Source organism: Serratia plymuthica NBRC 102599 (assembly GCF_001590925.1).
GTDB lineage: Bacteria > Pseudomonadota > Gammaproteobacteria > Enterobacterales > Enterobacteriaceae > Serratia > Serratia plymuthica.
In genome coordinates this window covers 1-57143 of record NZ_BCTU01000016.1, presented here as the reverse complement: position 1 = coordinate 57143, position 57143 = coordinate 1, and the positions used below count along the sequence as shown (strand labels likewise).

The window sequence follows — 57143 nt, the reverse complement described above, 5'->3', positions numbered from 1 at the left end:
ATCCCCAGATTGGTCACCATCGAGATCACCGTGACCAAAATGCCGAAGCTGTCCACCAGATGACCAACGCCGCCGTGAATGCGCTCGCCGAAGATCGGATACAACGCCGAGCGCAACGCCAGCGGCAAGCCGCGGCAATAGGCGAAATACGCCAGCGCGGTGGCGATCAGCGCATACAGCGCCCAGCCATGCAGCCCCCAGTGCAGAAAAGTGAGCGCCATCGCCTGACGCGCGGCCTGCACGCTGCCACCGCTGCCTTCCGGTGGCGACAGGAAGTGATCCAGCGGCTCGTAAGCACCGTAATAAACCAGCGCAATGCCGATGCCCGATGAAAACAGCATCGCCACCCAAGAGGGATAACTGAACTGCGGTTGCTCGTCGTCCGGCCCAAGGCGGATCTGGCCGAAACGCGACAACGCCAGCCAAAAAACAAACGCCATACAGGCAACCATCAATAACATGTAGTACCAGCCGAACACATCGGCTACCCAGCTCTGAGCCAGGTTAAGCCACTGCTTGCTACCGGCCGGGAACAGCACAATCAAAACGCCAAGCAGCAGGATCACCGCCGCCGAGCTGAAAAATACCGGTGCATTTAACCTAATCGGTTGTTCACCGTGCGATGGGAGACTATTCACTGTCATTGGCAGGATTCCATGATGCAAAAGACAGACGATTTAAACGCAACCTTTAGTTAACATTTAATCGCCATTTATTTGACATTTTTGCAGCATATAGAGTATTGATTGACCGTTCAATCAATCAAATTAAAACTGTGATTTGCCTATCAGTCGGGGAAAAAATGTACCGTAAAGACATTCCGGAACAGCGTAAGGAGCAGTTGATTAATGCCGCCTTCGCGGCCATTAACGTCGTCGGCCTGGCCGGCATCACCCTGTCGCAGGTGGCAAAAGAAGCGGGGCTGTCTACCGGCATCGTCAGCCACTACTTTGGCGATAAAGAGGGATTGCTGAGCGCCACCATGCGCAAGATCTTGCGCGATCTGCGCGACGCGGTCGCCGAATGCCGCAGCCAGGCGGCCGCCGACAGCCAATCGCAGCTATTTGCCATTATTCAGGGTAACTTTCATCCCAGCCAAACCAATGCGATCTCGATGCGTGCCTGGCTTGATTTCTGGGCCGCCAGCATGCACCAGCCGCCGCTGCGCCGCCTGCAACGCGCCAACGATCGTCGGCTTTATTCCAATATCTGCAGCCAGTTCCGCCGTGAACTGCCGCAACAACAGGCGCGCGATGCCGCTCGCGGGCTGGCGGCGATGATCGATGGGTTGTGGCTGCGTGGCAGCCTATCCGGCGGCGAAGCGAATCTCAGCCAGGACTGTCGCATTGCCTGCGACTATGTAGTGCGTATCCTGAACGAAGGTCAACCGGCGGCAAACCCTTCGGCAAAAGCGCCGCGCAAGTAGCTGCTGAACTCCGTTACCGCACGCGACACCTGCGGTGCATAGGGCCGCACTACGTGAAGACTGTCGGCAAAGGCGCCAATCGGGCGCCAGGCCGGCAGTACCTCAATCAACCGCCCGTCCGCCAGCGCCTGCTGCGCGCTGAAATCCGGTAGCAGAGCAATGCCCAGCCCTTCCGCCGCCGCATCGCGTATCGACTCGCTGTTGTTGGTGGCAAACGGGCCGCTGACCGGCACGCGGACCTGGTCCACTTTCCCCTCAGTCGAGTGCCTGGCGACAAAGCTCCAGCCCGGCTGCTCGCTCCCCCGCGGATAGTAAAGGCACTGATGCCGTTGCAGCTCGGCGGGAGATGACGGCATGCCGTGCCGTTTAATATAGTCCGCCGACGCCACCGCCAGCGTTTCCGTCGGGCACAGCCGCCAGGCGACGTGCGTATCCGGCAGGCTATCGCTATGACGGATCGCCAGATCGAAACCTTCGGTGGCCAACGATACCAGCCGGTCCGATACCTCAAGCTGCACCCGTACCTCCGGGTTGGCGCGCAGAAAGCCGGTGATCCGTGGCACCAACTGCTGGCGGGCAAACGCCACCGGCGCCGTCACCCGGATCGAACCGCGCAGCGGCCCGCTGGAATCGCAAATGCCGGAGAAACTCTGTTTAATCTGCGCGAAAGGCTGACGCAGTTCCTCAACCAGCCTCAACCCGGCATCGGTCAGCCGAACGCTGCGGGTAGTTCGCTGCACCAGCGGCACCCCGGCCAGCATTTCGATCTCTTTTATTTTCTGGCTCATGGCCGCTTTACTGACGTCCAGCCGCTCCGCCGCACGGGTGAAACTGCCCTGTTCGGCCAGTACGGTAAGCCAGTGCAAATGGGTCCACAAGGTTTCTATTTTTGGATTTTTCATCGCCAACTGTTCATTTATATAAACAATGAGTTCAAGTATAGCGCTTCTTCCCCCGCTGCGGCTTGGCTAAGATGGGTTATCGGAAGCGATGCGAAAACGCTGCCCTACACATCTAAAATTTCATTAACTCACTGACAGGATTATACAAATGCCATTACTTATCTTCGAAGTCATTGAGGGCCGCAGCGAAGCCGAACTGAAAACCCTGCTCGATGCCGCCCACCGTGCCGTGCTCAGTGCCTTTGAGGTGCCGCAGCGCGATCGCTATCAGATTGTTCATGAAAACAAGGCTCACCATATGGTGATCGAAGACACCGGCCTTAACCTGACGCGCACCCGCGATCTGGTGGTGGTGCGGGTGATCACCAGCCCGCGCGCCGAAGAGCAGAAACAGCGGTTTTACGCCGATCTCAGCCGCGAGCTGAAAGAAAGCTGTGGCATTGAAAGCAGTGACCTGATGGTGTCTATCACCACCAACAGCAAGGGCGATTGGAGTTTTGGCAACGGCGTGGCACAGTATCTGACCGGTGAATTGTGATGCCTGCGGCTAACGCCCGGTTCGTTAGTGCCCGGACGTTAGCCAGCAAGATTATGACTCCTCGCTGTACTGGTTTTGCCACATCGCGGCGTAACGGCCATCGCTTTGCAACAGTTCCTCATGACGCCCACGCTCGACGATTTCGCCCGCTTCCAGCACGATGATTTCGTCGGCGTCCACCACAGTCGACAGACGGTGGGCAATCACCAGCGTGGTATGGTCGCGGCTCACCTCGCGCAAATGTGCCTGGATCTCGCGTTCGGTTTGGGTATCCAATGCGCTGGTGGCTTCGTCGAACACCAGGATCGCCGGGTTTTTCAGGATGGTACGGGCGATCGCCACCCGCTGCTTCTCCCCGCCGGACAGCTTGAGCCCACGCTCGCCCACCCGGGTTTCATAACCGTCAGGCAGGCCGACGATAAACTCGTGGATATGCGCCAGCTTCGCCGCCCGTTCGATCTCTTCGTTGCTGGATCCGGTTTTGCCGTAGCCGATGTTGTAGCGCAGGGTATCGTTAAACAGCACGGTCTCTTGCGGCACAATGCCGATCGCCGCGCGCAGGCTAGCCTGTTTCAGATTGCGGATATCCTGGCCGTCAATAAGTACCGCCCCCCCGTTCACGTCATAGAAGCGAAACAGCAGCCGGGACAACGTAGATTTGCCGGCACCGGAAGCGCCGACCACCGCTACGGTGTTACCGGCCGGGATGGTGAAGCTGACGTCGTTCAAAATCGGCCGACGCGCATCATAGCCAAAGCTGACCGCCTCAAAGCGCACTTCGCCACGAGACAACCGAAGGGCCGCGGCGTCAGGACTATCGACGATTTCCTGCTCTTCCTGCAGCAAATCGAACAGGTTCTCCATATCGATCAGCGCTTGTCTGACTTCGGCATAAATAAAACCGAAGAAATTCAGCGGTTGATACAGCTGAAGCAGATAAGCATTCACCAACACAAAGTCACCGACCGTCATCCGCCCCTGCACGATGCCCTGTGCCGCCATCGCCATCATCACTATCAACCCGATGGAGATAATGGCGGTTTGCCCGAGGTTGATGGCGGTAAAACTGAACTGGTTTTTAATGGCGGCATATTCGTACAGCCGGCGCGACATATTGAAACGCTCGGCCTCGAACTCTTCATTGCCGAAGTACTTTACGGTTTCATAGTTCAGCAGGCTGTCGATGGACTTGCTGTTGGCATCGGCATTGGCCTTGTTGAGTTCACGCCGGAAACGGGTGCGCCAGCTGACCGCGATCACGGTAAACAGAATATAACCGCCGACGGTGGCCAGGATCGCCAGCGCGAACCAACCGTTCAGCATATGCCACATGATCACCGCGACCAGGGTGAGTTCGAACAAGATAGGGAAAATAGAGAACAGCAACCGTGAAAGCACCGTCGCAACCGCTTGGGTGCCGCGTTCGATCGACAGCGACAGCCCGCCAGTCTGGCGCTCCAGATGAAAGCGCAGGCTCAGCGCATGCAATTGCCTGAACACCCGCAGCCCCAGCAGGCGGGTGGCATTCTGGCTGAGATGAATGAACATCACGTTGCGCAGTTCTTCAAACAGCGTGGCGCCGACCCGCGCAACGCCGTAGGCGACGATCAGCCCCAGCGGAATGGCCAGCATTTTCGCAGTATCCGCGCTCAGTGCATCGACCATCGCCTTATACGCCAGCGGCACCAGCGAAGTGCTGACCTTGGCGACCACCATGAAAATACAAGCTATAACCAGATACCACCGCAGTTTGGGGTTATTTTTCGGCCATAGGTAAGGCAGCAGGAAGGTTAATAAACGGGAGCGATCCATAAGGTAATATTTATCTTCTCAGTCAAAGTGGCGACGTCGGCTAGTGATCCATTTTGGCACGTATGACGGCGAAACCCTTATGAAATCCGCTATCGCCGCCTTTTTTGATCGCTGGAGCAAGCCTCCATAGCTCAGCAACTTTGCCGCTTTCCTTCACCCCATTTATTCTTAAAGTGCGATCTTTCAGGCTCGCCGTTAAAACTTGTTGTTGAGAAGTTACCGCCAAGTTAATATCCGAAAAAATTATTATAAAATGAATTATTGGCTATCGATCAATAATCAAAAGTATCTTTATTTCATCATCTTGCATTCAGTATCTGTCCTACCTTCGCCTACCCAGGCTTTAACACCCGTTGCGAGAAATTCACCATGAGCACTGCATTACCCAGCGAAAATTTGCGTTCGGACAACAATGGAACCGGTTTCAGAAGAAGAGATGTGTTGTTCGGCATGGCTTCCGTCCTTGTCGCCACCTCCCTGCTTGGCTATCCATTTCTGACCCAGGCTGAGCAGCAAACCGCAGCAGCCAACCCGCTTGTCTTTGCACGTTTCTTCACTCTGTCCCGGACTATTACCGAACATCAGGACATCGACCAGGGCATGTCGGCGCGAATATTCACCGCCTTGAGCGACAGCATCCCCAATTTCTCTGCTCAGATTAAGCAGCTAAGCGCCTTGCTGCAGCCGGAGCAAAGTGCCAAACAGCTGCAAACGCTGGCAATCCAGACCGGCCTGCAGGATCTGCTCACCGCCATTATCAGCGCCTGGTATACCGGCACCGTAGGGCATGGCCCGCAAGCTGTGCTGATCGCCTACAAGGATGCGCTGATGTACCGCCCCGCCAGCGATGCGCTGATCGTACCGACCTATTGCGGCAACGGCCCGCTGTGGTGGACCGCCGCTCCGCCGATGACCATGACACCCGTTCGCTGAGATTATCCTGATGAAAAAACCTGAATTTACCGCCAACGGCGACGCATCGGCCGACATCGTGATCGTCGGCTCCGGCATTGTCGGCGGCATCATGGCCGACCAACTGGTCAGCCTCGGCTATTCCGTCCTGGTGTTGGAGGCCGGCCTGCGCATCGATCGCGCCCAAGCGGTGGAAAACTGGCGCAACATGCCGTTCGATAACCGGGCGGGCTCAGATTTCCAGGGGCTGTATCCGCAATCTGAATACGCCACCGCACCGCTCTATTTCCCGGAAAACAACTACGTAGCCCTTAGTGGCCCCAGCGCCGGCAGCTTCAAACAGGGCTATCTGCGCACCGTCGGCGGTACCACCTGGCACTGGGCAGCATCCTGCTGGCGCCATTTGCCGAGCGATTTCCAGATGAAAACGCTGTACGGCGTCGGTCGCGACTGGCCAATTTCGTATAACGATCTCGAACCCTACTACTGCCGTGCGGAAGAGGAAATCGGTGTCGCAGGCCCCAACGATCCGGCGCAGCAATCGCCGGTAGAGCGCAGCAAACCTTATCCGATGGACATGGTGCCCTGGGCCTATGGCGACACCCGCTTCGCCGAAGTGGTCAACCCGCACGGCTACCGATCGGTGCCAATCCCGCAGGGACGCAGCATCCGCCCGTGGAAAGGCCGCCCGACCTGCTGCGGCAACAACAACTGCCAGCCGATTTGCCCCATTGGCGCCATGTATAACGGCATCCATCATGTCGAACGCGCGGAAATGAAAGGCGCAGTGGTGCTGGCAGAGTCGGTGGTCTACAAAATTGATACTGACGACCAGAATCGCGTTACCGCCGTGCACTGGTTGGATAATCAAAAACGCTCGCATAAAGCCAGCGCCAACGCCTTCGCGCTGGCCTGTAACGGTATCGAAACGCCGCGCTTGCTGCTGCTTGCCGCCAATAAACAGAACCCCAACGGCATCGCCAACTCTTCCGATCAGGTTGGGCGCAATATGATGGATCACTCCGGCTTTCACTGCACCTTCCTGGCTAAAGAGCCACTGTGGCTCGGCCGCGGCCCGGCGCAGAGCAGCTGCCTGGTGGGACCGCGCGACGGCGAGTTCCGTAAGGACTATTCTGCCAACAAGATGATACTTAATAATATCAATCAGATAGTTCCAGCAACGCAAAAAGCACTGGCGCAGGGCCTGGTAGGTAAAGTGCTGGATGAAGAGATCCGCCGGCGCGCGGCCTATGGCGTTGATTTGTCGATTAGCCTGGAACCGTTACCAGACCCGAACAACCGCCTGACGCTGAGCGCCAACCGCAAGGACGCTCACGGCCTGCCGTGTCCCGATATTCATTACGACGTCGGCGATTACGTGCGCAAGGGCGCCGAAGCCGCACATAAACAGTTGGAGCATATTGGACGTCTGTTCGATGCCGATGAATTCAAAATCACCACCAACCTGAACGCCAATAATCACATCATGGGCGGCACCATTATGGGCAGCGATCCACATGACTCGGTGGTAGACGGTAACTGCCGCACCCACGACCATGCCAATCTCTGGCTGCCGGGTGGCGGTGCCATTCCTTCAGCCAGCGTAGTCAACAGCACGCTAACCATGGCGGCGTTGGGCATCAAGGCCGCCGACGACATCGCCCAATCGCTGGCGGTAAAATCATGAAGATACAACTTGGATTTGCCCTGTTGCTGGGGCTGAGCGGTGCCGCCCTGGCGACCGACGATGGCACGGCGTTACTTAAACAGGGTGAGCAGCTTGCCGTAGCTTCGGACTGCCAGGCCTGCCACACTCAACCGGGCGGCGGCAAGCCCTTTGCCGGCGGTTACGGCATCAACTCGCCGATGGGCGTAATTTACTCCACCAATATCACCCCTTCGGCGCATGACGGTATAGGTGGCTACACGGAACAACAGTTCGCTCGTGCACTGCGCGATGGGGTGCGCGCCGATGGCAGCTATCTCTACCCGGCAATGCCCTATACCTCATACAGCAAATTGAGTGATGCGGACATCCACGCGCTCTACACCTACTTTATGCAGGGGGTGAAGCCGGTAGAGCAGAAGAATACGCCGACCGCACTGCCCTTCCCGTTCAATATGCGCTTCAGTATGGCCGGCTGGAACTTGCTGTTTCTGGATAAGAACCGCTTTCAGCCCAATGCCGAGAAAAGCGAGCAGTGGAACCGCGGTGCCTATCTGGTCAACGGCCCTGGACATTGCGATACCTGCCATACGCCGCGCAACCTGCTGATGGCGGAAAGCGCCGATAAGCCGCTGGCGGGGGGCATGGTGGGAAGTTGGTATGCACCGAACATTACGTCGGACACCGTCAGCGGCATCGGCGGCTGGAGCAATGAAGAACTGGTGCAATATCTCAAAACCGGGCGGGTCGCCGGGAAAAATCAGGCCGCTGGCGGCATGGCAGAGGCGGTGGAAAACAGCCTGCAATACCTGCCTGAACAGGATCTGATGGCCATTGCCGTCTACCTGAAAAGTACCGTACCGATCCGCGATGCTCAAGATAAGCAGGCGGCGGACCGCTTTGGCCAACCGCTAAACGTCGAACCGACGCTACGCGGCCTGCATCCGTCCAATGCCAATAATACCGTCAGCGACGGTGCGGCCTTATTCAGCGGCAACTGCGCCAGTTGCCACCAACCGGACGGCAGCGGCAGCAAAAACCAGGCCTATCCTTCGCTGTTCAACAATACCGCCACCGGTTCCGGCAACCCGGCCAACCTGATCTCCGCCATTTTGTTCGGCGTGCAGCGCAAAGCAGGCAGCGAGGACGTGCTGATGCCGAACTTTGGCCCGCAATCCTACGTCAATCCATTAACCGATCGGCAAATCGCCGCCATCAGCAATTATGTGCTGAAAAACTACGGCAACCCGGCGGTGACGGTAAGCGAGGAGGACGTGGCGATGCTGCGCACCGGAGGCCCGGTACCGCTGCTGGCGATGCTGCAGCCTTATATGGCTCCGGCCATCGGAGTTGCGGTGGTGGTGCTGTTGGCGTTGATCTGGCTATGTGGAAGGAAGCGGAAATAGTCCGCGATAACGGCCCGCTCCCTGACGGAACAGGCCGTTTTCTCCACGCTTAACAAGATGGCGAAGCGCCTTGCGGCGGCAGATAGCGCTGCGGATCGAGCGCGGTGGCGCGATAGCGGATCTGGAAATGCAGGAACACGGAGTCGGTGCCGGTACTGCCCATGGTGCCAATCTTTTGCCCTGCCTTCACATCCTGGCCGTTGCGGACCAGCGTGGTGTCGTTATGCGCATAGGCGGTGATGAAGTCTTCGCCGTGCTTAATCATGATCAGGTTGCCGTAGCCGCGCAGTTGATTGCCGACGTACACCACCTTGCCCTTGGCGGAAGCGAAGATCGGCTGGCCGCGCGCACCGGCGATATCGATGCCCTTATTGCCGCCGTCTGCGTTGGAATATTTCTGCACTATCTTGCCGCTGGTCGGCCAGCGCCAGCAGCGTGAAGCCCCAGGCGGCGGCGTCGATTTAGCCAACACCGCGCCAGACGAGGTATTTTTACGCCGGGTTGACGCCGTTTTGGTCGGGGCGCTGCCGCTCAGCCGCAGTTTTTGCCCGACTTCCAGCCCGTAGGGCGGGCGTATCTTGTTGATTCGTGCCAGTTCGCTGACTTCGCTGTCAGTGATCCAGGCGATGTAATACAGCGTATCGCCACGTTTAACGGTATAGGATTTGCCGCTGTAAGTACCCTTCGGCAGTTTGTCGTAGTCGCGGTTATAGCTGTTTTTGCTCGAACAACCGGCCAACAGCAGGCTCAATGTCAGACACACTGCGGCGCGGCGCCACCACGCAAGTTTGCTTCCTGTGCTCAAATCCTGTCCTCAATCATATTTCCGGGCGCTGATACGCGTCAGGCGTCAATAGTAACATTTGCACCGGGGCAGTCAAAAAGCGCCAAAAGGACTATGCTAAACAAGTAGGGATTACTGAGCACCATACGACAAATGGAGTACTGTCATGTTAAATTTTGACCATAAAAATCTGCCCCTCCTGAGTGAAGAACGCCTCAAAAAGCAACGCACTGCCCTGCTGATTATTGCCTTCCTGCTCTTGGTGGGCGGTATTCTGTGCCTGATTAACCCCCTGGCATCCGGCACAGCGCTGAGCATTCTGGTCGGCGTCTTACTGTTGCTGAGCGGCGCGGCGTTGGTGACGGGCATGATAGCCAATCGGGCACAAAACACCTGGCCGATGATTGGCGGCCTATTACTGGGCGTGGCTTATTTGATTATCGGCTACCTGTTCATTGCCAGTCCATTGGCCGGCATTCTGACGCTGGCGATATACCTCGCCATATTATTTGCGCTCGGTGGTATTGTGCGGTTAGTTGCCGGTTATAAGCTGCGTGAAGTCAGCGGCAGTTGGTTGCAGTTCGTCATTGGCTTCTTGGATCTGGTGATTGCCTGGATGCTGTTTAGCGCCGATCCGATGACTTCGGTCATACTGGTGACCACCCTTGTAGGTATTGAAATGTTGTTCAGCGCCTTCAGCCTATTCAGGGTCACCAGGCAGCTAAAGCGCAATTAAGCGCATACATAAGGAGGGTTTATCGCCCCGCCTTTTTCGCTCATTAGCCGCCCAGCCGCACAATTATGTCGATGTCCCGGTGGCAAGTGCCCTACCCTGAGTAAGGTTTCATGCAATGCAGGCTCAGCCATTCCCTCAGATGAAAGATTGAAATGAGATGATTACGCTATGGAATTCAAGGACTATTATGCCATTTTAGGGGTTAAGCCATCGGACGATCTCAAGGCTATCAAAACGGCCTATCGTCGTCTGGCGCGTAAATATCACCCCGACGTCAGCACCGAATCGAATGCCGAAGCGCAGTTCAAGGAAGTCGCGGAAGCCTATGAGGTGTTAAAAGACGATGAGCGTCGCGCCGAATACGATCAATTGGTGCAACATCGCAACGACCCTAATTTTGGCCGTCAAACGCAGCACGGCCACGCCAATAACGCCGAAGACTTTTCCGATATTTTTTCCTCGATGTTTGGCGAACATGCGCGTTCGCAACACCGACGCCAAAGCCGTGCCATGCGCGGGCAAGACATCGAGATGGAAGTGGCGGTTTTCCTTGAGGAAACTCTGGCCGAGCAAACCCGGACCATTCGCTATAGCCTGCCGATTTATAACGCTTTCGGCATGGTGGAACAGGAAGTTCCCAAAACCCTTAATGTGAAGATCCCCGTCGGCGTGGGCGATGGCGAACGCATTCGCCTGAAAGGCCAAGGGGCGCCGGGCGCTGAGGGCGGCGCCAACGGTGACCTCTATCTGATCATCCGCATTGCGCCGCACCCGCTGTTCGACATCGTCGGCCATAATCTGGAGATCGTCTTGCCGGTATCACCATGGGAAGCTGCTCTGGGTGCCAAGGTGCCGGTTCCGACCCTGAAAGACCCTATTCTGCTGACCATTCCAGCCGGTAGTCAGACCGGCCAGCGGCTGCGTATCAAGGGGAAAGGCCTGGTCAGCAAGAAAGAAACCGGGGATTTATATGCGGTGATTAAGGTCGTGATGCCACCGAAGCCGGACGAAAAAAATGCTGCGTTGTGGCAACAACTGGCGGAGGCGCAACCCGCTTTTGACCCACGCAAAGAGTGGAGTAAGCAAAATGGCTAACGTAAAAGTAACTTTAACCATTACCGAATTTTGCCTGCATACCGGTGTTTCAGAGGATGAGTTAACGGAAATTGTCGGGCTGGGGGTGATCGAACCGCGTAACCCGACGGCTGCAGACTGGGTATTTGACGATCATGCGCTGACCATTTTTCACCGCGCTCAACAGTTGCATCGTGAATTGGCGCTGGACTGGCCCGGTATCGCGGTCACCTTGACGCTGCTGGAGGAAATTGAGCACTTACGTAAAGAAAACAGCCAATTGCACCAACAACTTGCACGATTCGTCACCAGACCCTGATACCGGGGAACAGCCCGTTGCTTCTGCAGCGGGCTACGTCAGGCCCGGATAGCGGTTTCTGAGGTAACATAAATCGATAGCCGGCCTTCTACGGACAAGATCATATTTTGGTTTTTGGGTTAGCTAATGAAACGCTAATATTACCCAAGCATCGGCCCTGCCATTTCAAAAAAAACTCCGACATAATACCCCCTCCCAAAAAAGGTAAGCCGATAAAAATAAGCGTTCAGCGCGGTTTGAAAGAGATCACGTATAAACACTGTAAATAAAAACATGTTATTAAAAACATGTCATTAAAAACAGTATTGACACCCTTTTAAAAACCCGTAGATTGGTCATCAGCAGCAGCGAAATGGTAGCTAGCTGTTATTACCAAAAGTGTTAATTAAGTTGATTTAAATTTATTTTGCGATAAAGGCCACGAAGTGTTTTTTGTATGGGCATCAATGCCGAGTAAAAGCCAGACCCTCGCTTGATGACGCTTTAAGGCCACGTAGTCAGTATCTACAATCGCAGGGTGCGGACCAAAACGCGATGATGTAAGGCCATGATTCAATTGTTTTTTGTTTGCGATTGGTTTTCAAGACAGTCTAGAAAACAATGCAACAAGATCGCAATGGAAGTGAGGCTACGCATCAAGAGTCTATATCGCGAGGGGAGATGTACTTGTTTAAAATGCCATACCTTAGAATATTCATTCAGGTTGGCGGATAATGTGAACTGGTAAATATAGGGGAGGTTTTAGTTAGTATTATCACCCAATATTATCTGTGATAAACGTGTACATTTAAAAGTAGTACCTTAGCAGTAAGAAATATTAAGTTCATTAATGTTAAATCTGAAGTCAATAGTACCATAAAAGCCCTGGCTGCAACGGTCAGGGCTTTTATCTTTTATGCGTCAAGCACATTGCGGTGAAAAATGCCGGCTCCATGCTCCAAATTCTCGGACAATCATCACTCTACGTCAGAGGTGTGACAGCCTGCCCACGACATTAATAAAATTAATCCTTGCTTAATAAATCAAACCAAGCCTACTATGACGTCATCGGTTTGGAACACAGACCTTATGAAAGCAGTTTTAGTAAAGCAGCCCTCAGTCCAAGCGTTATCTCTAGATACCCCTTCTTCATGAGCCTCCTCCTAAGTGCCCCATAAGTAAAATTCTGCAAAACAGGCCATGTTCGCCACGATGAGTGGCTCAAAAATGAAAAAGGATGTATCTATGTCTACTAAAATGACTGGTTTAGTAAAATGGTTTAACGCAGATAAAGGCTTCGGTTTTATCACTCCACAAGATGGCAGCAAAGATGTATTCGTACATTTCTCCGCTATCCAGAGCAGCGATTTTAAAACCTTAGACGAAGGTCAGAAAGTGGAGTTCTCTGTTGAGAGCGGCGCTAAAGGCCCTTCTGCTGTAAACGTTATCGCGCTTTAATCGCCGATAATCTCGCTAAAACTTACAATCGCGATGAAGGCAACGGCCTGAGCAGTTAAGTATTAGCGATCAAAAACCCGCTTATGGCGGGTTTTTGCATTTCTGTAATGTCGAAAATGCTTCGAAACCAATAAAATGGAACGCGGTGCTTCACTCTCCCGCTGAAAAACGAACCAAAAACCAAAAGTGCAAAGCCAGTCATCGCAGTAAACAACAGACCAATCCCCCACCATAAGTTCACCTGCATTCCTGTCAGATTGATAATGCTTTATGTTCATTCCAATATGCTGCAGAAACCTGTGGGCAAACCGGCAGCGCAGAGGTTGGCGGGCGTAAAAGCGGGTGCTGGCCACGCTCGCACAGGAAGGAAAATGCCATTCATCTTTAGATTCCAACCAAGAAACGGCAAAAGATAATAACGCAACAAAACCCTATTAAACCCCTTGTTTTTGTTGGTTTTTTATCGGACACCCCTCATGTTTTATTAAGATTTTTACCCAAAAATACGCATTAAATTTAATAACATTAAGATTCATCTTAAAGTATACCCATAGGAATTTAGGGATGTTAATTTCCAGGGAATGTGATGAAAAGAAAGGATGTCAGACCCGATTATCACGTTGAATATGGCGAAGAATGGAAGCCAGAAAAAACCTCTAAATGGTTTTGGGTCCTGTTGATCGCAATTATCGGTTTTTTGGTCGCCATTTCATAACGCTGATCGGCAGGTAAGTATGACACGACAAAAGGAAGTTTGAAGAAGGGCTTGGAGCGGGTGAAGGGAATCGAACCCTCGTATGCAGCTTGGGAAGCTGCCGTTCTACCATTGAACTACACCCGCATCGGTGTGCGACTGGCATTATAACCGGTTATCCACGCCGGGCAAGCGGAGATAGCGCGTAACTGCCGATGTTTTAAGCAGTTAGCCGCATCGGCCCCCTGTTTCCTTCCCATAAGCGAAAAAAAACCGGCGCAGTCGCCTGCACCGGTTGATGTTCACACCGCAAAAGATTATTTCTGCGGGCGCATTGCCGGGAACAGAATCACATCGCGGATGGTGTGGCTGTTGGTGAACAGCATAACCATGCGATCGATACCGATACCCAAGCCAGCCGTCGGCGGCAGGCCGTGCTCCAGCGCGGTGACGTAGTCTTCGTCGTAGAACATCGCTTCGTCATCGCCTGCGTCTTTCGCATTCACCTGGTCAGCAAAGCGCTGCGCCTGATCTTCCGCGTCGTTCAGCTCGGAGAAGCCGTTACCGATTTCACGCCCGCCAATGAAGAACTCGAAACGGTCGGTGATTTCCGGGTTCTCATCATTACGGCGCGCCAGCGGGGACACTTCCGCCGGGTATTCGGTAATGAAGGTCGGCTGAATCAGGTGGCTTTCCGCCACTTCTTCGAAGATCTCGGTAACTACACGGCCCAGACCCCAGCTCTTCTCAATCTTGATACCGATGGATTCAGCGATAGCCACCGCCTTGCCCATGTCAGCCAGATCGGCCAGATCGGTTTCCGGACGGTATTTTTTGATCGCCTCGGTCATGGTCAGTTTTTCAAACGGCTTGCCGAAGTCGAACACTTCATCACCGTACTGCACCTGGGTTTTGCCCAGCACGTCCTGAGTCAGGGTGCGGAACAGCGACTCTGTCAGCTCGATGAGGTCTTTGTAATCCGCGTAAGCCATATAGAGTTCCATCATGGTGAACTCTGGGTTATGACGCGGAGAAACGCCTTCGTTACGGAAGTTACGGTTGATTTCGAACACCCGCTCAAAGCCCCCAACCACCAGACGCTTCAGGTACAGCTCCGGGGCAATACGTAGGTACATATCGATGTCCAGCGCATTGTGGTGAGTCACGAATGGACGCGCAGAAGCGCCGCCCGGGATCACCTGCATCATTGGGGTTTCGACTTCCATGAAGCCGCGTTCCACCATGAAGTTACGGATCCCCGCCATCACCTGAGAGCGCACCTTGAAGGTGTTGCGCGACTCATCGTTGGCGATCAGGTCCAGATAACGCTGGCGGTAGCGGGTTTCCTGATCGGCCAGGCCATGGAACTTGTCCGGCAACGGGCGCAGGGCCTTGGTCAGCAGGCGCAGTTCGGTACAGTGGATAGACAGTTCGCCGGTCTTGGTTTTGAACAGCTTGCCGCGAGCGCCAAGGATATCGCCCAGATCCCACTTCTTGAACTGCTCGTTATAAATGCCTTCCGCCAGATCGTCGCGCGCCACGTACAGCTGGATACGGCCGCCGACGTCCTGCAGAGTCACGAATGACGCTTTACCCATGATACGACGGGTCATCATGCGGCCGGCAACGGTGACTTCTACGCCCAGCGCTTCCAGCTCTTCGTTATCTTTATCGCCGTATGCAGCGTGCAGCTTGTCGGACGTAGTGTCGCGACGGAAATCATTTGGGAACGCAATGCCGTTCTCGCGCAGCCCGGCCAGTTTCTCACGGCGTGACTGCAACTCGTTATTGAGTTCCAACGCCTGATCGGCGCCCTGTGGTTGTTGCTCAGACATTTCTGTTCCTCATAACCCGGCTTTCAAACTTGCCTCAATGAATTTATCCAGGTCGCCATCTAATACGGCCTGCGTGTTACGCGTTTCAACGTTGGTGCGCAAATCCTTGATGCGGGAATCATCCAGCACGTAAGAACGGATTTGACTGCCCCAGCCGATGTCGGACTTGTTGTCTTCCATCTGCTGTTTATCAGCATTTTTCTTTTGCATCTCAAACTCGTACAGCTTGGCTCGCAGCTGTTTAAACGCTTGATCCTTGTTCTTATGCTGAGAACGGTCGTTCTGGCACTGCACCACGATGTTGGTCGGCAAGTGGGTAATACGTACCGCCGACTCGGTTTTGTTTACGTGCTGACCGCCCGCACCGGAGGCGCGGTAAACGTCAATACGCAGGTCTGCCGGGTTGATGTCGATATCGATATCGTCATCCACTTCCGGATAGATAAACACCGAGCTGAACGAGGTATGACGACGGCCGCCGGAGTCGAACGGGCTCTTGCGCACCAGGCGATGCACGCCGGTTTCAGTGCGTAACCAGCCGAACGCGTAGTCGCCGATAATCTTGATGGTGGCGGATTTCAGCCCCGCGACGTCGCCGTCGGATTCTTCAATCACTTCCGTTTTGAAGCCCTTGGATTCCGCCCAGCGCAGGTACATGCGCAGCAGCATGCTCGCCCAGTCCTGTGCTTCGGTGCCGCCGGAGCCGGCCTGGATGTCCAGGTAGCAATCCGCGCTGTCATATTCACCGGAGAACATACGGCGGAACTCTAATTGTTCCAGCTTGGCAGACAGTTGATCGAGTTCGGCTACGGCTTCGGTAAAGGTTTCTTCATCGTCGGCTTCAACCGCCAGTTCCAGCAGGCCGGTGACGTCTTCGCCGCCCTGTTCCAGCTGATCGATGGTTTCCACGATGGCTTCAAGCGCCGCGCGCTCTTTACCCAGCGCCTGTGCGCGCTCGGGGTCGTTCCAAACATCAGGCTGTTCCAGCTCGGCGTTGACTTCTTCTAGGCGTTCTTTCTTGGCATCATAGTCAAAGATACCCCCTAAGAACGGCAGTCCGCTCGGACAGGTCCTGAATTCGGTTTTTTACCGGATTAATTTCAAACATGGTTTTTAGCGTTCTTTTACGTTGATGTCGTCGATGGCGAAATGCCATTAGAACCGGTAATTCTATCGGATCCGGGCGTCAGTTTATAGCGAGTTGGTCAGTTTTTGTGGGGGGAAAGATGTGTATCTGAATCAGGCGCGGCATCGCCGCGCCCGTTCAGGAAAAATCAACGCGGCCAGAGGTGCTGGATCAATAACTGCACGTTACGGTTACCACGGAACTCATTGACATCGAGCTTGTAGGCCAGCTCCACTTCACGCACGCTGCTGTCGGGCCACAGGGTGGTGTCCACGTTGAAGGCGATGCCGTCGAGCAACGGGCCGCCACCGAGCGGCTCCACCATCAGCTTCAGGTGTTTCTCGCCCACCAGCCGCTGTTGCAGGATACGGAACTTACCGTCGAAAGTCGGTTCCGGGAACGCCTGCCCCCACGGACCGCCCTCGCGCAGCAGCTCCGCCGTTTCCAGCGAAAGTTCCTGCATCGCCAGCTCACCGTCGGACCAGATCACCCCTTCCAGCATCGCCGGATCGAGCCATTCCCCCACCAGTTCGCCAAAGCGCTGACGAAACTCGTCGAATTTGGCCTCTTCCAGCGACAACCCGGCCGCCATCGCATGGCCGCCGAACTTCATCATCAAACCCGGATTCAGCGTATCCAGCCGCTCCAGCGCGTCGCGCATGTGCAGGCCGGCTATCGAACGGCCGGAACCTTTCAGAATACCCTCGCCCGCCGGCGCAAACGCAATCACCGGACGGTGAAAACGTTCTTTGATGCGCGAGGCCAGAATACCTACCACGCCCTGATGCCATTCCGGATGATACATCGCCAGCCCATACGGCAAGGCGGTACTGCTGCGCTCCAGTTCGTCGCACAGCTGCAAGGCCTCGACCTGCATGCCCTGCTCAATCTCACGCCGTGTCAGGTTAAGCGCATCGAGATCGTTGGCCAGCATGCGCGCCTGCGCAATGTCATCGCTCAGCAACAGCGCCACGCCAATCGACATGTCGTCCAGCCGCCCGGCGGCATTGAGCCGCGGCCCCAGCGCAAAACCAAGATCGTTGGCCGCCAGTTGGCGCGCGTCACGGTTGGCCACTTCCAGCAGCGCCCGGATGCCCGGCCGACACTTGCCGGCGCGAATGCGATTCAGGCCCTGATACACCAAAATGCGGTTATTGGCGTCAAGCGGCACTACGTCGGCAACCGTGCCGAGAGCGACCAGATCCAACAGTTCTGCCAAGTTCGGCATCGCCAACGCGCGTTGTTCAAACCAACCGCTTTCACGCAGCCGGGCACGCAACGCCAGCATCAGATAGAAAGCCACACCGACGCCGGCCAGGGATTTGGAGGGGAACTCACAGCCGCGCAGGTTCGGGTTGACGATCGCTTCCGCCGCCGGCAAGGTTTCCCCCGGCAGGTGGTGGTCGGTGACCAGTACCTGCATACCCTTGGCGTGCGCCACGTCAACGCCCGCATGGGAAGAGATGCCGTTATCCACGGTCAGGATCAACTCTGCGCCGCGCACCGCCGCCTGCTCGACCACTTCCGGACTCAAGCCGTAGCCGTCCTCGAAGCGGTTCGGCACCAGGTAGTCAACCGCACTGCCGCCCATGCTGCGCAACGCCAACACTGTCAACGCGGTACTGGTGGCGCCATCGGCGTCGAAGTCCCCCACCACCATGATACGGCGACTCACGGCCAGCGCCTGTTGCAGAATGCCAACGGCGGTGTCGATGCCGTCCAATTGCTGCCAGGGCAGCATGCCTTTGACGCTGCGCTCCAGTTCCTGCTCAGCCTTAACGCCGCGCAGCGCGTATAAACGGCGCAGTAGCGGATGCAGGCCGGCAGGCAGATGGCTGTCGTCCGTCGCCGCACGGCGGCGTAGTTGTGTTTTGAGGCTCACCGGCGATTAACCACCGGTTTTGGTTGCGGTCTGATGCGCATCCAGCATGGCGGCCATCTCTTTCGGCCCCTGATAGCCCGGGATCATCATGCCGTTTTCCAGAATGATCGCCGGGGTGCCCTGAATGCCGAACTGCACGCCAAGCGCATAGTGTTTGCTGATGTCGGTTTTACAGGTCGCCGGGGACACCGCATCGCCTTTCATGGCGGAATCGAAAGCCTTGGCCTTGTCAGCGGTGCACCAGATTGACTGCATGTCTTTCTCGGCCTGGGAGTTCAGCCCCTGGCGCGGGAACGCCAGATAGCGAACGGTAATACCCAGGTCGTTATATTCTTTCATCTGCTGGTGCAGCTTGTGGCAATAGCCGCAGGTGATGTCGGTAAACACGGTGATCACGTGTTTTTCTTTTGGCGCTTTGTAGACGATCATCTGATCTTTCAGCGCTTCCAGCTTGCCGGTCAGCAATTGGTTGGTGACGTTAACCGGTTCTTTGCCGCTGACGTCGTACAGCGGGCCTTGCAGAATGTGTTTGCCGTCTTCGGTCACGTACAGCACGCCGTTATCGGTCAGCACGGTTTTCAGGCCGTTAACCGGTGAAGGCTGCACTTCCGCCTGCTGAATGCCCAAGCTGCTGAGCGCTTTTTTGATTGCCGCATCGTCGGCGTGGGCCGCACCGGTCACCGAAGCCACCAGCAGAGAGAGCAGCATTAAACCTTTATTCATTCTTCCAATCCTTTTGAACCCGGCGTGTCACGCACGCGGGTGATGCTGTTGATGTAGCTGTTTAAGTCGTTCGGTCGCTACATGCGTATAAATTTGCGTGGTCGAGAGGTCGCTGTGCCCCAATAACATCTGTACGACACGGAGATCGGCCCCGTGGTTCAACAAGTGGGTGGCAAATGCGTGGCGCAACACGTGCGGTGACAGCCTCTCGCTATCAATACCCGCTAGGATCGCATAGTGTTTGATGCGATGCCAGAACGTCTGTCGGGTCATTTGCTGGCAGCGGTTGCTTGGGAACAGCACATCCAGCGCCTGGCCGTTGACCATCCACGGGCGGCCGTGCTCCAGATAATTTTCGATCCAGTACACAGCTTCCTCGCCCAGCGGCACCAGCCGTTCCTTGTTGCCTTTACCGATCACCCGCACCACGCCCTGGCGCAGGCTGACGTCGCTGATGGTCAGCCCGACCAGTTCGGAGACTCGCAGGCCGGTGGCGTACAGCACCTCCAGCATCGCCTTGTCTCGCAGCTCCAGCGGCTGATCGACGCATGGCGCCTGCAACAAGGCATCGACTTGCGCTTCGCTCAAATCTTTCGGCAGCCGCTGCGGCAGCTTCGGCGAGGCGAGCAGCGCGGTCGGATCGTCTTCCCGCAGCTTTTCACGGTACAGATACTGGAACAGGCGGCGCATGGCGCTCAGCAAACGCGCAGAGCTGGTCGCCTTGTAGCCCCCCGCTACCCGTTCGGCGAGAAACGCCTGCAAATCCAGCGCCTGCGCCTGTAACAACGAGGTATTTTGATGGTTCAGCCAGGTGCTCAGCGCCTGCAGATCCAGCCGGTAAGAGGCCAGCGTATTTTCTGCCAGATTGCGTTCGAGCCAAAGCGCATCCAGGAATTGCTCAATCAGCGCACTCTCTTGCTGTTGCACGCGGTCCTCTCTTTGTTAGCTTTCCACCTGCGCCATTATGCCTTAAGCCAGTGCAAATCTGGTACACTCGATGCCATTCCACGAACGGTAACATAACGGTTTAAAAATGAAGATTGGTCTGTTTTACGGCTCCAGCACCTGCTACACCGAGATGGCGGCAGAAAAAATCCGTGAGATTCTGGGCGAAGACCTGGTCGACCTGCACAACCTGAAAGACGTTTCCCCGCAACTGATGGAAGAATATTCCATCCTGATCCTCGGCATTCCTACCTGGGATTTCGGTGAATTGCAGGAAGACTGGGAAGCGATTTGGCCGCAACTGACGACGCTGGATCTGAAAGGAAAAATCGTCGCCATGTATGGCATGGGCGATCAACTCGGTTACGGCGAATGGTTCCTCGATGCGCTAGGCATGCTGCACGATCACATCGCCCCGCTCGGCGTGCAGTTTATCGGTTTCTGGCCCATTGAAGGCTTTGAATTCACCAGCCCGAAACCGCTGAGCGCCGATGGCAAACACTTCGTCGGCCTGGCGCTGGATGAGGTGAACCAATACGACATGAGCGAAGATCGCCTGCAACAGTGGTGCGAACAGATCCTGCTGGAGATGGAACCGCTGCTGTAATGCCAATGGGCGCGATTGCCGCGCCCAACGCCTCTGCCTATTTCCACAACCGGAAGCGATTTTCGCCGTCACCGGTCGGCGTTTCGCCGCTCAACCGCGCCGGATCGGCCACCTGATACCAGTCCAGCTTACGCGTCAGCAGCATGATCCCCGCCAGAATAGCGAACAGCAGCCCTGCCCCGAGCACCAGCGCATTATCTTCCGACTGCAACAGCAGGTACAACACGCCATAAAGCATCAGCAGGCTGCCGGCGAACATCGCCCCGCGTCGCTTACCGCGCAGCACCGCGCTGAGATAAAAGGCAATCAGGCCGCTGCAGGCCACGCTGGCCAACAGGTACGCAGTCGCGAAGCCGAAATGTTCGGAGAACGCCAGCAGGATCAGGTAGAACAGCACCAGCGCGGCACCGACCAGCAGATACTGGATCGGATGCACCCGCAGGCCGGTCAGGGTTTCGAACAGGAAGAACGCCATGAACGTCAGCCCGATGAACAACACGGCATATTTCACCGCACGTTCGGTCAATTGATAGTGATCTACAGGTTCAATCAGGCTGGCGCTGAAGGCCGGCAGCTTATCTTCGTCAATGATCCCGTCGTCATAATGAAACGCACTGTTGATGTTGTTGGCGAACCAGGTGCTGCGCCAGCGGGCGCTGAAGCCTTTTTCCGTCACCTTGCGTTCATCCGGCAGGAAGTTACCGAGGAAATTGGGGTGCGGCCAGTTGCTTTGCAGCGTTAATTCACTGCTGCGGCCGAGCGGCACCAGTGACAAGCTGCTGGTGCCCGCCAGCGTTAGGGTAAAATCGGCATCCAGCCCCTCTTTTTGCAACGCGGCAAGCTGCAATGGCGCATGGATGCCCTGCGGCAACGTATCCACGCGCGTGCCCGGTTCAAAGGGGGTTGGCGGCTGGGTGCTGGCAAGTGGCGAGATGCTCTTGATGCCACGCGAGTCGCTGAGGGCGACCAGCAAATAGGGCTGCTCAAGAGTCACGTTGCTGCGCTGCAAATCAGCCAAGTCCGGCTGACCGAATTTCACCTGAAACTTTAACGGCCCCTGATATACCTGGGTTTGATAGATACCCAGCTTGCGTACCTCTACATTCGGCTTGCCGCTAACCTGTAAACTCTCCGGCAGCAGATAACGATAATGCCTCACTCTCTGCACTACCGGTTGCCCCTTGTCGTCCTTCTTCTCTTCCCGCTCGATATAAGGGATGACAATCAATGGCCCCAAAATGCGCTGCGCCCGGCTGGTGCTTTCGCTCACCTGCCCAACCACGCTCTGGCGATAGCCACTGCGCTCCTCAATCACGTTCATCAACTGCGTCACCGGGATAATCATTAAAATCATCAATCCCAGCAGAGTGGTTATTTTCCAAAACAGTACCGATTTCATCATCGCTGCGCGCTCCTTGTAGGTAATGGCACCACGATAAAACCGGCAAGTGAAAACAGGATGTGGTTATGTGAAGGGACGGTGAAGTCAGAGCGATAAAGTGAAAACGGCTACCACGCCGTGCGGTTGGCGGTTGTACAACTGAATGCCGCCCCGGTGCAATCGCGCCACTTCCTGCACAAAGTTCAGGCCCAGCCCGCTGCTTTTGGGTTTATCGGCCCGCGCCAGCGAATAGAAACGCTCGAACACTTTGTCCTGCGCATAGTCCGGGATGCCGCTGCCGTTGTCGCTGACGGTGATGAGGTAGTGGCTCTCCCGGCGCTCGCCGCACAGGCTGACGGCACCGCCCGGCGGGGTGAAATCCAGCGCGTTGTCGAGCAGATTGGTCAGAGCCTGACTAATCAGCAACCCATCGCCGGTCAGTGTGATCGCCTCCAGCGCATCCACCTGCAACACAACGCCGCGCTGCGCCGCCTGAGCTTCTTTGCCCGCCACCGCCTGGCGCACCAGCGTCGCCATCGCCAGCGGTGCCAATTCCAGGCCGGGGCGGCTTTCGAGCCGTGCCTGCACCAGCAACTTATCCACTAATTGCTGAATACGGGCGCTTTGTTGCTCGATATTGGTCAAAAATCGCCGGGCAGTCGCCGGCGGCGGCAATTCCTGCAACAACTCGGCTGCGCCGCGGATCGCCGCCAGCGGGCTTTTCAACTCGTGGGTCAGGGTATGTACGTACTGTTCGATATAAGCTTTACCTTCCAGCTTCATCCGCATACTTTCCAGCGCTTGCGCCAGTTGCGTCAGCTCGTGGCTGCCCATTTTTGGCAACGGCACGCTTTCGCCCTGCGCTACGCCATCGGCATAGCGCACCAGCCGGCCAATCGAACGGTTGATCCACCAGACGAAGCCCAGGCCGATCAGCAAGGCAATGCCCAGCAGCAGCGCGCCGGCCCACAAAATGCGCCGCTCGCTGCGCTTGATCACCGGCGCCATGCTGCTGTTCGGTTTACCTACGCTGAGCACGCCGATAATTTTGCCCTGCTCCAGTACCGGCGCGGCGACGTACATCACCGAGCTGTTTTCATCCTGCGGGTTGCTGCGCGTACTGCGTGCGCCATATTGGCCGCGCAGCGTCAGATAAACGTCATTCCAGCGTGAGTAGTCCTGGCCGACCGCCTGGCCGGCAGAGTCAAAAATAACCGTGCCGCGCGCATCGGTGAGGTACACGTGGTATTCGCTGCGATCCTTGCGGATACCGGCAATGTTGGCGCCAATCGGCCGTTGATTCAGTTGGGTGAATGCCTGCGCCAGCTGCCCGTGCGCCACATCGTCGCGCTGCAGGTCCAGGCGCGCTATTTGCGCCAGCAGGTTAGCCGTGTCCACCAAGGTGCCTTCGGTCGCACGCCGTACGCCAGGCTTTACCTCCTGTACGAAGATGCTCAGTACGAAATAGCCCGCCACCGCCACAATCAGGAAATACCCCAGCAGCAGGCGCAGGCCGATTCTCATGCTTGGCGGCTCACGCTGTAGCCCATGCCCCGGTGAGTGTGAATAGGCGGTTCACCGGGATCTATCGCCCGCAGCTTGGCGCGCAGCGTTTTGATGTGGGTGTCGACGGTGCGATCCAGGCTTTCTTCCGCTTGCGCCCAAACGCTGTCCATCAGTTGCTGGCGTGAAAACACCCGGCCAGGCGCCAGCAGCAGCGTTTTCAACAGCAGAAATTCGTAGCGGGTCAGCGGCAGCGGCTGCTGATGGTAATAAAGGATCGCTGCGGGTTCATCCAGGTCAAAAGGACCAAAGGTGTACAGCGCCGGCTGTTGCAGGCGCTGCTGTTTTTGCAGGCGACGCAGAATGGTGCGCACGCGGGCGCTGACTTCGCGGGGAGAAAAAGGTTTGGCGACGTAATCGTCCGCGCCGATCTCCAGCCCGATCAGGCGATCGACTTCGTCACTGCGGGCGGTGAGAAACAGAATGGGCAAATCCGCCGACTGCGACAACAAACGGCGGCACAGTTCAAAACCGTTGATGTCCGGCAGGCCGACATCGAGGATGGCCAGCGCGGGCGCTCCTTGCGCCAACGCCTGCAATGCCGGCTCGCCACGTTCGAACCAGCGTACCTGAAAGCCTTCGCTCTCCAGGGTGTAAATCAGCGTATCGGCAATGCTGGGCTCATCCTCCACCAGCCAGAGCGTCGGCTTCATCAGGGTTCCTCGTCATCATCGGCCGACGGGTGCAGCAGCAACTGGCGCAGATGCCGCCATTCGGCTTTGCCCATGCTGTCGGAGGCCAGCCACAGCCGGCGGCGTTTTTTGCCCTGCGTCGGCTGCAGCGTCAGCAAAATGCCGTAACGCGGCATCCAGGGTTGCTTTGCCAGCAACCATTCCTGTCCGTGCCAACTTAACCGCTTATTCGCCAGCAGACGCAGTTCGCCCTGCCGCGACGCAATGCGCTTTTGGCTGCGGATGCATTCAAATACCACCAGCGTCAACAACACCAGCCAGATCGGGCCGTAGCCTTCCGGCCAGGGCGAAATCAGGATCAGCAGGATCAGAACGCCGTGGGTCAGCAGCGAAAGTAACTGGGTGCGCCAGGAAATGCGGACATTACATCGCCACTGGGCCACGGTCTTTATTTCGCGTCTGGATCAGTGTCACCATTCTCTGCAGTTCACTGTCTTGCGGAGCGCCATGATTCATCAACCAGTTGAACAGATCGGGATCGTCGCTCTCAAGCAGGCGGATAAACAACGCTTTGTCTGTGTCATTCAACTGGTCGTACTCATGCTCGAAGAACGGCATGATTGAGATGTCCAGCTCACGCATGCCACGGCGGCAGGCCCAGTGAATACGTGCTTTATTATTAATATCCATGTTGTTATGACTAACCTCTTTTCGGCGTGGCAAAAGCCATCGCAGGGTTCAACCGACACACTGTATGGCAACACCTGCGCGATATAATTCCATCGGCCAAAGATCTGTCTGCAAGGGTTACCTTTGGCCGTAATCCCATAGAGTAACAATTTGACATACTCGCCGGGAAGGACGTTCTCTACGTAAAGTGGAATAAAGCGCTAAATGTCAAAAAAAGCGCTGCCGAGGCGGCAAGCGTGAATAACAGTTTGCAAAGCCCGCCGCCTCTTTTACCATGGGGCCAACACACCTTCAGGTAAGCTAAACGTTAAGCAGGATCTTACTATGGCGTATAAAATTCCATTTCCACCCCGTCAGCCTTCCGCCTCCTCCCATCTGCCCCTGACCCTGATCTCTCTGGAGGATTGGGCGCTGGTGACGCTGAGCGGCCCGGACAGGGTGAAATACCTTCAGGGCCAGGTGACTGCAGACATCGAAGCGCTGGCGGCCGATCGTCACGTGCTGTGCGCCCACTGCGATGCCAAGGGCAAAATGTGGAGCAACCTGCGTCTGTTCCACCGCGGTGAAGACTTTGCCTATCTGGAACGCCGCAGCGTACTGGACAGCCAACTGGCGGAAATCAAGAAATACGCGGTGTTCTCCAAGCTCACCATTGCCGTCGATAGCGAAGCGGTGCTGCTGGGCGTAGCCGGTTTTCAGGCACGCGCAGCCTTGGCGGGCGTCTTCAACAGCCTGCCGGATGCGGAGCATCAGGTGGTGCAGGACGGTGAAACCACCCTGCTGCACTTCTCTGCGCCGGCGGAACGTTTTCTGCTGGTGACCACCGCCGCGGTGGCCGAACAATTAACGGGCAAACTGAACGAGCAGGCAGAACTGAACGACAGCCAACAATGGCTGACGCTGGATATCGAAGCCGGTTACCCGGTGATTGACGCCGCCAACAGCGCGCAGTTGATTCCACAAGCCACCAACCTGCAGGCGCTGGAGGGCATCAGCTTCAGCAAGGGCTGCTATACCGGCCAGGAGATGGTAGCTCGTGCCAAATTCCGCGGCGCCAACAAGCGTGCGCTGTACTGGCTGGAAGGCAACGCCGGACGGGTGCCGCTGGCCGCTGAGGATCTCGAACTGCAGTTGGGCGATAACTGGCGCCGGACCGGTACGGTGCTGGCCGCCGGCAAGCTGGCCGATGGCCGGCTTTGGGTGCAAGCGGTGTTGAATAACGATTTGGATGCCGACAGCAAACTGCGGGTACGTGACGATGCCGCCAGTCAGTTGACGATCAAACCCTTGCCGTATTCGCTGGAAGCGTAAGGGTCCAGCACGCAGAATCCGTGGGCGCAACCTGTTGCGCCCTACACCCCTAGCTATTCGTCCAACTCTCCGTCACGCTGAACCAGATAGATCAGAACTAAAAGAAGGGTTACAAAGAAACGAAAGGCAGCAGGCACGCCGTTCCACTGTTGCGACATCCACATACCGAACCACTCTCCCCCGATCGACATAAAGCCAACTTGCCAGGTCAGGAACCCGAGCGTCAGGCCGGCTACCGCCAATTTTTTACGACCATTAAACGCTTGCGACGGCAGTTTCAGGCCACCCAACAAACGCAGGCCGCCGCTCCAACACAGCAGCGCGGTCAGGCTTTCCAGCATAATAATGACGATATAGCCTGCGTGATGCAGCCAGGGCGTTTGTATCGAGCGGTAAGTGATGGTCGCATCGGGGAAAATAGTGTCCATCATAAAAACATGGCGCACAAAGGCGAAATTGGAGCCGTAATCCGTAATATTGCCAAAGGCAACCAGGGTAGCAAACAGCGCCATAGCGCATACCAGCAGCGCTTTAGATAAGCGAACGATCATAGTGATGATTCCTGAAAAAGTGATAGACGCACCGTAAGTGCAAGTGTGCGGGCTCAGGAATGGGAAAGGGGCTTGCTGGATACCCGTAAGAAACAAGCGCTCCCTTTTTAACCCAAAAGAAACGCTTGTTCAATATGGCACTAACACGTGCGAGGTCGACACTCAGACGTACAGATAAATCGCCATAAAATGGCACAGGCTGCCGCCGAGCACGAAGCCATGCCAGATAGCGTGACCGAAGCGGAACCGTTTGGAGGCGTAAAAAATCACCCCCAGGGTATAGACCACGCCCCCCACCGCCAGCAACGTTACGCCGCCGATCGCCAGGCGGGTCGCCAACTGATAAATCACGATCAATGACAGCCAGCCCATCGTCAGATAGGTGACCAACGACAACGCCTCAAAGCGATGGGCGAACGCCAGTTTGAACAATACCCCCAGCAGCGCCAACCCCCAGATAACCGCCATCAGCCCTTTGGCCAGCGGCGAGTTGAGCCCCACCAGCAGAAACGGCGTGTAGGTACCGGCAATCAAGAGATAAATAGCGCAATGGTCAAACTTCTTCAGCCAGTGCTTGGCTTTCTGATGCGGAATGGCATGGTACAAGGTTGAAGCGAGGTACAGCAGGATCATGCTGCCACCATAAAGACTGTAACTGGCGATGGCCGTGATACCGGCGCCGGTATCCACCGCCTGTACCAGCAACAACACCAGCCCGACAATGCCGAAAACCAGTCCGATACCGTGGCTGATGCTATTGGCTATCTCTTCTGCCCACGGATACGCCGTAGCGGTATTTCTGTCGTTCTCGGCTTTCATCACTACGCCAGTATTTCCCATAAATCACAAATCCTCAAACGCACAATATTGTTCGAAATTACCGCAAACCAGCTTAACTGAGAACAATTCCAGTGTACACGTGTACGCTAAAATAAAACTGTGAATGCGTGTAACGCCACAAACATCGAAATCCCCTGCCCGCTGGTCTACAATCGACGAGCTTCAACCCACCTACCTTGAGGTTTACACCATGTCATCCGCTGTACCCGCGTTAGATTTCGGCTCAATGACCCAGGTCATCCAGTTCCTGATGGAAATCGACAAGTTGAAAAGCGTGCAACGCCGCACCAAAGTTCTCGGCACCCAGCGCCAGGAAAACTCCGCCGAGCACAGTTGGCACTTTGCCATTGCCGCTCTCAGCCTGGCGCCGTACGCCGGTGAAGGCGTTGATATCCAGCGGGTGATCCAGATGGCGCTGCTGCATGACATCGTGGAAATCGACGCCGGCGACGTGCTGGTTTACGATCTGGCGGCGCGCGCAGCAATCCACGATCAGGAAGTGGCAGCGGCACGGCGGCTGTTTGGCATGCTGCCGACGCCACAACGCGAGTCTTTCACCGCTTTATGGCAGGAGTATGAAGACGGCGAGAGCGCCGACGCGCGCTTTGCGCTGGTGCTGGACCGCACCATGCCGATGCTGATGAACCTGCATAACGAAGGCCAAAGCTGGGTCGAGAACGGCATCAGCCTGGAGCAAGTGCTGTCACGCAATGCGATGATCGCTGAAGTCCACCCGGAGCTGTGGAAGCACCTGCTGCAACACCTGCAGGATGCGCAGCGCAAAGGCTGGCTGAAGTAATCTCCATCAGGCTGCAGCAAGCCGGGTGAATCCCTCACCCGGCCTTACTTTACAAGGATTTGTGCGCCGTCTCCTTCGCGGCAATCACCGCCCACAGCGTGATCAGTAACGCCGCCACCACATAGGCCGAGATCGCCAGCGTGCTGTCGTAGGATTTGAACAGCGTAGCGATGATCAGCGGCGCAAAGCCGCCACCGAGAATGCCGGCCAGCGTGTAGGCCAGCGACGAGCCGGCATAACGTACCCGCGTCGGAAACTGTTCGGTGATGAATGCCGCCTGCGGGCCGTACATTGCCGCATGGATCAGCAAGCCGATCACCACCGCCAGGCAGATCAGCACCGGCTGGCTGCTGTCCAACAACACAAAGAACACGAACGCCCACACCATCGCCGCCAGCGCCCCGCCGATATACACCGGCCGACGGCCAAAGCGATCGGACAGCGCGCCGAACATCGGCACGGTAATGGCATTGCCAATCGCCCCCAGCATGGTGGCGGTCAGCGCCAGCGGGCGCGGCAGATTCAGCACCGTAGTGACGTAGGTCAGGGTAAATACCACCACCAGCGCATACAGCACGTCGGAACCGATGCGCGAGCCGCCGGCGATCAGCAACGGCCGCCTGTGTTGAGTAAATACTTCGCGGATCGGAGCCTGAGTCACATCCCTGGACGCCTCCAACTTCAGGAATGCCGGCGTTTCCCCCACGCCACGACGTAACCACAAGCCAAATACCACCAGCACCAGGCTAAGCAGGAAAGGAATGCGCCAACCCCACTGCTGGAAATCATCCGCCGACATCGCCACCGTCACCAGCGTGATCAAGCCGGTGCCGATCAGCGTGCCGCAGGAAGGGCCAACCTGAGCAAACGAAGCGTTGCGTCCCCGCTGATGCGATTTACCGTGTTCCATCGACAACAATACCGCCCCCGCCCATTCGCCCCCCAGCGCGATGCCCTGAATAAAACGCAACGTCACCAACAGCAGCGGGCTCCAGACACCCCAACTGGCGTAACCGGGCAACAGCCCCATCAGTGCGGTGGTGACCCCCATAATCACCAGCGTGGTGACCAGCACAAATCGCCGACCCAATACGTCGCCGAGATGGCCAAAAACGATGCCGCCAATCGGCCGCGAAACATAGCCGACCGCATAGGTGGAAAACGCCAGAATGGTGCCCACCAGCGGATCGAACGACGGGAAGAACACGTGGTTGAAAATCAGCGCCGCCATAATGTTGTAAACGGTGAAGTCATACCATTCCAGTGCGGTGCCAATCGAACTGGCGGCCGCCAGCCTGCCGGTTTTTGGCGGATGGGCAGCAGAGGCGGCGGCAGGCGAATCGACGATCGGCGTTTCAGTGGTTGATGTGCTCATGATGTCAGCTCCTGCTTGGTCAGTTGCCAGCCAAGGACATAGTGTTGAGTGGCCTCAGCCGCTGTTTTCAACTGGCGACAGGCCAGTTCATTTAGCCGCTGACCGGCTGCGGCGCTGCTGCTTTCAATCAGCAGCATCGGCAGCAGGCGACGGTTTTCCCGCGATTCTTTTGGCAACGGCGAGCTGAGTTCAACGTCGGGCGAGAGCAGGCTGCTGCGGACAAAACCGGGTTGTTCCGCCAGCATGCTCCCCAGATGTGTAATGGTGAGCTTAAGCCCATCAGGCTCTGCCTGCTCAAGGGTGATGATGGCCAAATGACTGCCGCAGCCCTGCCCGGTTACTGCCTCCACCGCGCACACCCGACGCATCGGATCACGCATTTTATCGAGGCTCGACACCGACCAGGGGGTTTGTTGGGTAAAGGCGGCGCGGTAGGCCGCAGAGGTAAAACTGGCCAGGGATTCGGTTTTATACAACCCAAGGTATTTACGCCCGCCCTGCAACGCCTGGTAGCGCGTACCCGACAAGAAGCCGGGAACGCGTACCCGCTCTTCCACGTGCTCACGGTCGTACCACTGATTGAAATCCGCCTCGTCCTGCGCGGCGACATCTGTTGCGACAAACAGCATTCCGTTCGGGGAACCGGTCATGGGTACTCTCCTGTTAGCTCAAAGTATGGCGGGGCCATGCCCCACCGGAAAATCACGCACCGGCGAGACAGCGTTCAATCGCCAGCGCCCAACCCAGCAACGCCTCATCATGCATAGGTAGCCCAGCCAGCATCAGGCCAACCGGCGCTCTGCCAGGCTGCTGACAAGGCAGCGACAGCGCGCAGCCGTCGAGGAAATTGATCACCGAAGGATTACGCAGCACGGCGCCATTGATACGGAAATAGGCATCTTCATCCGCTTCAAGCTCGGCAATGGTCGGCGCGACCAGCGGTACGGTCGGCATCAACAACGCGTCAAACGCTTGCACGGCGGCGGTAACTCGCCGTTGCCAATCGGCACGCTGCTGCTGTAGCTGCTGCAAATCTCCCTCCCCCAGCGGCTGACCGCGGCGAATGCGCGACAGCACCCGTGGGTCATATTCCTCGGCATGTTCGGCGATCAGCGCCTGGTGCCAGCGCCAGGACTCCAGCGCGCTAAAACCGCCGGCGGCGTTGATGGCCGCCAGTTCGGCGAATTCCGTGCAGGGAATGGTTTCAATCTGCGCGCCGGCCTGCGCCAGCCGTTGCAGGCTGAAGTGAAACCCTGCTGCGACCTCTTCATCCAGGCCCTCCAGCACCAGGATTTGCGGTACCGCAAAGCGCGCCTGACTCAGATTTTTTAACTGCGGCTGCAACGGCCGATCGGTTATCGCCGCATCCAGAGCGATGCAACCGGCAACGTCGTGAGCGATCACACCGATCGAATCCAGCGAAGGTGACAACGGCAACAGGCCGCCATCGTTAATTCGCCGGGCGGTAGGCTTAAAACCGGTCAGGCCGCAGAAGGCCGCCGGGATCCGCACCGATCCTCCGGTGTCGCTACCAATCGAACCAAAACACATACCATCGGCCACCGCGACCGCAGCCCCGGAGGATGAACCGCCGGGAATACGACGTGCAGCGCGATCCCAAGGATTGGCAGGCGTGCCGTAGTGAGGGTTGATCCCAAGCCCGGAATAGGCGAACTCGGTCATGTTGGTTTTACCGATAACCACCGCACCCGCCTGCAACAAGCGTTCCACCACGGCGGCATGTTTTGCGGCGGCCGGTGCGGCGGCCAGCACCCGTGAGCCGGCGGCGGTGGCTTCACCGGCCACGTCGAACAGGTCTTTGACCGACACCGGAACGCCGTCCAGCGCTGACAAAGGCTTCCCCTCCACACGCCGGCGATCGGCCGCCAGTGCCTGCTGTTGCGCCCATTGCGCATAAACGCGGGTAAAAACGCGCTTCCCCTCGCCCTGCTCATCGGCAATGTGCGCCAGCGCGGCGGCGGTCAGTTGCACGGCGGTCAATTCACCGCTGGCCAGCCCGGCGGCAGCCTGCCCTAAAGTCAGTTTTTTCATCACGCCACCACCGGCAGTTCAACGCTGTGATAGTCATGAGTGATAGAGCGCCCCAGCACCTCGTCCGCCAGCTCCATGCGGAACTCCGCCGCCGGCCGGATGCCGCCAATCGCCGCTACCGTTCCGCAGGTCATCGCTAATCCATCACGCGGCCGCGGTACCGTCAGCCCGCCTTCCGGCAACTGCTGGCCGCCCAGATAGCGCTCCAGCAGATCGCCCGGCGTGCGCAGGCTCGCGAGGCTTCCCTGCTGATAAAGCCGGAATTCCCCGTCTTCCCTGATCCACGACCGCAGGATCAGCGAATCCCAATGCGCGATCACCTCTCGCAGCGGCCAGGCGGTGCGCGCAACCGGCTTAACGCAGATCTGTTTGGAGAGCGCTACGCTGTGCGCTTCCAGTTGACGATCGGTATGATCGGACGCCAGCGAAACGTACAGCTCGCCGCGATGGGCGAAGATCAGCGGTTCAGCTTCCCCGGAGGTAGCGTTGCCGATCACTTCGATGCGTTCGCTCTGGCTTAGCTGGTTAACCGCCACCCGGTAAAACAGTGGGATTGCACTGGGTTGGGGCACGCCCAGCTCGGCCAACTCCCGAATATGGTGCAAGATCGCCTCGCGGTCGCGGCCGGTCCAACCGGCGATCACCAGATGATCAATCTCGACATCCAGCGCCCCGGCGCCGCAGGATTCGGGTAAAATGAAGGTCAATCTCATGGCATTGTGCCCCTTTGGTTAAAATACTGTGAAATTTCACTATATCTTTAGCAACCAAATAAGCGATTTCCGTGCCATGTTTTTGTGTACTATGTCTAAAAACTTTCTTCTTGCAGGAGCAGAACGTGATGACCGTTGACGCAGAGAGCCAGGCACTCCCGACGGCAGAGGAAGCCGGGCTGTCACTGAACGAACTGGCCTATCGGCGCTTCAAGCAGGCGCTGGTGACGTTAAGCTATAAACCCGGAGAGTATCTCAATACCGCACAGGTCATGAGCGAACTGGATATGGGCAGAACGCCGATCAATCAGGCGATCCACCGTTTGGCGAATGAAGGGTTGCTGCAGGTGATCCCGCGCAAAGGGGTGATGGTTTCTCCGCTGTCGATGGATGACGCGCTGGAGCTGATCGAAGTGCGGCTGGCCAATGAAATGCTGTGCATGCGGCTGGCGAGCAAAAGGATTACCGAGCCACAAATCGCTGCGCTGACCGCGCTCAATCAACAAATCGAAGCCGCCTGCCAGAGCCGCGACCGGATTCGGATGATGACGCTCGATCATGCGTTCCATCAGGAACTGGCGCTGATCGCCGGCAATAACATGTTGGTGGATATCTTGAGCGTACTGCACGCCAGGGCGCAGCGTTTTTGGGCCAGCACGTTGTCGCGGGAAGGGCATATGCGGGAAGTGATCGAGGAACATCGGGCGATTATCGCCGCACTGGCCGCCCAGGACAGCGACGCCGCGGCCGACGCGGCAGAAGCGCATATTCTGTCGTTCCGCAGCGCGCTGTTGCACGAGGGCTGAGCAGGCTCGGAGAACAAATCCGGTGACCTGAAATCACCGGATAATTATCCACAACGCCAACTCGATTTTACTCTTCGTGCTCATGCTCCTTCAGCATCGCTTCACGCAGCACTGCGTTCAAACGTTTCTGATAGCCCTTACCGGGTCTTTGGAGCCACGCCAGAATATCGGCATCAATTCTGATCGTTTTTGACACTTTCATCGGCTTATAGAAACGACCCTGAACTGCCTGCGCCCATGTTTCATCGCTGAGCGTTGGCGCATCGCCGTAGTCAATTTCAGCATCGCCTAAAGCTCTCAGAGAAGCTATCTGCGCTTTTTGCTCCTCCGTCAATGGAGGAAGCAGACTATGCCGCACGTCCTTAACCGAATTTTTGCGCTTCATATTCCCTCCTTTCTTTTGCATCCGCCTTACGAGCAGAAATGATGCGGATGATTTCAATACTATCGCCGTCTGCATCGATCTCATGAGTTGTATGCACCACGAGCAGTATCAGACACCCATCAACCATGCCGATGGTTTGCCAGCGTTGTTCTCCGCCCTCAATGCGTTCAATCACCGCCAATTGGTTTGGGTCTGAAAACACATGCTGTGCCAGATCAAAGCTAATGTGATGTTTTACCAGATTACTTTGGCTTTTATTTTGATTCCATTCAAAAGAAACATACATTTTTGTAACTACAAATTGGTCATTATTTATTCAAAAATTACACCCTATAATGCTCGCTGTCAAAATGAAATCTTTGTAATTTCAGCTGACAAAACCATCACCGCCCGCCGGCAGCCTCGATAAAACTGCCGGTCACGTAAGACGCGGCATCGGACAGCAGAAAGGCGATGGCTTCTGCCACCTCTTCCGGATAGCCGCCACGCTGCATCGGCAACCCGCTTTTTACCCGGTCGACTCGCCCCGGCTCACCGCCGCTGGCGTGCATTTCAGTATAAATAAACCCCGGTCGCACGCCGTTGACCCGGATGCCCTGCGCCGCCACCTCCAGAGAAAGCCCGGTAGTCAGCGTGTCGACCGCGCCCTTTGATGCGGCATAGTCGACATATTCGCCCGGTGCCCCCAAACGGGCGGCGGCGGACGACACATTAACGATCGCTCCGCCCTTCCCTCCATGGCGCTTCGCCATGCGCTTTACCGCCTCGCGGCAGCAGAGAAAATAGCCGGTCACGTTGGTGGTCAATACCTTGTTGATGCGCTCGGCGGTAAGTTGCTCGATACTGGCCTGCTGAAACAGAATGCCGGCGTTGTTGACCAGTGCGTCGATCGGGCCAAGGGTCGCGTCCAGCGCCGCAAACATCGCCGCCACCTGGCTTTCATCGGCGATATCCGCCCGCAGCGCCACCGCCCGGCCCCCCAGGGACGCGATCTCCGCCACCACCTGCTGCGCCGCCGCTTCATCTTTCAGATAGTTAACACCCACCGCGTAACCCTGGCGGGCCAGCAGCAGCGCCGTGGCGCGCCCAATGCCCCGGCTGGCGCCGGTGACCAGTGCAACTTTCGACATGCTATTCCTTGTTATGGTTGGGAAATCAGAAACTGTAACTGGCCCCCAGGAAGGCAACCCCAGCCACTTTTTTCTCGACGATCGGGCTTTTAGCCGCGTCACCCAACAGAGTATAGATACCCGCACCGGCCTGGAAGGCGATTTCCGGCGTCCATTGGTAATTCAGCGCGCCATTGAGCGTCACCTGCTTAAAACCGCTCCCCGGCCGATAAGCGGCGAAAGAGGTTTGCTGCGCCTGCCGCTGCGTCACGCCAAAATAGCCGCGCTGATAACCGCTGTTGGCCCAGGTGGTGCTCAGATCACTCGACAGGGTCAGCGCCTCGCTCAGCGAATAAACCGCCGCCACACCCAGATCGACATAGGCGGTATGCCCCAGATCCTCATCGCCGTAACGACGCGCTTTGGTGGCCTGCATACCTTTCACAAAGGCATGGAAAGGGTCAAATTTATAGCTCAGCTCTATGCCCGCCTCAAAAGCGCCGTCGAGATCACCCATGCCTTTTAGCCGCTTATTGCGGCCGCTCAACGTTTTCACCTCCTCATCACGCCCGGCGTCATAACCGGCCAATAAGGCGATGCCAAACGGCCCTGACAAGGGTAACTGCCAGCGTGCACCGTCGATCAGGCCCAGACTGAAATCACCCCAGGCCGATTTATCGTAACCGGCCTGAATATCGTACAACGGCACGGCGCTATAGCTGGAAGCCCCCTGATAAACCGGTGCTACCGCCATACCGCCACTGAGTTTCAATGAAGCTTCTCCGTCATCCTGTGTAAACCCCTGCAGGGGAAATAACATCAATAACGTCACCGCAGAATAACCCAGGGTATTTTTCACCGTATCTACCTTATTATTTAATGGGAGTGTTATAGCGCTATCAGGCGCCGTAATTGTTTTTTCATACGTGGTTTTAAACTGTCAAAAACATCCGACATCTCCGTATGTGAGCTGAGCTGTACGGCTGGAGGGTGTGGGACTGAATTATTTTCCTCCCGGGCACCTATGTGAAAAATCAGCAGCTCCAGAGCGATAAATAAAATCACGCACGGACGGACAATCCCGCCAGAGAGGGCTAAATTTAAAGCGTTGCCAGCATGCATTTTTTTACCCTAAGGTGACTGTTGTGCTGGAGCAGCCTACCCGAAACCCTGAGTCGTTGCCTTAACGCGAAATTAACGCCAGATTAAGGTTTGCTTAAGAAGGCATAACCGAAGAGCCGTACGGCGTTGTCTTCCGCTGAGGGTTGTAGTTATATAGCCGCCAGCGCCGTGACATAAACCGGATATCCAGTGAACATTTTGCTTGTGGAAGACGATCTGCAATTGGGCAAAGCCCTGTGCCGCGCATTGGAACTGGCAGGGTTCGATCTGTGCTGGGTGCGGCTGGTCCATGATGCACAACTTCAATTATCGCAGGGCAGCTTCGATTTAATGCTGCTGGATCTGACCCTGCCCGATGGCGACGGCTTGACGAAACTGGTCGAATGGCGCGCCGCCGGACAAAATATTCCGATCATTATTCTGACCGCACGCGACCGCATCGAGAGCCTGGTCAATAGCCTGGATTCCGGTGCAGACGACTTTCTGGCCAAACCTTTTGCGCTGCCGGAACTGATTTCACGCGTGAAGGCGGTGAACCGACGCATGGCCGGGTTCGCCTCCCAAACCTGGAGTCTCGGTAATCTGTATCTGGACCCGATGAACCATCAGGTCACCCTGGAAGACGAACTGTTGCTGCTATCAAAAAAAGAGTACCGACTGCTGCATGAGCTGATGCGCTGCGCCGGAACCGTGGTGCGCAAAGCCACATTGGAACAGCGGCTGTTCGGCAATGGCGACAGCGTGGAAAGTAATTCTCTGGAGGTGCATATGCATAACCTGCGACGCAAGATCGGCAAGGAAAGAATTATTACCGTGCGCGGCATCGGCTATTTATTAAAAAAAGAGACGCAGGGATGATCAGTTTCAAGTCTTTTTTTATACGCACCATTGTTTTTCAGGTTATGGCAATACTCGTACTCTGGGGAATATTGCTTGGCTGGGTAAAATATCTGTATTACCCCGATGCAGAGAAGTATTTGGATAATCAGCAACGTCTTGTCGCACGCGGTATCGCCAACATTCTCGATAAAACCGATATTACCGAACACAATTATGTCGATGTTATCAAAGATATCGAAATAATGTATATCGATTCGATCAAAAACGGCATGCAGGACGAAATAGACTATCGTCCGTTGTTTTTGGTTTACGACCATAATAATCAGATTATCTACGCCTCGCCGCCGCAGGAAAAACCCTTGTCCCTGCCTCCTTCCGTGCTGTCCGGCACCATCAGCTATGCCAACGTAAAGTGGCATATCGCCGGCAGTTGGAGCGATAAACAGCGTTTTAGAGTGATCGTCGGCGAATCCTTTGACAACCGCACCACTATTTTCGGCAACCCGGCGGAAAGCACCGCGATCCCGCTGCTGGTGGTCCTGGCTGCCATTATTGTTACTCTGCTGATCACCGCCTATTTCAGCCTGCGGCCGCTGCGGCAAATCGCCAGGATGATCTCCGATCGCAAACCCGGTAATTTATCGCCGATCAACGTCCGTGAGCAATATCAGGAAATCCGGCCGGTAGTGTTGGAAATCAATAAGTTGATGACGCGTATCGACGCCGCCAATCAGCGTGAAAAACGCTTTATGGCCGATGCTGCCCACGAACTGCGCACCCCGATCGCCGCCGTGCTGGCGCAATTACACTTGCTGACCCAGGTGGCGGATAAAACCGAGCGGCAGGAAATTATTGAAGACATGCAGCAAGGGCTGGATCGCGCAGCATCGCTGTCACGCCAGTTGATTGATTTGGCCAAACTGGGGTCGGAGAACTTTCCGCTGAAAATGGAAGCGGTGGATATCCACGCTGAAATCAGCAAGTGCATTGCGCAGCACGTGCCCTATGCGCTGGAGAAGAACGTCGAACTTTCGCTGGATGGCAGTGAAAATGTGGTGGTTGAGACCGACCGCCACTCGCTGATTGCCATATTCACCAACCTGCTGGATAACGCCATCAAATACGCGCCGGCCGGTGGTCATATCGAAGCCAACATCCGCTCACTGTCGCCGATGGGTTGCTATATTAGCCTGCGCGACAACGGGCCGGGTGTGAATAAAGAACATTGCAAACGCCTGTTTGAACGCTTTTACCGCGTGCCGGGCACCCAGCAGATCGGCAGCGGCCTGGGGCTGGCGATAGCCAAGAACCTGGCCGATAAAATCGGCGCGCAATTGCGGATCACCGAAGGGCTTGACGATCGCGGTATCGGGTTTGTTATCGATCTGCCGGAAAATTACCAGGCGCCACAAGGAAAGTAATAAGGGATCTGGCCCATTTTGGGGCGGGTACGGTACTGTGGCTCGGGTTGGCCGGTTTTTTCCTGGCGGCCAAACTGGCCGCCAGGGCTGACGCCTAACGCGAAATGCGGATCACCGAACGAACATCGCTTTTCTTGTTCAAATCCCAGACGGCGGCAATCTCGGACAAGCCATGCTCCTGCGTCTCGACGGCGATCTTGCCTGCCGCCGCCAGGGCCAGGATCTCGTTGGCATACCTTTGCATTTCCGCCACCGGGGGGAAGTTACCGGTGCCACTGCCCATAATCTGCAGTTGATTACTGCGCAGCACCGCCGCCGGCAGCCGGATGTCCGGCCCGGCCATCGACCCGACGTTCACCAAACGTATGCCGCGCCCACCGGCGTAGGATGACAAATCATGGTTGTTAAGCGTCGCAAGCAAGGCTTCGGTCGCGGCACCCCAGATATAATCGACAATCACCTGATAGCCATGCGGCCCCGCTGCGGCGGCGAAAGCCTGCACCAGCTCAGCGCCTTCCAGCCCGAGATCTACCGTGCCGTCAACACCCAGCGCATCCAACACGCTCTGTCGACGACCGGCGGCCACGATGCGCCCCGCTCCCGCCTGACGTGCTGCCGCCACCGCCAGCTTGCCCGACGTGCCCGTGGCACCAATAATCAGCACGGTTTCACCCGGCTGCACCTCGGCGCGCCAATGAAGCGGCAGCCAGGCGGCGAAAGCCGGATTTATCAGCGCCGCTGCGGTGGCGTCATCCACGCCTTCCGGTACCGGCACGGTCCATGACGCGACGGTTCTTTCCGCCAGTGCGCCATGCGGCTGGCGGAACGAGGCAAAATAAACCCGTTGACCGTCCGGCGTGTAGCCCACGCCATCGGTGCCGGGCACAATCGGCAAGGTCCTGGGGCTGGAGTAATGGGTTCCCGCCACCATCGCGCGGTCAAGCTGCTTGATGCCCGCCAACGTCACCTCAATCAACACCTCGCCGGCCTGAGCCTGAGGCTCTTCGACTGACCCGAAAACCGGTGGCTGCCCTAACGCTTTTACGATTGCCGCTTTCATAACGATTCCTTATGCCATTGAGTTTGCCCATTAAGCAGTGAAGCGCAATCACTGTGGCCCGGCAATAAAAAAGGGACACCGCATGATGCGCGGTGTCCCTTGCTAACAAACGTTGCCGAATGTGTTATTCGTATTCGCTCATTGGCACGCAGGAACAGAACAGATTGCGGTCGCCATACACGTCATCCAGACGCTTCACGCTCGGCCAGTATTTGTTCTCACGCACACCGGCGATAGGGAACACCGCCAGCTCGCGGCTGTAGGCATGCTGCCAATCGCTGACCAGTTCCGCCTGAATGTGCGGCGCATTCACCAGCGGGTTGTCTTCCAGCGGCCATTCGCCTTTCGCTACCCGGTCAATCTCGCCGCGGATGGCCAGCATCGCGTCGATAAAGCGATCCAGCTCCGCCTTGCTTTCCGATTCGGTGGGTTCGACCATCAACGTGCCCGCAACCGGGAACGACATGGTCGGCGCATGGAAACCGTAGTCAATCAGACGTTTGGCGATGTCCATTTCGCTGATGCCGGTCTCTTCTTTCAGCGGGCGAATGTCGAGAATACATTCATGCGCCACGCGATGGTCGCGGCCGGTATACAGCACCGGATAGGCATCCTTCAGGCGGGTCGCGATGTAGTTGGCGTTGAGGATCGCCACCTGGCTCGCCAGTTTTAACCCTTCCGCGCCCATCATGCGGATGTACATCCAGCTGATTGGCAAAATAGAAGCGCTGCCGAACGGTGCGGCGGACACCGCGCCTTGCTGAGTGGTTACGCCGTCGATCTGCACCACGCTGTGACCCGGCACGAACGGAGCCAGATGCGCTTTGACGCCGATCGGGCCCATGCCCGGGCCGCCGCCGCCGTGCGGGATGCAGAAGGTTTTATGCAGGTTGAGGTGCGAGACGTCTGCGCCGATGTAACCCGGTGTGGTAATGCCGACCTGAGCATTCATGTTGGCGCCGTCGAGATACACCTGGCCGCCGAACTGATGAACGATCTGACACACTTCGCGGATGGTTTCTTCGTACACGCCATGGGTCGACGGGTAGGTCACCATGATGCAGGACAGTTCTTCGCCCGCCTGTTCCGCCTTGATGCGCAAATCGTGCAGATCGATGTTGCCGTTCTTGTCACAGGCCACTACCACGACGCTCATGCCCGCCATCTGGGCGGAAGCCGGGTTGGTACCGTGCGCCGAGCTTGGGATCAGGCAGATATGGCGGCCCGCTTCATTACGGCTTTCGTGGTAGCGGCGGATCGCCAGCAGGCCGGCATACTCGCCCTGCGCGCCAGAGTTCGGCTGCATGCAAACCGCGTCGTAACCGGTCAGTTGCACCAGCCACTGCGACAGTTGGCCAATCATCTGCTGATAGCCTGCCGCCTGCTCTGGCGGGCAGAATGGGTGCAGTTCGGAGAATTCAGGCCAGGTGATCGGGATCATTTCCGCCGCAGCATTCAGCTTCATGGTGCAGGAACCGAGCGGGATCATCGCCTGGTTGAGCGCCAGGTCTTTGCGCTCCAGACGGTGCATGTAACGCATCATCTCGGTTTCGCTGTGGTAGCGGTTGAATACCGGGTGGGAGAGGATCGGATCCTTGCGCAGCATTGCCGCCGGGATCGACTGGCTGTTTTTGCTCACCGCCGCGTCCAGCGCGTCGATGTCCAGCCCGTGCTCGTCACCCGCCAACAGGGCAAACAGCGTCTGCACGTCTTCACGCGAGGTGGCTTCGTCCAGCGTGATGCCGACCGCACCGTGGATGTCGGTGCGCAGGTTGATGCCAAAGCTCAGCGCGCGCTCCAGCACGGCGGCCTTGTCTTTGACTTCCACCGTCAGGGTATCGAACCAGGTTTTATGACGCAGCGCCAGACCGGCCTGTTGCAGCCCGGCGGCCAGAATGTCGGTCAGGCGATGGATACGCCCGGCAATGCGCTGCAGGCCCTGCGGGCCGTGGTACACCGCGTACAGGCTGGCGATGTTGGCCAGCAGCACCTGCGAGGTACAAATATTCGAGTTGGCCTTTTCGCGGCGGATATGTTGCTCACGGGTTTGCATCGCCATACGCAGCGCGGTGTTACCGGCGGCGTCGCGTGAAACGCCGATAATGCGGCCCGGCATTGAGCGTTTGAATTCATCGCGGCAGGCGAAGAAGGCAGCGTGCGGGCCGCCGTAGCCCATCGGCACGCCAAAGCGCTGCGCGGAACCGAAGACCACGTCTGCACCCTGTTTGCCCGGTGCGGTCAACAGCACCAGCGCCATGATGTCGGCCGCCACGCTGGTGACGATTTTGCGGGTCTTCAGCTCAGCCAGCAACGCGCCGTAGTCGTGCAGCTCGCCGGTGGTGCCCACCTGTTGCAACAGCACGCCGAATACGCCCTGCAGCTCCAGCACTTTCTCGGCTTTATCGACGATCACTTCAAAACCGAAGGTTTCGGCGCGGGTGCGTACCACGTCCAGCGTTTGCGGGTGCACATCGTCAGCCACGAAGAAACGATTGGCGTCCTTCAGCTTGCTGGCGCGCTTGGCCAGCGCCATCGCTTCGGCGGCGGCGGTGGCTTCGTCAAGCAACGAAGCGGACGCCAGATCCAGGCCGGTCAGATCAAGAGTCACCGTCTGGAAGTTCAACAGTGCCTCAAGGCGGCCCTGCGACACTTCCGGCTGATATGGCGTATATGCGGTGTACCAGCCCGGATTTTCCAGCATGTTGCGCAGGATCACCGGCGGCGTCAACACCGCGCTGTAGCCCATACCGATATAGGATTTGTAGCGCTGATTCTGCGAGGCAATCGCCTTCAGTTCGGCCAGCGCCTGATGTTCAGTCGCCGCATCGCCCACCGGCGGCGGCCCCGGCAGTTGAATGTCTGCCGGCACAATCTGTTGGATCAGCGCGCTGAGCGAGCGTGCGCCCACCGCTTCCAGCAACTGCTGCTGTTGTTGCGCAGAAGAGCCGATGTGGCGTTCGATGAACGCTCCGCTGTGTTCAAGTTGGCTGAGTGTCTGAGTCATTGCTACAAATTCCTGAATTCTTACGTGATACGGGAGTACGGGATATAGCTTGATCTATAACTAAAACGCCCCGGCCAAAAGGCCCGGGGCGCTGCAACTGTTACTCGTCGATCGAGGCTTTGTAAGCCGCGGCGTCCAGCAAGTTCGCCAGTTCACCTTCGTCTGACGCTTTAATCTGGAACAGGAAACCTTCACCGTATGGCGCGCTGTTCACCAGCTCCGGAGAGCTTTCCAGCTCGCCGTTTACCGCAACGATTTCGCCGCTGATTGGCGCGTAAATGTCTGATGCAGCCTTGACGGACTCCGCCACGGCGCAATCTTCACCGGCAGCAACTTGGCGGCCCACTTCCGGCAGATCGACAAAGACCATATCGCCCAGCAACTCCTGCGCATGTTCGGTGATGCCTACGGTGTAAACGCCGTTACCTTCTGAACGAACCCACTCGTGGGAAGATGCGTATTTCAATTCTGTTGGCACATTGCTCATCGCCAGTTACTCCTTCGAAGAAATAAAGAATCAATAAACAAAAAATTAATTAATCAGTGGTTTACCGGCACGGACAAAGCCAGGTTTGGTGACCTTGACCGGCATTTCGCGGTTGCGGATTTGCACAATAGCCTGCTCGCCGATACCGGCGGGCACGCGCGCCAAGGCAATGCTGAAGCCCAGGGTCGGCGAGAAGGAGCCGCTGGTGATCACCCCTTCGTGCGCCTGACCTGCCGCGTCGGTGAAACGCACCGGCAGCTCATTACGTAATACGCCTTTTTCCGTCATGATCAAGCCGACCAGTTGTTCGGTACCCTGTTCCCGCAGCTGTTCCAGCGCGTCGCGGCCGATGAACTGGCGATCTTCCGGTTGCCAGGCGATGGTCCAGGCCATATTGGCAGCCAGCGGCGAAACGCCTTCGTCCATCTCTTGGCCGTACAGATTCATGCCCGCTTCCAGCCGCAGGGTGTCGCGCGCGCCCAGGCCAGCCGGTTTAACGCCCGCCGCCAACAGCTTTTGCCAGAAATCCACCGCCTGCTCTTTCGGCAAGGCGATTTCATAGCCCGCTTCGCCGGTATAGCCGGTGGTGGCAATGAACAGATCCCCGGCCTGTACGCCGAAGAAGGGCTTCATGCCTTCAACCGCACTTTTTTGTTCCGGGGTAAACAGAGTGGCGGCGCGTTCTTTGGCCTGTGGGCCCTGCACCGCAACCAGCGCCAGATCGTCACGCACCCTCAGCTCAATGCCATAAGGCGCTGCGTGTTCTTCGATCCAGGCCAGGTCTTTGTCGCGCGTGGCGGAGTTCACCACCAGGCGGAAATAGTCTTCAGTAAGGAAGTAAACGATGAGATCGTCGATCACGCCGCCGGACGCATTCAGCATGCCGGTATACAGCGCCTTGCCGGGTTGAGTGAGTTTGGCGACATCATTCGCCAGCAGATAGCGCAGGAACTCGCGGGTGCGGGCACCGTGCAGATCCACAATGGTCATATGGGAGACGTCGAACATACCGGCATCCTGACGCACGGCGTGGTGCTCATCGATCTGGGATCCGTAATGCAGCGGCATCATCCAGCCATGAAAATCTACCATGCGCGCACCGCACGCCACGTGCTGGTCGTACAGTGGGGTTTGCTTTGCCATCTTTTCCCTCATTCCACTCAGTAGCTGAAGTTAGGGTGCTGCCACGCAATACATCAGATTATGGCTCGCGGGCCGGGTTACGTGGCGCACTGACTGCCCAACAGAAACGCTGCGCCGAAACGTACGGAAACTGTGGCCAACCGTCGTGACGCAAACGATACCTTTGTTCTGACGTTATCACCGAACGACCGCATTAACCATAAGTTAAAATAGGCTTGGCGGTGTCCGTCGCCAGTAAAATGCCGGGCTAGTGTGCAGAGTTTTTAACTGGAAAAATGCGCTTTAAGGCACAAAAACAACAATTGAAGCACCAAAAATCCAAAGTTATATAACAAACCAACGGCCAGTCGCGGGATTTCGACTTTTGATAACCGGTTATGGAATTAGAAAAAGTAATGCTAAAACCGGACTGAAATTAGATTATTTCAAATGAAGGGTTATATAAGGAAAAGCTATGGGTGATCCTCATATTTGAGCAGGTGAAACGGTCGTTCACTTGAGCGCCATGGGTTCTGTGAATGGCGATGAATAGCTCCGTCCCAAGTCTCTCCGTCATATCGGGCAAATTGGATTCTTTCCCACGCAGAAAGTAAAAGGACTCGCTTACCCGCTCCGGTAAAGGTAAATATTTTTCACGTTTATTTTGTTTCTTTCAGAAGATTAATATTTCCACTCTTTATTCATTTTCTATTTTTTTGATTAACAAAATCACAACCATTGGTTTTATCACCTGAAAAAATAAAAAATGGTGGTTTTTAAAGCCAAAACCCATTGGCTTGTTAGAAAAAAAGAACCATGCTTCAATTAACGCTCAGTTTGTAATGTTAATGTTATCTTAACAATTATGAGGTGGACGTTAGATGGAATCCAGACGCACCAAGGTTTTAATCGTTGATTCGACAACGGAAAAACATTTTCCCCAGCCGGATATTGAACGAGAAATCCTGGCAGGACATGATGTTCGCTTGGTACATATCAGCAATATCAATGAAATACCCACCGAGTTCCTGCCTGAAATAGAGTTCATGATCATCTGGGCGTGCATCCCGTCCATCCAGTTCAATCAGGCTTTTTTAAGCAATTTAAGCCGCTGCCGCGCGATCGTTAAAGCCGCCGTCGGTTACGATAATGTGGATATTGACGCTGCCAGGCAGCTCGGCATCGCCGTGTACAACATTCCCGACTACGGCACAGAAGAAGTGGCCGATCACACCTTAGCGCTGCTGCTCGGCGTAGCCCGTAAACTCAACGACATCAATTTGCATGTCAGACAAGGTGGTTGGGACTGGGCCAGCGTCAAAAAATTGTATCGCTTGCGCGATAAGACCCTGGGGATCATCGGTTTTGGCCGCATCGGCGGTGCCGTGGCAAAAAGAGCGGCGGCCTTTGGCTTGAACATCCGGTTTTACGACCCCTATGTCGCCAGCGGGATTGATAAAACGCATGGCGTAACGCGCTGTGAATCCCTTGAGGAGCTGCTCGCTTCGTCGGATATCGTGTCTGTCAACGCTTCCCTAAACCGCACTTCCCACCATCTCCTTTCCGGGCCGCAATTTCAGCAAATGAAAGAAGGCGTATTGCTGGTCAATACGGCACGCGGGGGCATTGTGGATTCACAGGCTTTGTTGGCGGCGCTTAATTCCGGCAAGGTGGCTGCGGCCGGGCTGGACGTCCTGGAAAATGAGCCCGATATCCCCGCAGGTTTCAGAGATCTGGATAACGTTATTCTTACCGCACACTCAGCTTTTTACACTGAAGAATCGTTCCTGGAAATGAGAACCAAATCAGCCGAGCTGCTTTTGGGCATTATGGCCGGGGCTAGCGTGCGCAACTGTGTCAATGGGAACAGTATCTTACAGCCGTCGTGATCAATAAAAGCATGGAGAAAAACAATGTCTGCCGAGCAAAATATTGTCGTTAAACAGGTTGAAGAAGAAACGCGTTTTTCAGAAAAACTGACGCCGTATTTAAAAGAACTCAGCAAAACCAGCCAGGCAATAAAGGATATGTATGAGTTCAATCCTGAATATGAAACATTGCCGGCCAATCTTGACGTTGACCTGCTGAACGAAAAAACATCCACGCCCGTTTTTGGTACGGTAAAAAAATATGATGGCCAACTATTGGTCTTGCTCTCTTACACCTGTGCCGCCAACTGCCGGTATTGTGAACGGCAGGATCGCGTGGGGGTTGGCCTGGATGTGGAAGGTCGGTTAAAAATGTCTCAGATTGATGATATCGTTGATTATATCGCCAACGATAAAAGCATCTACGAGGTCATCGCCAGCGGTGGCGATCCGCTGACCAACCCCAAAGGTCTGCAATATCTGTTTAATCGATTGAAAGCGATCGACCACGTAAAAGTGGTCAGGATCCATACCCGCTATCCGCTGCAAAACCCCGGCAAGGTGCGTATGGAATTGATGGAAGAGCTGGCGCAGGCTAAACCGACAGTATATTTGAGCCTGCATATCGACCATCCCGATGAGCTGCAACCTGAAGTCATCGAGATGATCCGGGCTTTCAAAAAGATGGGCTATGTGTTGCTGACGCAAACCGTCTTCCTGAAAACAATCAATGACGACAAAGACACGCTGAAAACCCTATTTTTGCGTTTATTCGAGTTGGGCGTTCGCCCCTATTACATTTATCACGGTCAGGAAGTCACCTCTACCCGGCGTTTTGTCATGCGTCTCGAAGATGAGATGGCGATCATGACGCAGCTGCGCAATGAACTGTCCGGCCTCGCCTTCCCCCAGCACGTTATCGATATCCCCAGCGCTTCCGGCAAAGTGGTGGTGCCGAGCGATCACTGGCAAACGGATACCGCTACCGTCACGGACTTTTATGGCAAAACGGTCAGAACGGCCGACTGGTCGCCCATTACCAACTAAAACTACAGGGAAAGAGGTTATCGCATGAAAACATTTATCATATTGCAGAACATTGTCACCTTCCGGGCTGACTGGAATAAGCTGATCGACAGGGAAAAATACGCGGTCTGCCTGCTGACGGGGAAACAGGGCTGGGGCAATTTGCCTGCAGATCAAAAACCTTGTTTCGACGATATTCAGATCTGCGATCCCTTCACGACAGAAGAACTGGCGCAAGCCTGTCGCGATCTTTTTACCCGTCGCAATATCACCAATATGGCGGAGGTGAGAATCATCACCAACGACGAGTATTTTCTGGGGCATGCAGCGCGCCTGCGGGAGACATTCGGTATTCAGGGGGCAACGTTTGCGCAAACTGAACCCTTTATCAATAAGTTGCGCATGAAGGCTGTCATGGCCGCCGGCGATATCGATATCCCTCGGGTCGTTCCCTTTTCTCCGCAGGCCTATCAGGCAGCGCCTGAACGTTATCTTCAGCAAGTTGAGCAGCCTTTGTCTTATCCGATATTCGCCAAGCAAATTGATTCGGCCGGCAGTGAGCGAATCGCCAAAATTCATGACCGCCCGGCGCTGCGGCAATGGTGTGAAACCAATAAAGACGTTGAAAACTATGAGCTGGACCAATTTATTGAAGGAACGCTGTTCCATGTCGACAGCCTGGTTTATCAAGGAAAGATCGCCGATATTTATATCTGCCAATACAGCCACCCCAACGCCGAGTTTATTGATGGCAAACCAGTAGGCAGCTTGCCGCTGGACAAAGAAAATCCGCTGTATTCGCGCTTCGAAGCCTATAACTCCCGCGTATTCGATGCGTTGGGCTATGTGCCTGACGGCGCGACTCATCTGGAAGCCTTTCTGACCAAAGATGACCGTATCGTGTTTCTGGAAATCGCCGCCCGCGCGCCCGGCGGCTGGATCCCGCAAATGCATGCCCTGTGTTCTGGCCGCAATATCGAGGAACAGCATTTTCTGGCGCAAATGGGCCTGCTGGAACAGGCGAACGAGCGGCCTGTCGGCTACGCCGCCTGGGTGTGGTATCCGCATCGGGAAGGCGCGCGCGCCGATATAGAAAAAAATATCAGCGTCGGCAGCGCATATAAAACGACATGGGAGGTTCCGCACGGCACGCTGCTGACCAGACCGCAGAGCGTACGCGACCGCATTGGCGGGATCCTGCTGTGGAATGATTCGCTGGCGTCTTTAACGGCGGACTTCCAATGGCTGGTAAATGACTACCTGCCTTATCACGATGCCGTGGCGGCAGATGACGGGGAGAGTCAGTAAATGAATACCGCCGGCATGTTGCGATTATGGTTTCCCAGTGCGATCAGCATCAGTCTGCTGAATCTGGAACTCCCTATCATCTCGCTTATTCTTTCGGCCTACAGCCTCAAGGCATCCGGCGATTACGCCATTGCCTTGAGTACTTTCATGTTTGCCAACGCGTTTGTTTTCCCTCTGTGCGCGGTGGTCATCAAAATGAAAAAGAGTGCGGAGACGCTGATGTTTTCCGCGCTGCTCGCCGTCGCGGTCTTTTTGATATTCAATCTGGGCGTTTGGGGTTTTAGGCAACATATCAGCCCGCATATCACCTTTATTACCCACGTGTTTTCGCTTTCTCTGCTGGCCGTAGGCGTCCGACGTTATCTGCAGGGATGTTGCATCCTGGAAGGGAAAACCGCCCTGATGAGCCGCGCCTCGTTCGTCCGCGTGCTGGTTTCGGTGCTCGGTTGTTATGCGCTGACCCGGTTTCAGGTGCCTGTGGATATGGCGGCGATCCTTGCGCTTGTGGCGGGTGCCTATACGGAGGCCATTTTGCTGTTGCTGTTGGTCCTGCGTCAGGGGATTCGGCTACACGAAGGGGGCGGCAGGCACTATCGGCAAATCATCGCGCCTTACTTTTCGGCCTTTCTGATGACCGCCTCGTCGCTCATGAGCAACATCATTGTCGTCATCTGTCTGAGCCGGGTTATCGGTGGGAGTGAAGTGCTGCAATACTGGCCGTTAACCTTTGGCCTGATCTGCATTTCCATCGGTGCGGTGTTGGATATTGAGAGCATCCTGCTAAAAATATTGGGGCATCAGCCGCAGAAAAAACAGCAGTTCAGCTTCCTGGCGCTGCTGTGCCTGGCGGCGCCCATATTGTTCGTTGCATTGTGCCTTATTCTTGATCGATTTGATCTGTTGCCGGCCGGAAGCAGAACGATTTACATGAATGCGGAATTTTTCATCGCCATCGTCGGTGTGTCGATGCTGTGGATTTTACGGGGTTATATTCGCGCCAACCTGATGAACGACAATCGGCTGAGGATCATCAATGCCAGCATTCTGGTGGCGATGATGACCCCTTTAGCCGTGTTTTACGCCGTCGAAATACCCAACTATGGCGTCATGCTGTCGCTGTCGATTTTTTCCGCGCTGATTATACTGGAGCTGTTGTGCTATGGGCTTTACGGCATGACGCAAGCCCTGCAACGGCGACAGATCGCCGCAGAGTAGTGCTCTTGGTTCATTCAATGATGATAAGGCTCCGCAAGGAGCCTTGATGATGACAAAGTGCTTTTTTTCATGGTGGTGCAGAGCATGCAGCGCCCCGACGAAAGGGACGGGTGAAGGCTTTATCCTGAGTTTCCAGCCTTAAGCCAGCCACTCCGGCAAATCGTTCAGGCCCATTGCCTGGCGCACCAGTTTCGGCTTAACGCCCGGCAGGCTGTCGGCCAGACGCAGACCGACATCGCGCAGCAGTTTCTTCGCCGGGTGATTGCCGTCAAAGAGCTCGCGGAACCCTTGCATACTCGCCAGCATCACGGCAGCGCCATGTTTGCGGCGGCGCTCATAGCGACGCAGGTACAAATGTTGGCCAATGTCCTTGCCCTGGCGTTGCAGGCGCCGCAGTTCGGCGATCAGCTCGGCGGCGTCCATAAAGCCCAGGTTCACCCCTTGGCCGGCCAACGGATGCACGGTATGCGCCGCATCCCCCATTAACGCCAGACGGTGCGCGGCAAAGCTGCGCGCGTAACGCCCGGTCAACGGGAAGGTCTGGCGTTCGCTTTCGAGCCGACAGGCCCCGAGGCGCAGATCGAACGTCATCGCCAGCTCACGGTTAAATTGCTCCGGATCCAGTTGCTTCAGGCGCTCCGCTTCTTCCGGCGCTACCGACCAAACGATAGAGCACAGATGCGGATCGCTGAACGGCAGAAACGCCAGAATGCCATCGCCATAAAATACCTGCCGCGCCGTCGCCTGGTGCGGCTCTTCGGTGCGGATGGTGGCCACCAGCGCGTGATGACGGTAATCCCAGAAGGTCAGCGGAATATCGGCATGCTGACGCAGCCAGGAATGCGCGCCGTCGGCGCCCACCACCAGCCGTGCAGTCAGCATGCGGCCATCTTCAAGCGTGATAAAGGCATCGTTCTCGCCCCAGGCCACCTGTTTTAGCGCCGCCGGGGTGATCAGCGTGACATCGCTCAGGCTTTCCGCACGCTTCCACAGCGCCTGCTGGATCACCGAATTCTCAATGATATGGCCGAGATGACTGAAGCCGCATTCATCGCCGCGAAAGGCGATCTTGCCGAAGCTGTCGCGATCCCACACTTCCATCGCGTTGTAGGCACTGGCGCGTAGGGCGAGGATTTCGTCCCACACGCCAATATGCTGCAGCAGGCGCTCACTGGCGGCGTTGATGGCGGATACGCGCAGCGCCGGCTGTTCCTGCGGCGGCGTCATTTCCGGTTGCCGGTGCTCCAGCACCGCAACGCGCAGGCCGCTGCCTTGCAGGCCACAGGCCAGTGCCAAACCCACCATACCGCCGCCGGCGATAACCACGTCAAATGATTGCATGCTGCTTAATTTCCTTAAATGACTCGCTGCGCAGCGATTGCGCGGCGTTGCGGGCGCAATCGCTGCACCCCTGCTTATACACCAGCCTAGCGATCCACCCAACCCAGCGTACGTTTGGCAAAGGCATCTCGCACCGCCGGCAGCTGTTCCATCGCCATCAGACTCAGATTGCGCCCGACCACCAACGGACCGTAACGGTTGGCGAACAGCCGGATCAGGCCGTCGGTCACGCCGACCGTCGCCTGCTGATCTTTCTGTCGCCGCTGCTGATAGCGGCTCAGCAGCGCATAGCCACCGGGATCTTCGCCCGCCCGCTCCGCCTCTGCCAGCGTTTCCGCCAGCGACATCACATCGCGCAGCCCCAGATTGAACCCCTGGCCGGCAATCGGATGCAGCGTCTGCGCGGCATTGCCCACCAGCGCCAACCGATGGCTGACATGCCGGCTGGCGGTCAGCAGACTGAGCGGATAGCTGTGCCGTTTGCCGGTTTTGACGATCCGGCCCAGCCGCCAGCCAAACGCCTGTTGCAGCTCACTGATAAAGCGGGCGTCATCCCAACCATCGACCTCGGCGCGATCTTCACGCGCATGGCACCACACCAGCGAACTGCGGCCCTGAGACATCGGCAACAGCGCCAATGGCCCATAGCGGGTGAAACGTTCAAAGGCACGCCCCTGCGGATCCTCTGAAGTAGTGACGTTGGCGATGGTGGCAAACTGCGGGTATTCGCTTTGTTGCCACTGTACATTGCAAGCTTGTGCCAGTGCCGAACGCGATCCGTCCGCCGCCACCAACAGTTGCCCGTTGATGCGCCGTCCGTTATCCAACAGCACTTCGGCGCGATCTGCGGTACGCAGCACGTCGACCACCCGTGCCGGGCAGTGCAGCGTGACGCCGGGCGCTTTGGCCAGCAACGCGAACAGCCGTTGGCCGGCGTCATGCAATTCAATTACCTGACCAAGCGCATCGACCTGATAATCTTGCGCATACAGGTTAACAAAGCCGGCGTGGCCGCGATCGCTGACGTGCACATGGGTAATGGCCGTCGCACAATCGCGTAGCGCCGGCCAGACGCCAATACGCGTCAGTTGCTGGCAGGTGCCCTGCGCCAAGGCGATGGCGCGGGCGTCAAACCCCGGATGGCTGCGGTCGTCCGGCCGCGTAGCTTCGATCAGATCAACCGCCATCCTTCCCTGGGTAAGCGACGAGATGGCCAACGCCAACGTCGCCCCCGCCATGCCGCCGCCAACGATAATTACGCTCATCCGCTTACCTTGCCGCCGCCATCAACGCTTCAATGGCATCGGCGTCTTTCACTACGCCGGCGGTCAGGTTTTCATTGCCGCCGGCGGTGATCACAATGTCGTCTTCAATGCGAATGCCGATGCCGCGGTATTGTTCCGGCACGTCGGCGTCCGGTGCGATGTACAGACCCGGCTCGACGGTCAGCACCATACCCGGCTCCAGTTCGCGATCGCGGGCCGGCGTGACATAATTGCCGACGTCGTGCACGTCCAGCCCCAGCCAGTGGCCCAGGCCATGCATGTAGAACTGACGGTGCGCCTGTTCGGTAATCAGTTGATCCACTTCGCCTTTCAGGACACCCAGCTCCACCAGCCCGGAAATCATGATACGCACGACCTCGTCGTTCGCTTCACGGATGCTGGCGCCGGGTTTTAACAGCTCCAGAGCCCGCAGCAGCGACTTCAGCACAATGTCGTACAGGGCTCGTTGCGGTTTGCTGAATTTACCGTTCACCGGGAAGGTTCGGGTGATGTCGCCGGCATAGCCTTTATACTCGCAACCGGCGTCGATCAGCACCAGATCGCCATCGCGCAACTCACTTTCGTTTTCTGTGTAGTGCAGGATGCAGGCGTTTTCGCCGCCACCGACGATGGTGTTGTAAGACGGGTAACGGGCGCCAAGGCGGGTAAACTCATGCAGGATCTCCGCCTCGAGCTGATACTCGAACATCCCGGGGCGACATTTTTCCATCGCGCGGGTATGAGCCAGCGCGCTGATCTCACCGGCGCGACGCATCACTGCCAGTTCTTCCGCGGATTTGAACAGGCGCATCTCGTGCAACCACGGGCGCCAGTCGGTGATGGTTGCCGGCGCTTGCAGGTTCTGACGGAAGCCTTTGCGCAGCTTGTCCAATGCCGAGAACAGGATCTGATCGGCATAGGCGTATTCGCCCTGCGCGTGATAAACCACGTCCAGGCCATTGAGCAGCAGGTGCAATTGATCGTTGATTTCATCGAACGACAGTGCGCGATCCACCCCGAGCTTCGCCGGTGCGGCATCCTGGCCCAGGCGACGGCCAAACCAGATTTCCGCGGTCAGATCGCGCACCCGGTTGAACAACACGCTGTGGTTATGCGTTTCGTCGCTCTTCACCAGAATCAACACCGCTTCCGGCTCGTTGAAACCGGTCAAATACCAGAAATCGCTGTTCTGACGGTAGGGATATTCAGTATCTGCACTGCGCGTCGCTTCCGGCGCAGAGAAAATAATTGCCGCGCTGGCCGGAGCCATTTTCGCCAACAGCGCCTGACGGCGGTTGTTGAATTCCTGCTGAGTCATCACCTTCTCCTGAAATCAATCTGCCTGTGCTCACGGCCTCTACGGGCGTGGTATCGGGGTTTAGTGCAAGGTCGGTTTGGCATTCTCCGGCGCCGTCGGCTTGCGGCGGGTAAATTCGGTATGGCACAAAATAGCCGCCACCCGCACATACTCCACCACTTCCTCCAGAGAGTGTTCCAGCTCTTCCTGATCTTCGTCTTCGTCGTAACCCAGTTGGGCGATATTGCGCAGATCGTCGATCGCCTCACCCACTTCGTCTTTCACCTGAGCCAGTTTCGGTTGCATCATCCCCAACCCGAGCAGGAAATGGTTCACCCACCCGGCCAGCGCGTCGGCGCGATCGAAGACGGTTACCGTTTCGCCTTCCGGCATCATCAGTTGGAACATGAAGTCGTCGTCTTCCAGCGTTTCACGCGTAATTTCATAAAGTTGCTGGAGCGGCAGGTTCAATGCCTGCGGAAAGGCCACGCCTTCGTTAGTCAGATCGTAGACCAGCGTTTGCCAGCCGGCGTCGCGGCTGCCACCGCACAACAGGCCGCTGATCAAACCGTGCATTTCTGCTGCGGTCAACGCCACCGCTTGCTGGTTGAGAGCAACGGTCAAAGATTGGTAACTTGGAAATGTATTCTGTATAGACATGCGCATTCGTCATCGTTGGCAGGATAAGTTCGTGTTATGCTACCACCAAGGTCCATCGCTGTACCAGATAAGCGCGACACCTCAGTGGCTAGTTATAATCGTGATGCGCCAGAACTCACACAGTGCCGGCAAGGAGCAAAATGACGCTAAATACGCATTTTGAAACCCTTTTTTGACTGGTAATGTCTGTCGCGGTAGATTACAACCAGGTACTGAAAAAGGGGTTGTATCTTGGTACCGAGGTATATATAGTGGCGCCCGCTTTGGTGGCTCGGTAAGGGCGAACTGGGGCTGGCGCGAAATTTAGGCAGGAAGGTGGCATGTCTGCACAACCGGTAGATATTCAAATTTTTGGCCGCTCGTTAAGAGTCAATTGCCCGCCAGAACAACAAGATGCGTTGAACATGGCGGCGGACGATCTTAACCAACGGTTGCAAGATCTTAAAGTTCGCACTAGAGTCTCAAATACTGAGCAACTGGTTTTTATCGCGGCATTGAACGTATGTCACGAACTTGCTCAAGAACGGTTGAAAACCCGTGATTATGCGTCCAATATGGAACAACGCATTCGTATGCTGCAACAGACCATTGAACAGGCTTTGCTTGAACAGGGTCGCATCTCTGAACGTCAGGATGCACAATTCGAATAACTTAAGTTGCTGAAATCTAAGGTTTCGGCAATGAGTAAAAAATTTCTCTGAGATGTTCGCCAGCGGGCCAGTCCCCTGAGCCGATATTTAGTACCAACAGAATGTGATGATCCGCGATCGGTGTGCATGCTCGGCCCGCCGAGAAGCCTTAAGATTGCGACAGCACGTTCACCTTGAACCATGGGTTCAAGGGTTACAGCCTGCGACGGCATCTCGGAGATTCCCCCTTCCTCAGCGGTATGTGTGCTGATTATGTCTTTTCAATCCCAATATGCCCAACAGCGGCAGAATATCCGAAACCTAATCCGTCAACGTCGTCGCGCCTTATCGCCTGAACAACAACATGATTTTGCTTTGCAGATAGCCGATCGTATCGCTGCGCATCCGCGTATTCTGGCGGCGCAGAGCGTTGCTGTCTTCTTGTCGTTCGACGGCGAACTGGATACCGGTCCGTCGATCGAACGGTTATGGCGGCAGGGATTGCAGGTTTATCTGCCGGTTCTGCACCCGTTCAGCGCCGGCAATCTGCTGTTCCTGCGCTATACCCCGGATACGCTATTGGTGAACAACCGCTTTAATATTCTCGAGCCACAGCTCGACGTACGCCACGTATTGCCGGTCGGTGAACTCGATGTGGTGCTGACGCCACTGGTCGCCTTTGACAGCGCAGGCCAGCGTTTGGGGATGGGCGGCGGGTTCTACGATCGCACCCTGCAAAACTGGCAGCTTACGGGCCTCTACCCGATAGGGTTGGCGCATGACTGTCAGCAGGTGGAAAAGGTCCCGGTGGAGCATTGGGATATCCCGTTACCGGAAATCATCACCCCGTCGCAGAATTGGGTGTGGCGGGAGCAGGAATAGCAAAAGGCCGGATTTATCCGGCCTTTTCGTTAACGCGCAAACAATCAGAACAACAGACGGGCGCGAATGGTACCGGCAATCGCCTTCATGCGCTGCAATGCGGCGTCGGCACGTTCGGTTTCCGCATCGATATCGATAACCACGTAGCCGATTTCCGGACCGGTTTGCAGGTACTGCGCAGCGATGTTCACCCCTTCTTCCGCGAAGATCTGGTTAATCTGCGTCAGCACGCCCGGGCGGTTCTCGTGAATGTGCAGCAGGCGGCTGGCGTTCGGGCCATGCGCCGGCAGCGACACTTCCGGGAAGTTAACCGCCGACAGGGTCGAACCGTTGTCGGAGTATTTCGCCAGCTTGCCCGCCACTTCGTCGCCGATGTTCTCCTGCGCTTCCTGAGTGGAGCCGCCGATATGCGGAGTCAGGATCACGTTGTCGAACTCGCACAGCGGCGAGTTGAACGGCTCGCTGTTGGTCGCAGGCTCTTCCGGGAAGACGTCGATCGCCGCACCGGCCAAATGTTTGCTGGCCAGTACCTTGCACAGCGCAGGGATATCCACCACGGTGCCGCGCGAGGCGTTGATCAGAATCGAACCCGGCTTCATCAGCGCCAGCTCTTCTGCACCCATCATGTTCTTGGTCGACAGGGTTTCCGGCACGTGCAGCGTCACCACGTCGCTCATATTGAGCAAATCGGACAAATGCCTTACCTGCTGGGCATTACCCAACGGCAGCTTGTTCTCGATGTCGTAGAAAAACACCTTCATGCCCAGGCCTTCGGCCAGGATACCCAACTGGGTGCCGATATGGCCGTAGCCGATAATCCCCAGTCTCTTGCCGCGCGCTTCGAACGAGCCGACGGCCAGTTTCTGCCACTCGCCACGGTGTGCCTTGGCGTTGGCGGAAGGAATGCCGCGCAGCATCAGCAACAGCTCGCCCAGCACCATTTCGGCCACGGATCGGGTATTGGAGAAAGGCGCGTTAAACACCGGAATGCCGCGTTTGGTCGCCGCTTTCAGATCAACCTGGTTAGTGCCGATACAGAAACAACCCACCGCCACCAGTTTTTCTGCGGCAGCGAAAACTTCTTCGGACAGATGCGTACGCGATCGGATGCCGACGAAGTGAGCATCGCGGATGGATGCCTTAAGCGCTTCGGTGTCTAACGCACCTTTGTGATATTCAATGTTGGTATACCCGGCCGCAAGCAGATTATCTACCGTGCTCTGATGAACCCCTTCCACCAACAGGAATTTAATCCTGTCTTTCTCCAATGATACTTTTGCCATTTACCCGACCCTATATTCAGACTTCAGAAGCGGCTGTTATGAAACAGCACGCATCCAACATAACAAAAATAACGCGGGCGGCAATACAAACGATTGCCTGCCCGTCAGTACAAGGCTCAGCGTTGTTGCCGGTTTTTGGCAGAAAATGCCAAAGGGAAAGAAATAGACAGAAGCTTTGTGGAGCCAAGGCTCACAATGTGACATATGTCACCAAATTTGGCGCTTTTAATAAAAGATATTTTAGCCAGTGAATTATGCGGTCGGGCAGGATCCAAGACCGCA

55 protein-coding genes, 1 tRNA gene and 1 other RNA gene (1 of these 57 running past the window's edge) are annotated in these 57143 nt (G+C 56.4%); 22 read left to right on the top strand and 35 right to left on the bottom strand.

Annotated features, from left to right (window positions below):
- On the bottom strand, positions 1-644 hold the 5' portion of the coding sequence (locus tag SPL01S_RS12415) for a BCCT family transporter (RefSeq protein ID WP_063200162.1). It extends 901 nt beyond the left edge of the window; the window shows 644 of its 1545 coding nt (coding positions 1-644); it begins with the start codon at positions 642-644; its stop codon lies off the left edge, out of view.
- A gap of 158 nt (positions 645-802) precedes the next feature.
- Here SPL01S_RS12415 and betI point away from each other — a divergent pair, with 158 nt between their 5' ends.
- Positions 803-1426, top strand: coding sequence for a transcriptional regulator BetI (betI, locus tag SPL01S_RS12410; RefSeq protein ID WP_004952341.1), 624 nt, complete (start codon positions 803-805; stop codon positions 1424-1426).
- Here the strand turns inward: betI and SPL01S_RS12405 are convergent.
- Complete coding sequence (locus SPL01S_RS12405) at positions 1384-2328, bottom strand: LysR family transcriptional regulator (RefSeq protein WP_063200159.1); 945 nt, start codon at positions 2326-2328, stop codon at positions 1384-1386. The genes betI and SPL01S_RS12405 overlap by 43 nt on opposite strands.
- A 148-nt stretch (positions 2329-2476) precedes the next feature.
- Here SPL01S_RS12405 and SPL01S_RS12400 point away from each other — a divergent pair, with 148 nt between their 5' ends.
- Positions 2477-2866, top strand: a complete 390-nt coding sequence (locus tag SPL01S_RS12400; RefSeq protein ID WP_004952346.1) for a tautomerase family protein — start codon at positions 2477-2479, stop codon at positions 2864-2866.
- Between the two features lie 51 nt (positions 2867-2917).
- Here the strand turns inward: SPL01S_RS12400 and SPL01S_RS12395 are convergent, their stop codons facing one another.
- The gene (locus tag SPL01S_RS12395; RefSeq protein WP_063200156.1) at positions 2918-4678 is read right to left on the bottom strand and encodes an ABCB family ABC transporter ATP-binding protein/permease; all 1761 of its coding nucleotides are present in this window, start codon (positions 4676-4678) and stop codon (positions 2918-2920) included.
- 369 nt (positions 4679-5047) lie between these two features.
- Here SPL01S_RS12395 and SPL01S_RS12390 point away from each other — a divergent pair, with 369 nt between their 5' ends.
- From SPL01S_RS12390 to SPL01S_RS12380, 3 genes are read left to right on the top strand one after another with little or no spacing between them, the layout of a single operon-like run.
- Complete coding sequence (locus tag SPL01S_RS12390) at positions 5048-5611, top strand: sorbitol dehydrogenase family protein (protein WP_063200153.1); 564 nt, start codon at positions 5048-5050, stop codon at positions 5609-5611.
- A 10-nt stretch (positions 5612-5621) separates the two neighbouring features.
- Complete coding sequence (locus tag SPL01S_RS12385) at positions 5622-7277, top strand: GMC family oxidoreductase (protein ID WP_020439697.1); 1656 nt, start codon at positions 5622-5624, stop codon at positions 7275-7277.
- A complete protein-coding gene (locus SPL01S_RS12380) occupies positions 7274-8662 on the top strand; it encodes a c-type cytochrome (RefSeq protein ID WP_063200150.1) in 1389 nt (462 codons plus the stop codon). The genes SPL01S_RS12385 and SPL01S_RS12380 overlap by 4 nt, the downstream gene beginning before the upstream one ends.
- Before the next feature lie 49 nt (positions 8663-8711).
- Here SPL01S_RS12380 and actS read toward each other — a convergent pair whose 3' ends face one another.
- Entirely contained in the window at positions 8712-9467 is a 756-nt protein-coding gene (gene actS / locus SPL01S_RS12375; RefSeq protein WP_004952361.1) for an amidase activator ActS, read from the bottom strand.
- A 145-nt stretch (positions 9468-9612) separates the two neighbouring features.
- Here actS and SPL01S_RS12370 point away from each other — a divergent pair, with 145 nt between their 5' ends.
- From SPL01S_RS12370 to cspE, 4 genes are all read left to right on the top strand, one after another.
- The gene (locus SPL01S_RS12370; protein ID WP_063200148.1) at positions 9613-10182 is read left to right on the top strand and encodes an HdeD family acid-resistance protein; all 570 of its coding nucleotides are present in this window, start codon (positions 9613-9615) and stop codon (positions 10180-10182) included.
- A 168-nt stretch (positions 10183-10350) separates the two neighbouring features.
- A complete protein-coding gene (gene cbpA, locus SPL01S_RS12365) occupies positions 10351-11277 on the top strand; it encodes a curved DNA-binding protein (protein WP_063200145.1) in 927 nt (308 codons plus the stop codon).
- Complete coding sequence (gene cbpM / locus SPL01S_RS12360) at positions 11270-11575, top strand: chaperone modulator CbpM (protein WP_006327698.1); 306 nt, start codon at positions 11270-11272, stop codon at positions 11573-11575. The genes cbpA and cbpM overlap by 8 nt, the downstream gene beginning before the upstream one ends.
- 1224 nt (positions 11576-12799) lie before the next feature.
- Positions 12800-13012 carry a transcription antiterminator/RNA stability regulator CspE gene (gene cspE, locus SPL01S_RS12355; RefSeq protein WP_004952373.1) on the top strand — a complete coding sequence of 71 codons (213 nt, stop codon included), beginning with the start codon at positions 12800-12802 and terminating at the stop codon, positions 13010-13012.
- A 55-nt stretch (positions 13013-13067) separates the two neighbouring features.
- Here cspE and SPL01S_RS12350 read toward each other — a convergent pair whose 3' ends face one another.
- From SPL01S_RS12350 to xerD, 7 genes are all read right to left on the bottom strand, one after another.
- On the bottom strand, positions 13068-13253 hold the full coding sequence (locus SPL01S_RS12350; RefSeq protein ID WP_111738517.1) for a hypothetical protein: 186 nt from the start codon (positions 13251-13253) through the stop codon (positions 13068-13070).
- A gap of 526 nt (positions 13254-13779) precedes the next feature.
- Positions 13780-13853 (bottom strand) — tRNA-Gly (locus SPL01S_RS12345).
- A gap of 170 nt (positions 13854-14023) precedes the next feature.
- Positions 14024-15541, bottom strand: a complete 1518-nt coding sequence (gene lysS / locus SPL01S_RS12340) for a lysine--tRNA ligase (RefSeq protein WP_062868484.1) — start codon at positions 15539-15541, stop codon at positions 14024-14026.
- A 9-nt stretch (positions 15542-15550) separates the two neighbouring features.
- A protein-coding gene (gene prfB, locus SPL01S_RS12335) for a peptide chain release factor 2 (protein ID WP_100220763.1) occupies positions 15551-16649 on the bottom strand; the annotation gives its coding sequence in 2 pieces (ribosomal slippage) (positions 15551-16573 and positions 16575-16649; 1098 coding nt in all).
- Between the two features lie 166 nt (positions 16650-16815).
- Positions 16816-18549: a single-stranded-DNA-specific exonuclease RecJ gene (gene recJ, locus SPL01S_RS12330; RefSeq protein ID WP_063200140.1), complete on the bottom strand. Its 1734-nt coding sequence runs from the start codon at positions 18547-18549 to the stop codon at positions 16816-16818.
- 6 nt (positions 18550-18555) lie between these two features.
- The gene (dsbC, locus tag SPL01S_RS12325) at positions 18556-19272 is read right to left on the bottom strand and encodes a bifunctional protein-disulfide isomerase/oxidoreductase DsbC (RefSeq protein WP_063200137.1); all 717 of its coding nucleotides are present in this window, start codon (positions 19270-19272) and stop codon (positions 18556-18558) included.
- A 27-nt stretch (positions 19273-19299) separates the two neighbouring features.
- Entirely contained in the window at positions 19300-20199 is a 900-nt protein-coding gene (gene xerD, locus SPL01S_RS12320) for a site-specific tyrosine recombinase XerD (protein WP_006327707.1), read from the bottom strand.
- 106 nt (positions 20200-20305) lie between these two features.
- On the opposite strand from xerD, the gene fldB reads away from it, so the two are divergent.
- Positions 20306-20824, top strand: coding sequence for a flavodoxin FldB (gene fldB, locus SPL01S_RS12315; protein ID WP_004952413.1), 519 nt, complete (start codon positions 20306-20308; stop codon positions 20822-20824).
- 37 nt (positions 20825-20861) lie between these two features.
- Here the strand turns inward: fldB and creD are convergent, their stop codons facing one another.
- The 5 genes from creD to sdhE form a co-directional block, all read right to left on the bottom strand.
- Complete coding sequence (creD, locus tag SPL01S_RS12310) at positions 20862-22226, bottom strand: cell envelope integrity protein CreD (RefSeq protein ID WP_063200135.1); 1365 nt, start codon at positions 22224-22226, stop codon at positions 20862-20864.
- Positions 22227-22310: 84 nt separating this feature from the next.
- Positions 22311-23729 (bottom strand): two-component system sensor histidine kinase CreC, encoded by a 1419-nt coding sequence (gene creC / locus SPL01S_RS12305; protein ID WP_063200132.1) that lies wholly within the window; start codon positions 23727-23729, stop codon positions 22311-22313.
- Positions 23726-24421 (bottom strand): two-component system response regulator CreB, encoded by a 696-nt coding sequence (gene creB, locus SPL01S_RS12300; protein ID WP_062868495.1) that lies wholly within the window; start codon positions 24419-24421, stop codon positions 23726-23728. The genes creC and creB overlap by 4 nt, the downstream gene beginning before the upstream one ends.
- Positions 24421-24843: a protein YgfX gene (locus tag SPL01S_RS12295; protein ID WP_006327725.1), complete on the bottom strand. Its 423-nt coding sequence runs from the start codon at positions 24841-24843 to the stop codon at positions 24421-24423. The genes creB and SPL01S_RS12295 overlap by 1 nt, the downstream gene beginning before the upstream one ends.
- Positions 24824-25090, bottom strand: coding sequence for an FAD assembly factor SdhE (sdhE, locus tag SPL01S_RS12290; protein WP_004952428.1), 267 nt, complete (start codon positions 25088-25090; stop codon positions 24824-24826). The genes SPL01S_RS12295 and sdhE overlap by 20 nt, the downstream gene beginning before the upstream one ends.
- Before the next feature lie 324 nt (positions 25091-25414).
- Here sdhE and ygfZ point away from each other — a divergent pair, with 324 nt between their 5' ends.
- Entirely contained in the window at positions 25415-26401 is a 987-nt protein-coding gene (gene ygfZ / locus SPL01S_RS12285) for a tRNA-modifying protein YgfZ (RefSeq protein ID WP_063200130.1), read from the top strand.
- A gap of 53 nt (positions 26402-26454) precedes the next feature.
- Here the strand turns inward: ygfZ and SPL01S_RS12280 are convergent, their stop codons facing one another.
- Both SPL01S_RS12280 and trhA read right to left on the bottom strand, forming a co-directional pair.
- A complete protein-coding gene (locus tag SPL01S_RS12280) occupies positions 26455-26952 on the bottom strand; it encodes a DUF2165 family protein (protein WP_063200127.1) in 498 nt (165 codons plus the stop codon).
- 162 nt (positions 26953-27114) lie between these two features.
- Positions 27115-27792 carry a PAQR family membrane homeostasis protein TrhA gene (trhA, locus tag SPL01S_RS12275; protein ID WP_004952439.1) on the bottom strand — a complete coding sequence of 226 codons (678 nt, stop codon included), beginning with the start codon at positions 27790-27792 and terminating at the stop codon, positions 27115-27117.
- A 190-nt stretch (positions 27793-27982) separates the two neighbouring features.
- Between trhA and SPL01S_RS12270 the strand changes: the two genes are divergently transcribed.
- Positions 27983-28591 carry an HD domain-containing protein gene (locus SPL01S_RS12270; protein WP_013814383.1) on the top strand — a complete coding sequence of 203 codons (609 nt, stop codon included), beginning with the start codon at positions 27983-27985 and terminating at the stop codon, positions 28589-28591.
- A gap of 49 nt (positions 28592-28640) precedes the next feature.
- Here the strand turns inward: SPL01S_RS12270 and SPL01S_RS12265 are convergent, their stop codons facing one another.
- The 4 genes from SPL01S_RS12265 to SPL01S_RS12250 are packed head-to-tail and all read right to left on the bottom strand — an operon-like array spanning position 28641 to position 32731.
- Complete coding sequence (locus SPL01S_RS12265; RefSeq protein ID WP_063200124.1) at positions 28641-29966, bottom strand: MFS transporter; 1326 nt, start codon at positions 29964-29966, stop codon at positions 28641-28643.
- Positions 29963-30616, bottom strand: a complete 654-nt coding sequence (locus SPL01S_RS12260; RefSeq protein WP_063200121.1) for an antibiotic biosynthesis monooxygenase family protein — start codon at positions 30614-30616, stop codon at positions 29963-29965. The genes SPL01S_RS12265 and SPL01S_RS12260 overlap by 4 nt, the downstream gene beginning before the upstream one ends.
- Positions 30617-30668: 52 nt before the next feature.
- Entirely contained in the window at positions 30669-32018 is a 1350-nt protein-coding gene (locus tag SPL01S_RS12255) for an amidase (RefSeq protein ID WP_063200118.1), read from the bottom strand.
- Positions 32018-32731, bottom strand: coding sequence for a DUF2848 domain-containing protein (locus SPL01S_RS12250; RefSeq protein ID WP_063200115.1), 714 nt, complete (start codon positions 32729-32731; stop codon positions 32018-32020). The genes SPL01S_RS12255 and SPL01S_RS12250 overlap by 1 nt, the downstream gene beginning before the upstream one ends.
- A gap of 128 nt (positions 32732-32859) precedes the next feature.
- Here SPL01S_RS12250 and SPL01S_RS12245 point away from each other — a divergent pair, with 128 nt between their 5' ends.
- Positions 32860-33537, top strand: a complete 678-nt coding sequence (locus SPL01S_RS12245) for a GntR family transcriptional regulator (protein ID WP_063200112.1) — start codon at positions 32860-32862, stop codon at positions 33535-33537.
- A gap of 67 nt (positions 33538-33604) precedes the next feature.
- Here SPL01S_RS12245 and SPL01S_RS12240 read toward each other — a convergent pair whose 3' ends face one another.
- The 4 genes from SPL01S_RS12240 to SPL01S_RS12225 all read right to left on the bottom strand — a co-directional run bounded on the left by SPL01S_RS12240 (position 33605) and on the right by SPL01S_RS12225 (position 35890).
- On the bottom strand, positions 33605-33922 hold the full coding sequence (locus SPL01S_RS12240) for a BrnA antitoxin family protein (protein ID WP_062868509.1): 318 nt from the start codon (positions 33920-33922) through the stop codon (positions 33605-33607).
- Positions 33900-34208: a BrnT family toxin gene (locus SPL01S_RS12235; RefSeq protein WP_063200110.1), complete on the bottom strand. Its 309-nt coding sequence runs from the start codon at positions 34206-34208 to the stop codon at positions 33900-33902. Before SPL01S_RS12235 ends, SPL01S_RS12240 begins: the two co-directional genes overlap by 23 nt.
- 97 nt (positions 34209-34305) lie before the next feature.
- Complete coding sequence (locus SPL01S_RS12230) at positions 34306-35052, bottom strand: SDR family oxidoreductase (protein WP_062868513.1); 747 nt, start codon at positions 35050-35052, stop codon at positions 34306-34308.
- Positions 35053-35077: 25 nt separating this feature from the next.
- Positions 35078-35890, bottom strand: coding sequence for a MipA/OmpV family protein (locus SPL01S_RS12225; RefSeq protein ID WP_062868515.1), 813 nt, complete (start codon positions 35888-35890; stop codon positions 35078-35080).
- Positions 35891-36342: 452 nt separating this feature from the next.
- On the opposite strand from SPL01S_RS12225, the gene SPL01S_RS12220 reads away from it, so the two are divergent.
- Together SPL01S_RS12220 and SPL01S_RS12215 are read left to right on the top strand one after the other, a co-directional pair.
- Positions 36343-37011: a response regulator gene (locus tag SPL01S_RS12220; RefSeq protein ID WP_013814392.1), complete on the top strand. Its 669-nt coding sequence runs from the start codon at positions 36343-36345 to the stop codon at positions 37009-37011.
- Positions 37008-38414 carry an ATP-binding protein gene (locus SPL01S_RS12215; RefSeq protein WP_063200108.1) on the top strand — a complete coding sequence of 469 codons (1407 nt, stop codon included), beginning with the start codon at positions 37008-37010 and terminating at the stop codon, positions 38412-38414. Before SPL01S_RS12220 ends, SPL01S_RS12215 begins: the two co-directional genes overlap by 4 nt.
- 94 nt (positions 38415-38508) lie before the next feature.
- Here the strand turns inward: SPL01S_RS12215 and SPL01S_RS12210 are convergent, their stop codons facing one another.
- From SPL01S_RS12210 to gcvT, 4 genes are all read right to left on the bottom strand, one after another.
- Complete coding sequence (locus SPL01S_RS12210) at positions 38509-39474, bottom strand: quinone oxidoreductase family protein (RefSeq protein ID WP_063200105.1); 966 nt, start codon at positions 39472-39474, stop codon at positions 38509-38511.
- 124 nt (positions 39475-39598) lie between these two features.
- The gene (gene gcvP / locus SPL01S_RS12205) at positions 39599-42478 is read right to left on the bottom strand and encodes an aminomethyl-transferring glycine dehydrogenase (protein ID WP_063200102.1); all 2880 of its coding nucleotides are present in this window, start codon (positions 42476-42478) and stop codon (positions 39599-39601) included.
- Between the two features lie 100 nt (positions 42479-42578).
- Positions 42579-42965: a glycine cleavage system protein GcvH gene (gcvH, locus tag SPL01S_RS12200; RefSeq protein WP_062868525.1), complete on the bottom strand. Its 387-nt coding sequence runs from the start codon at positions 42963-42965 to the stop codon at positions 42579-42581.
- 45 nt (positions 42966-43010) lie between these two features.
- Positions 43011-44108, bottom strand: coding sequence for a glycine cleavage system aminomethyltransferase GcvT (gene gcvT, locus SPL01S_RS12195; RefSeq protein ID WP_063200099.1), 1098 nt, complete (start codon positions 44106-44108; stop codon positions 43011-43013).
- An 860-nt stretch (positions 44109-44968) separates the two neighbouring features.
- On the opposite strand from gcvT, the gene SPL01S_RS12190 reads away from it, so the two are divergent.
- From SPL01S_RS12190 to SPL01S_RS12175, 4 genes are read left to right on the top strand one after another with little or no spacing between them, the layout of a single operon-like run.
- Entirely contained in the window at positions 44969-45976 is a 1008-nt protein-coding gene (locus SPL01S_RS12190; RefSeq protein ID WP_063200095.1) for a C-terminal binding protein, read from the top strand.
- 24 nt (positions 45977-46000) lie between these two features.
- Complete coding sequence (locus SPL01S_RS12185) at positions 46001-47002, top strand: radical SAM protein (protein ID WP_006327758.1); 1002 nt, start codon at positions 46001-46003, stop codon at positions 47000-47002.
- Between the two features lie 24 nt (positions 47003-47026).
- Positions 47027-48289 (top strand): ATP-grasp domain-containing protein, encoded by a 1263-nt coding sequence (locus SPL01S_RS12180; RefSeq protein ID WP_063200092.1) that lies wholly within the window; start codon positions 47027-47029, stop codon positions 48287-48289.
- Positions 48290-49504, top strand: a complete 1215-nt coding sequence (locus tag SPL01S_RS12175) for a hypothetical protein (protein WP_063200089.1) — start codon at positions 48290-48292, stop codon at positions 49502-49504. It abuts the gene before it with no gap.
- A 138-nt stretch (positions 49505-49642) separates the two neighbouring features.
- Here the strand turns inward: SPL01S_RS12175 and ubiI are convergent, their stop codons facing one another.
- From ubiI to SPL01S_RS12155, 4 genes are all read right to left on the bottom strand, one after another.
- The gene (gene ubiI, locus SPL01S_RS12170; protein WP_004952495.1) at positions 49643-50845 is read right to left on the bottom strand and encodes an FAD-dependent 2-octaprenylphenol hydroxylase; all 1203 of its coding nucleotides are present in this window, start codon (positions 50843-50845) and stop codon (positions 49643-49645) included.
- A gap of 86 nt (positions 50846-50931) precedes the next feature.
- The gene (gene ubiH, locus SPL01S_RS12165; protein ID WP_004952498.1) at positions 50932-52110 is read right to left on the bottom strand and encodes a 2-octaprenyl-6-methoxyphenyl hydroxylase; all 1179 of its coding nucleotides are present in this window, start codon (positions 52108-52110) and stop codon (positions 50932-50934) included.
- 4 nt (positions 52111-52114) lie between these two features.
- Complete coding sequence (gene pepP, locus SPL01S_RS12160) at positions 52115-53428, bottom strand: Xaa-Pro aminopeptidase (protein WP_063200086.1); 1314 nt, start codon at positions 53426-53428, stop codon at positions 52115-52117.
- Positions 53429-53488: 60 nt separating this feature from the next.
- Positions 53489-54067, bottom strand: a complete 579-nt coding sequence (locus SPL01S_RS12155; RefSeq protein ID WP_062792733.1) for a YecA/YgfB family protein — start codon at positions 54065-54067, stop codon at positions 53489-53491.
- Between the two features lie 320 nt (positions 54068-54387).
- Between SPL01S_RS12155 and zapA the strand changes: the two genes are divergently transcribed.
- From zapA to SPL01S_RS12140, 3 genes are all read left to right on the top strand, one after another.
- On the top strand, positions 54388-54717 hold the full coding sequence (zapA, locus tag SPL01S_RS12150) for a cell division protein ZapA (protein ID WP_004931621.1): 330 nt from the start codon (positions 54388-54390) through the stop codon (positions 54715-54717).
- Between the two features lie 41 nt (positions 54718-54758).
- Positions 54759-54941: non-coding RNA, 6S RNA (gene ssrS / locus SPL01S_RS12145), on the top strand.
- Positions 54942-54969: 28 nt separating this feature from the next.
- Positions 54970-55578: a 5-formyltetrahydrofolate cyclo-ligase gene (locus SPL01S_RS12140; RefSeq protein ID WP_063200287.1), complete on the top strand. Its 609-nt coding sequence runs from the start codon at positions 54970-54972 to the stop codon at positions 55576-55578.
- A gap of 44 nt (positions 55579-55622) precedes the next feature.
- Here the strand turns inward: SPL01S_RS12140 and serA are convergent, their stop codons facing one another.
- Positions 55623-56861, bottom strand: coding sequence for a phosphoglycerate dehydrogenase (gene serA / locus SPL01S_RS12135; protein WP_063200083.1), 1239 nt, complete (start codon positions 56859-56861; stop codon positions 55623-55625).
- Between the last annotated feature and the right edge of the window lie 282 nt (positions 56862-57143).

Bases quoted from the DNA above. Each gene is read 5' to 3' on its own strand.
- betI (WP_004952341.1), top strand. From the start codon at position 803: ATGTACCGTAAAGACATTCCGGAACAGCGTAAGGAGCAGTTGATTAAT.
- SPL01S_RS12405 (WP_063200159.1), bottom strand. From the start codon at position 2,328: ATGAAAAATCCAAAAATAGAAACCTTGTGGACCCATTTGCACTGGCTT.
- SPL01S_RS12400 (WP_004952346.1), top strand. From the start codon at position 2,477: ATGCCATTACTTATCTTCGAAGTCATTGAGGGCCGCAGCGAAGCCGAA.
- SPL01S_RS12395 (WP_063200156.1), bottom strand. From the start codon at position 4,678: ATGGATCGCTCCCGTTTATTAACCTTCCTGCTGCCTTACCTATGGCCG.
- SPL01S_RS12390 (WP_063200153.1), top strand. From the start codon at position 5,048: ATGAGCACTGCATTACCCAGCGAAAATTTGCGTTCGGACAACAATGGA.
- SPL01S_RS12385 (WP_020439697.1), top strand. From the start codon at position 5,622: ATGAAAAAACCTGAATTTACCGCCAACGGCGACGCATCGGCCGACATC.
- SPL01S_RS12380 (WP_063200150.1), top strand. From the start codon at position 7,274: ATGAAGATACAACTTGGATTTGCCCTGTTGCTGGGGCTGAGCGGTGCC.
- SPL01S_RS12370 (WP_063200148.1), top strand. From the start codon at position 9,613: ATGTTAAATTTTGACCATAAAAATCTGCCCCTCCTGAGTGAAGAACGC.
- cbpA (WP_063200145.1), top strand. From the start codon at position 10,351: ATGGAATTCAAGGACTATTATGCCATTTTAGGGGTTAAGCCATCGGAC.
- cbpM (WP_006327698.1), top strand. From the start codon at position 11,270: ATGGCTAACGTAAAAGTAACTTTAACCATTACCGAATTTTGCCTGCAT.
- cspE (WP_004952373.1), top strand. From the start codon at position 12,800: ATGTCTACTAAAATGACTGGTTTAGTAAAATGGTTTAACGCAGATAAA.
- lysS (WP_062868484.1), bottom strand. From the start codon at position 15,541: ATGTCTGAGCAACAACCACAGGGCGCCGATCAGGCGTTGGAACTCAAT.
- dsbC (WP_063200137.1), bottom strand. From the start codon at position 19,272: ATGAATAAAGGTTTAATGCTGCTCTCTCTGCTGGTGGCTTCGGTGACC.
- fldB (WP_004952413.1), top strand. From the start codon at position 20,306: ATGAAGATTGGTCTGTTTTACGGCTCCAGCACCTGCTACACCGAGATG.
- creD (WP_063200135.1), bottom strand. From the start codon at position 22,226: ATGATGAAATCGGTACTGTTTTGGAAAATAACCACTCTGCTGGGATTG.
- creC (WP_063200132.1), bottom strand. From the start codon at position 23,729: ATGAGAATCGGCCTGCGCCTGCTGCTGGGGTATTTCCTGATTGTGGCG.
- creB (WP_062868495.1), bottom strand. From the start codon at position 24,421: ATGAAGCCGACGCTCTGGCTGGTGGAGGATGAGCCCAGCATTGCCGAT.
- sdhE (WP_004952428.1), bottom strand. From the start codon at position 25,090: ATGGATATTAATAATAAAGCACGTATTCACTGGGCCTGCCGCCGTGGC.
- ygfZ (WP_063200130.1), top strand. From the start codon at position 25,415: ATGGCGTATAAAATTCCATTTCCACCCCGTCAGCCTTCCGCCTCCTCC.
- SPL01S_RS12280 (WP_063200127.1), bottom strand. From the start codon at position 26,952: ATGATCGTTCGCTTATCTAAAGCGCTGCTGGTATGCGCTATGGCGCTG.
- trhA (WP_004952439.1), bottom strand. From the start codon at position 27,792: ATGGGAAATACTGGCGTAGTGATGAAAGCCGAGAACGACAGAAATACC.
- SPL01S_RS12270 (WP_013814383.1), top strand. From the start codon at position 27,983: ATGTCATCCGCTGTACCCGCGTTAGATTTCGGCTCAATGACCCAGGTC.
- SPL01S_RS12265 (WP_063200124.1), bottom strand. From the start codon at position 29,966: ATGAGCACATCAACCACTGAAACGCCGATCGTCGATTCGCCTGCCGCC.
- SPL01S_RS12260 (WP_063200121.1), bottom strand. From the start codon at position 30,616: ATGACCGGTTCCCCGAACGGAATGCTGTTTGTCGCAACAGATGTCGCC.
- SPL01S_RS12255 (WP_063200118.1), bottom strand. From the start codon at position 32,018: ATGAAAAAACTGACTTTAGGGCAGGCTGCCGCCGGGCTGGCCAGCGGT.
- SPL01S_RS12250 (WP_063200115.1), bottom strand. From the start codon at position 32,731: ATGAGATTGACCTTCATTTTACCCGAATCCTGCGGCGCCGGGGCGCTG.
- SPL01S_RS12245 (WP_063200112.1), top strand. From the start codon at position 32,860: ATGACCGTTGACGCAGAGAGCCAGGCACTCCCGACGGCAGAGGAAGCC.
- SPL01S_RS12240 (WP_062868509.1), bottom strand. From the start codon at position 33,922: ATGAAGCGCAAAAATTCGGTTAAGGACGTGCGGCATAGTCTGCTTCCT.
- SPL01S_RS12235 (WP_063200110.1), bottom strand. From the start codon at position 34,208: ATGTATGTTTCTTTTGAATGGAATCAAAATAAAAGCCAAAGTAATCTG.
- SPL01S_RS12230 (WP_062868513.1), bottom strand. From the start codon at position 35,052: ATGTCGAAAGTTGCACTGGTCACCGGCGCCAGCCGGGGCATTGGGCGC.
- SPL01S_RS12215 (WP_063200108.1), top strand. From the start codon at position 37,008: ATGATCAGTTTCAAGTCTTTTTTTATACGCACCATTGTTTTTCAGGTT.
- SPL01S_RS12210 (WP_063200105.1), bottom strand. From the start codon at position 39,474: ATGAAAGCGGCAATCGTAAAAGCGTTAGGGCAGCCACCGGTTTTCGGG.
- gcvP (WP_063200102.1), bottom strand. From the start codon at position 42,478: ATGACTCAGACACTCAGCCAACTTGAACACAGCGGAGCGTTCATCGAA.
- gcvH (WP_062868525.1), bottom strand. From the start codon at position 42,965: ATGAGCAATGTGCCAACAGAATTGAAATACGCATCTTCCCACGAGTGG.
- gcvT (WP_063200099.1), bottom strand. From the start codon at position 44,108: ATGGCAAAGCAAACCCCACTGTACGACCAGCACGTGGCGTGCGGTGCG.
- SPL01S_RS12190 (WP_063200095.1), top strand. From the start codon at position 44,969: ATGGAATCCAGACGCACCAAGGTTTTAATCGTTGATTCGACAACGGAA.
- SPL01S_RS12185 (WP_006327758.1), top strand. From the start codon at position 46,001: ATGTCTGCCGAGCAAAATATTGTCGTTAAACAGGTTGAAGAAGAAACG.
- SPL01S_RS12180 (WP_063200092.1), top strand. From the start codon at position 47,027: ATGAAAACATTTATCATATTGCAGAACATTGTCACCTTCCGGGCTGAC.
- SPL01S_RS12175 (WP_063200089.1), top strand. From the start codon at position 48,290: ATGAATACCGCCGGCATGTTGCGATTATGGTTTCCCAGTGCGATCAGC.
- ubiI (WP_004952495.1), bottom strand. From the start codon at position 50,845: ATGCAATCATTTGACGTGGTTATCGCCGGCGGCGGTATGGTGGGTTTG.
- ubiH (WP_004952498.1), bottom strand. From the start codon at position 52,110: ATGAGCGTAATTATCGTTGGCGGCGGCATGGCGGGGGCGACGTTGGCG.
- pepP (WP_063200086.1), bottom strand. From the start codon at position 53,428: ATGACTCAGCAGGAATTCAACAACCGCCGTCAGGCGCTGTTGGCGAAA.
- SPL01S_RS12155 (WP_062792733.1), bottom strand. From the start codon at position 54,067: ATGTCTATACAGAATACATTTCCAAGTTACCAATCTTTGACCGTTGCT.
- zapA (WP_004931621.1), top strand. From the start codon at position 54,388: ATGTCTGCACAACCGGTAGATATTCAAATTTTTGGCCGCTCGTTAAGA.
- SPL01S_RS12140 (WP_063200287.1), top strand. From the start codon at position 54,970: ATGTCTTTTCAATCCCAATATGCCCAACAGCGGCAGAATATCCGAAAC.
- serA (WP_063200083.1), bottom strand. From the start codon at position 56,861: ATGGCAAAAGTATCATTGGAGAAAGACAGGATTAAATTCCTGTTGGTG.